The 57,671-nt window shown below is 56.7% G+C and carries 47 protein-coding genes and 1 tRNA gene (1 of these 48 only partly in view); 28 read left to right on the top strand and 20 right to left on the bottom strand.

Annotated elements, in window-relative coordinates; translation table 11 throughout:
• Positions 1–4: 4 nt before the first annotated feature.
• A complete protein-coding gene (locus ACM6G4_RS14590; protein WP_414913967.1) occupies positions 5–1,060 on the bottom strand; it encodes an AraC family transcriptional regulator in 1,056 nt (351 codons plus the stop codon).
• Between the two features lie 354 nt (positions 1,061–1,414).
• On the opposite strand from ACM6G4_RS14590, the gene ACM6G4_RS14585 reads away from it, so the two are divergent.
• The 8 genes from ACM6G4_RS14585 to ACM6G4_RS14550 all read left to right on the top strand — a co-directional run bounded on the left by ACM6G4_RS14585 (position 1,415) and on the right by ACM6G4_RS14550 (position 13,318).
• Positions 1,415–1,981: an RBBP9/YdeN family alpha/beta hydrolase gene (locus tag ACM6G4_RS14585; RefSeq protein WP_223542299.1), complete on the top strand. Its 567-nt coding sequence runs from the start codon at positions 1,415–1,417 to the stop codon at positions 1,979–1,981.
• 124 nt (positions 1,982–2,105) lie between these two features.
• Positions 2,106–4,109, top strand: coding sequence for a DUF1302 domain-containing protein (locus ACM6G4_RS14580; protein ID WP_056728559.1), 2,004 nt, complete (start codon positions 2,106–2,108; stop codon positions 4,107–4,109).
• Between the two features lie 41 nt (positions 4,110–4,150).
• Positions 4,151–5,509 (top strand): DUF1329 domain-containing protein, encoded by a 1,359-nt coding sequence (locus ACM6G4_RS14575; protein ID WP_414913966.1) that lies wholly within the window; start codon positions 4,151–4,153, stop codon positions 5,507–5,509.
• A 155-nt stretch (positions 5,510–5,664) separates the two neighbouring features.
• Positions 5,665–6,756, top strand: a complete 1,092-nt coding sequence (locus ACM6G4_RS14570) for a WD40/YVTN/BNR-like repeat-containing protein (protein WP_409078273.1) — start codon at positions 5,665–5,667, stop codon at positions 6,754–6,756.
• 16 nt (positions 6,757–6,772) lie between these two features.
• Positions 6,773–9,292 carry an efflux RND transporter permease subunit gene (locus tag ACM6G4_RS14565; protein ID WP_414913965.1) on the top strand — a complete coding sequence of 840 codons (2,520 nt, stop codon included), beginning with the start codon at positions 6,773–6,775 and terminating at the stop codon, positions 9,290–9,292.
• Between the two features lie 6 nt (positions 9,293–9,298).
• Entirely contained in the window at positions 9,299–11,077 is a 1,779-nt protein-coding gene (locus ACM6G4_RS14560) for an acyl-CoA dehydrogenase C-terminal domain-containing protein (RefSeq protein ID WP_414913964.1), read from the top strand.
• 24 nt (positions 11,078–11,101) lie between these two features.
• Positions 11,102–12,745, top strand: a complete 1,644-nt coding sequence (locus ACM6G4_RS14555) for a fatty acid--CoA ligase (protein ID WP_414913963.1) — start codon at positions 11,102–11,104, stop codon at positions 12,743–12,745.
• 225 nt (positions 12,746–12,970) lie between these two features.
• A complete protein-coding gene (locus tag ACM6G4_RS14550; protein ID WP_414913962.1) occupies positions 12,971–13,318 on the top strand; it encodes a potassium channel family protein in 348 nt (115 codons plus the stop codon).
• A gap of 46 nt (positions 13,319–13,364) precedes the next feature.
• Here ACM6G4_RS14550 and ACM6G4_RS14545 read toward each other — a convergent pair whose 3' ends face one another.
• From ACM6G4_RS14545 to ACM6G4_RS14520, 6 genes are all read right to left on the bottom strand, one after another.
• Positions 13,365–14,405, bottom strand: coding sequence for a DMT family transporter (locus tag ACM6G4_RS14545; RefSeq protein WP_056728573.1), 1,041 nt, complete (start codon positions 14,403–14,405; stop codon positions 13,365–13,367).
• Positions 14,406–14,644: 239 nt separating this feature from the next.
• Positions 14,645–14,866 (bottom strand): formate dehydrogenase subunit delta, encoded by a 222-nt coding sequence (locus tag ACM6G4_RS14540; protein WP_056728575.1) that lies wholly within the window; start codon positions 14,864–14,866, stop codon positions 14,645–14,647.
• Positions 14,863–17,745 carry a formate dehydrogenase subunit alpha gene (gene fdhF / locus ACM6G4_RS14535; protein ID WP_414913961.1) on the bottom strand — a complete coding sequence of 961 codons (2,883 nt, stop codon included), beginning with the start codon at positions 17,743–17,745 and terminating at the stop codon, positions 14,863–14,865. Before fdhF ends, ACM6G4_RS14540 begins: the two co-directional genes overlap by 4 nt.
• Positions 17,742–19,301: a formate dehydrogenase beta subunit gene (locus ACM6G4_RS14530; protein WP_414913960.1), complete on the bottom strand. Its 1,560-nt coding sequence runs from the start codon at positions 19,299–19,301 to the stop codon at positions 17,742–17,744. Before ACM6G4_RS14530 ends, fdhF begins: the two co-directional genes overlap by 4 nt.
• Positions 19,301–19,777: a formate dehydrogenase subunit gamma gene (locus tag ACM6G4_RS14525; protein WP_046040265.1), complete on the bottom strand. Its 477-nt coding sequence runs from the start codon at positions 19,775–19,777 to the stop codon at positions 19,301–19,303. The genes ACM6G4_RS14530 and ACM6G4_RS14525 overlap by 1 nt, the downstream gene beginning before the upstream one ends.
• Before the next feature lie 808 nt (positions 19,778–20,585).
• Complete coding sequence (locus tag ACM6G4_RS14520; protein WP_414913959.1) at positions 20,586–20,897, bottom strand: DUF3077 domain-containing protein; 312 nt, start codon at positions 20,895–20,897, stop codon at positions 20,586–20,588.
• Positions 20,898–21,466: 569 nt separating this feature from the next.
• Here ACM6G4_RS14520 and ACM6G4_RS14515 point away from each other — a divergent pair.
• From ACM6G4_RS14515 to ACM6G4_RS14500, 4 genes are all read left to right on the top strand, one after another.
• The gene (locus ACM6G4_RS14515; protein ID WP_414913958.1) at positions 21,467–22,486 is read left to right on the top strand and encodes a hypothetical protein; all 1,020 of its coding nucleotides are present in this window, start codon (positions 21,467–21,469) and stop codon (positions 22,484–22,486) included.
• Positions 22,483–22,965, top strand: a complete 483-nt coding sequence (locus ACM6G4_RS14510; protein WP_414913957.1) for a Panacea domain-containing protein — start codon at positions 22,483–22,485, stop codon at positions 22,963–22,965. The genes ACM6G4_RS14515 and ACM6G4_RS14510 overlap by 4 nt, the downstream gene beginning before the upstream one ends.
• Positions 22,966–23,083: 118 nt before the next feature.
• Positions 23,084–23,575 carry a hypothetical protein gene (locus tag ACM6G4_RS14505; protein WP_414913956.1) on the top strand — a complete coding sequence of 164 codons (492 nt, stop codon included), beginning with the start codon at positions 23,084–23,086 and terminating at the stop codon, positions 23,573–23,575.
• Between the two features lie 177 nt (positions 23,576–23,752).
• A complete protein-coding gene (locus tag ACM6G4_RS14500) occupies positions 23,753–24,271 on the top strand; it encodes a hypothetical protein (RefSeq protein ID WP_414913955.1) in 519 nt (172 codons plus the stop codon).
• A 1,001-nt stretch (positions 24,272–25,272) separates the two neighbouring features.
• On the opposite strand, the gene ACM6G4_RS14495 is transcribed toward ACM6G4_RS14500, so the two are convergent.
• The 3 genes from ACM6G4_RS14495 to ACM6G4_RS14485 all read right to left on the bottom strand — a co-directional run bounded on the left by ACM6G4_RS14495 (position 25,273) and on the right by ACM6G4_RS14485 (position 28,552).
• Positions 25,273–26,097, bottom strand: a complete 825-nt coding sequence (locus ACM6G4_RS14495) for an abortive infection family protein (RefSeq protein WP_414913954.1) — start codon at positions 26,095–26,097, stop codon at positions 25,273–25,275.
• A gap of 193 nt (positions 26,098–26,290) precedes the next feature.
• A complete protein-coding gene (locus ACM6G4_RS14490) occupies positions 26,291–26,620 on the bottom strand; it encodes a hypothetical protein (RefSeq protein ID WP_414913953.1) in 330 nt (109 codons plus the stop codon).
• Between the two features lie 297 nt (positions 26,621–26,917).
• Positions 26,918–28,552, bottom strand: a complete 1,635-nt coding sequence (locus tag ACM6G4_RS14485) for an AAA family ATPase (protein WP_414913952.1) — start codon at positions 28,550–28,552, stop codon at positions 26,918–26,920.
• Positions 28,553–29,818: 1,266 nt separating this feature from the next.
• On the opposite strand from ACM6G4_RS14485, the gene ACM6G4_RS14480 reads away from it, so the two are divergent.
• Together ACM6G4_RS14480 and ACM6G4_RS14475 are read left to right on the top strand one after the other, a co-directional pair.
• Positions 29,819–31,099, top strand: coding sequence for a reverse transcriptase domain-containing protein (locus ACM6G4_RS14480; RefSeq protein WP_414913951.1), 1,281 nt, complete (start codon positions 29,819–29,821; stop codon positions 31,097–31,099).
• Between the two features lie 40 nt (positions 31,100–31,139).
• Complete coding sequence (locus ACM6G4_RS14475; RefSeq protein ID WP_414913950.1) at positions 31,140–35,714, top strand: ATP-binding protein; 4,575 nt, start codon at positions 31,140–31,142, stop codon at positions 35,712–35,714.
• 241 nt (positions 35,715–35,955) lie between these two features.
• On the opposite strand, the gene ACM6G4_RS14470 is transcribed toward ACM6G4_RS14475, so the two are convergent.
• The 9 genes from ACM6G4_RS14470 to ACM6G4_RS14430 form a co-directional block, all read right to left on the bottom strand.
• Positions 35,956–36,798, bottom strand: coding sequence for a chromosome segregation protein SMC (locus tag ACM6G4_RS14470; RefSeq protein ID WP_414914035.1), 843 nt, complete (start codon positions 36,796–36,798; stop codon positions 35,956–35,958).
• A 233-nt stretch (positions 36,799–37,031) separates the two neighbouring features.
• Positions 37,032–39,938 carry a DUF927 domain-containing protein gene (locus tag ACM6G4_RS14465; RefSeq protein ID WP_414913949.1) on the bottom strand — a complete coding sequence of 969 codons (2,907 nt, stop codon included), beginning with the start codon at positions 39,936–39,938 and terminating at the stop codon, positions 37,032–37,034.
• Entirely contained in the window at positions 39,935–40,207 is a 273-nt protein-coding gene (locus ACM6G4_RS14460) for a DUF3077 domain-containing protein (RefSeq protein WP_414913948.1), read from the bottom strand. The genes ACM6G4_RS14465 and ACM6G4_RS14460 overlap by 4 nt, the downstream gene beginning before the upstream one ends.
• Positions 40,204–40,488, bottom strand: coding sequence for a hypothetical protein (locus tag ACM6G4_RS14455; RefSeq protein ID WP_414913947.1), 285 nt, complete (start codon positions 40,486–40,488; stop codon positions 40,204–40,206). The genes ACM6G4_RS14460 and ACM6G4_RS14455 overlap by 4 nt, the downstream gene beginning before the upstream one ends.
• Before the next feature lie 534 nt (positions 40,489–41,022).
• Complete coding sequence (locus ACM6G4_RS14450) at positions 41,023–41,328, bottom strand: hypothetical protein (protein ID WP_414913946.1); 306 nt, start codon at positions 41,326–41,328, stop codon at positions 41,023–41,025.
• The gene (locus ACM6G4_RS14445; protein WP_414913945.1) at positions 41,325–41,606 is read right to left on the bottom strand and encodes a helix-turn-helix transcriptional regulator; all 282 of its coding nucleotides are present in this window, start codon (positions 41,604–41,606) and stop codon (positions 41,325–41,327) included. Before ACM6G4_RS14445 ends, ACM6G4_RS14450 begins: the two co-directional genes overlap by 4 nt.
• Positions 41,607–41,704: 98 nt before the next feature.
• The gene (locus ACM6G4_RS14440) at positions 41,705–42,544 is read right to left on the bottom strand and encodes a hypothetical protein (RefSeq protein WP_414913944.1); all 840 of its coding nucleotides are present in this window, start codon (positions 42,542–42,544) and stop codon (positions 41,705–41,707) included.
• A gap of 279 nt (positions 42,545–42,823) precedes the next feature.
• Positions 42,824–44,065 carry a tyrosine-type recombinase/integrase gene (locus ACM6G4_RS14435; protein WP_414913943.1) on the bottom strand — a complete coding sequence of 414 codons (1,242 nt, stop codon included), beginning with the start codon at positions 44,063–44,065 and terminating at the stop codon, positions 42,824–42,826.
• A gap of 164 nt (positions 44,066–44,229) precedes the next feature.
• A tRNA-Leu gene (locus tag ACM6G4_RS14430) sits at positions 44,230–44,314 on the bottom strand.
• A 108-nt stretch (positions 44,315–44,422) separates the two neighbouring features.
• Between ACM6G4_RS14430 and queA the strand changes: the two genes are divergently transcribed.
• The 6 genes from queA to ACM6G4_RS14400 all read left to right on the top strand — a co-directional run bounded on the left by queA (position 44,423) and on the right by ACM6G4_RS14400 (position 50,529).
• Entirely contained in the window at positions 44,423–45,487 is a 1,065-nt protein-coding gene (queA, locus tag ACM6G4_RS14425) for a tRNA preQ1(34) S-adenosylmethionine ribosyltransferase-isomerase QueA (protein WP_414913942.1), read from the top strand.
• A gap of 14 nt (positions 45,488–45,501) precedes the next feature.
• A complete protein-coding gene (gene tgt, locus ACM6G4_RS14420) occupies positions 45,502–46,617 on the top strand; it encodes a tRNA guanosine(34) transglycosylase Tgt (RefSeq protein ID WP_162130301.1) in 1,116 nt (371 codons plus the stop codon).
• 43 nt (positions 46,618–46,660) lie between these two features.
• The gene (gene yajC, locus ACM6G4_RS14415) at positions 46,661–46,999 is read left to right on the top strand and encodes a preprotein translocase subunit YajC (protein ID WP_007916913.1); all 339 of its coding nucleotides are present in this window, start codon (positions 46,661–46,663) and stop codon (positions 46,997–46,999) included.
• 64 nt (positions 47,000–47,063) lie between these two features.
• Entirely contained in the window at positions 47,064–48,932 is a 1,869-nt protein-coding gene (gene secD / locus ACM6G4_RS14410) for a protein translocase subunit SecD (protein ID WP_056721279.1), read from the top strand.
• 9 nt (positions 48,933–48,941) lie between these two features.
• Positions 48,942–49,856, top strand: a complete 915-nt coding sequence (gene secF / locus ACM6G4_RS14405) for a protein translocase subunit SecF (protein WP_056721278.1) — start codon at positions 48,942–48,944, stop codon at positions 49,854–49,856.
• Between the two features lie 121 nt (positions 49,857–49,977).
• The gene (locus ACM6G4_RS14400; RefSeq protein WP_414913941.1) at positions 49,978–50,529 is read left to right on the top strand and encodes a glycine zipper 2TM domain-containing protein; all 552 of its coding nucleotides are present in this window, start codon (positions 49,978–49,980) and stop codon (positions 50,527–50,529) included.
• 223 nt (positions 50,530–50,752) lie between these two features.
• Here the strand turns inward: ACM6G4_RS14400 and suhB are convergent, their stop codons facing one another.
• On the bottom strand, positions 50,753–51,571 hold the full coding sequence (gene suhB, locus ACM6G4_RS14395) for an inositol-phosphate phosphatase (protein ID WP_008057724.1): 819 nt from the start codon (positions 51,569–51,571) through the stop codon (positions 50,753–50,755).
• Positions 51,572–51,717: 146 nt separating this feature from the next.
• On the opposite strand from suhB, the gene trmJ reads away from it, so the two are divergent.
• The 8 genes from trmJ to hscA form a co-directional block, all read left to right on the top strand.
• Positions 51,718–52,488 (top strand): tRNA (cytosine(32)/uridine(32)-2'-O)-methyltransferase TrmJ, encoded by a 771-nt coding sequence (gene trmJ / locus ACM6G4_RS14390; protein WP_414913940.1) that lies wholly within the window; start codon positions 51,718–51,720, stop codon positions 52,486–52,488.
• A gap of 2 nt (positions 52,489–52,490) precedes the next feature.
• A complete protein-coding gene (gene cysE, locus ACM6G4_RS14385) occupies positions 52,491–53,264 on the top strand; it encodes a serine O-acetyltransferase (protein ID WP_056721270.1) in 774 nt (257 codons plus the stop codon).
• A gap of 263 nt (positions 53,265–53,527) precedes the next feature.
• On the top strand, positions 53,528–54,019 hold the full coding sequence (gene iscR / locus ACM6G4_RS14380) for a Fe-S cluster assembly transcriptional regulator IscR (protein WP_003227911.1): 492 nt from the start codon (positions 53,528–53,530) through the stop codon (positions 54,017–54,019).
• A 50-nt stretch (positions 54,020–54,069) separates the two neighbouring features.
• Complete coding sequence (locus tag ACM6G4_RS14375; protein WP_414913939.1) at positions 54,070–55,284, top strand: IscS subfamily cysteine desulfurase; 1,215 nt, start codon at positions 54,070–54,072, stop codon at positions 55,282–55,284.
• Between the two features lie 82 nt (positions 55,285–55,366).
• Complete coding sequence (gene iscU / locus ACM6G4_RS14370) at positions 55,367–55,753, top strand: Fe-S cluster assembly scaffold IscU (RefSeq protein WP_056721266.1); 387 nt, start codon at positions 55,367–55,369, stop codon at positions 55,751–55,753.
• Positions 55,754–55,787: 34 nt separating this feature from the next.
• The gene (iscA, locus tag ACM6G4_RS14365) at positions 55,788–56,111 is read left to right on the top strand and encodes an iron-sulfur cluster assembly protein IscA (RefSeq protein WP_003227904.1); all 324 of its coding nucleotides are present in this window, start codon (positions 55,788–55,790) and stop codon (positions 56,109–56,111) included.
• A gap of 8 nt (positions 56,112–56,119) precedes the next feature.
• Positions 56,120–56,641, top strand: a complete 522-nt coding sequence (gene hscB / locus ACM6G4_RS14360) for a co-chaperone HscB (RefSeq protein WP_046040913.1) — start codon at positions 56,120–56,122, stop codon at positions 56,639–56,641.
• 51 nt (positions 56,642–56,692) lie between these two features.
• A protein-coding gene (gene hscA, locus ACM6G4_RS14355) for a Fe-S protein assembly chaperone HscA (RefSeq protein ID WP_414913938.1) crosses the window boundary here: on the top strand, positions 56,693–57,671 show its 5' portion. It continues 884 nt past the right edge of the window; only the first 979 of its 1,863 coding nucleotides appear in the window; it begins with the start codon at positions 56,693–56,695; its stop codon lies off the right edge, out of view.

Genomic DNA, 57,671 nt, shown 5'->3' with positions numbered 1-57,671 from the left:
CTTTTCAGGATTGTTCCTGATCAGACTGCCCCGCAGCATCTGCCTGAAGCTTTGCAGCGCCTGGTTTATGCGTGCTGCGCCACACCGCCGGCGGCATACCAAACTGACTGATAAACCACCGCGTAAACGAACTCGCCATCGAATAACCCAGCATGTCGGCAATACGACTGAGGGAGTAGTTCGGGTTGTCCAGGTAACGCAGCACCAGGTCGCGGCGCACATCGTTGATCACGTCGTTGAAGGCGCAGCCGTCGTCCTTGAGGCGGCGTTGCAGGGTGCGCACGTTCATGCCCTGGCTCTGGGCCACCTGCTCGATGGTGGCGCGCCCCATGGGCAGCAGCAGGTAGATGGCCTTGCGCACCTCGAACAGCATCGAGGCGCCTTCGTGGTTCTGCAGCGAGTCGAGGTAGCCCTGGGCATAGCGGGCCATGGCCGGGTCGGCGTTGGGGTTGGTCATGTCGAGGCTGATGTCTGGGCAGACGATGCCGTTGAACTCGCTGCCGAACTCCAGGTTGCAGCCGAACAGGCGGCGGTGCAGGTGCAGGTTGTCCGGTGGCTGGTGCATGAAGTTGACGCTGTAGGGATGCCAGTGTGTGCCCAGCAGGGCCGAGCACAGCCGGAACATCACGCCAATGGCCAGCTCCGTGGCCTGGCGGCTGGGCATCGGCGATTCGGTGACCACCTCTTCGCGAATGATCACCATCTTGCCGGCCTCCTCGATGAAGATGGCCAGCGAGTCATTCATCAGGTGCCGGTAATCCACCACCACCTGCAAGGCATCGCGCAGGGTGCGCTGGTGGCTGAGCAGCAGGCTGACCACGCCGAAGTCCGAGAGCTGTCGCGACTCGGCCATGCTCAGGCCGAAGGTCTGGCAGCCGCTGGCGGTGGCCGAGTCTTCCAGCAAGCGCACGGCGGCATCGATATGGATACGGTGTTCAGGGGCTTGCAGTTGGGCCCTGCTCAGGCCGACAGCGGCCAGCACGTCGCGCGGGTTGAAACCCAGGTACTGGGTGACCTCCAGGTAGTTGGTCAAGACGGCGGCGCGAACAAGCTTGGTCATGCAAAGTCTTCCCTGGGCCGATGGCGATTGGCGTGAGCGTGGCGACTATATCCAGCGTATCAACAGTTGAACAGTTGTCATGTCGTTGATGGAATTCATGCTGCCGGTCACCAGTCTTCTACGCTGCATGGAGCCACCGGCGCTCATCCGTTGATTACAGTGACCTTGCGCCGACCTGCGGGATTTTTCGACCGGTGGTCGCGCTGTCAAAGTGTCCGACAATTTGTCATCAAAAGAAAAGTGCATGACGTCCAATGTAAAGCGCTTCGGGTGGGCGCTCTTTAATGTCGACCCTACAAAAAGCCCCTGGCGAATACAGCCAGTCGAGTTATCGAGAAAGCGAAGGTGTTGACCGTGGACAAACTGCAAACTGCCGCCACCGTTCTGATCGTCCCAGGCCTGCGCGAGCATGTGGCCGAACATTGGCAAACACTGCTGGCCGCCAGGCTGAGCAACGTGCGCAGTGTGGCGCCGCTTACGACCGACAAGCTCGATTGCATGGCCCGTGTGCGGGCGATTCAACACGAACTCGAACAAATCGACGGCCCGGTGATTCTGGTGGCCCACAGCGCAGGTGTGCTGATGGTCGCGCACTGGGCTGCGCACTACAGCCGTCCGATCAAGGGCGCCTTGCTGGCCGCGCCACCGGACCTCGATGCGGTCTGGCCGTCAAACTATCCATCGTCCGAGACCCTGCGTAACCAGGGCTGGAATCCTCTGCCACAAGGTCCGCTGCCATTTCGCAGCATCGTGGCCGGCAGCACCAACGATCACCTGGCCAGTCTTGCCGCGGTCACCCGCATGGCAGAAGGCTGGGGCGCCGAATTGCTCAATCTGGGCGAAGTCGGTCATCTCAATCCGGCCGCAGGATTTGGCCACTGGCAGCAAGCTGAAGCACTCATCCTGGAGCTGGATCGCTAGTACAAGGAGCTGGACTGGCAGTACGCCAACCGGCATTTGCCCTCATTCCTTAAACGCAAGCCCGAAGAGGTTTGTGCGAGGGCGGCTGCGCTTAAAACAAAGACAAAAAGGCGGAGACAACGCAATGCACAACAATAAGAGTCACGGCTTCACCGCGCCACGCTACACCTTGCTGGCCTCGGCCATTTTCGCGGCAACCGTACCGATGGCCCATGGGGTCGAGATCGAGACGGGGAATCCGGACTGGAACGTACGCGTGGATAACACCATCAAGTACAACTACGGCGTACGCACCGAAAGCGCCGACAAGCGCATGCTGGCAACGCCGAACAACAACGACGGCGACTACAACTTCCGCAAGGCCGGTACCAACATCACCAACCGTGTCGACCTGTTGACCGAAATGGACGTGGTCTACAAGAACGCCATGGGCTTTCGCGTCAGCGCCGCCAGCTGGTACGACAAGGCCTATGACAACACCGGTTCCAACTCCAACCCGTTCGTCAACGGCAACGATGCGCGATCGGGCCTGATCGCCAACGACCCGCGCCTGGCCGGGGTCACCCATGACAACGTCGGCAACGGCAGCCCGCACCTGAGCAACTATGCCCAGCGCTACTACAGCGGTCCTTCGGGCGAAATCCTCGATGCCTTCGTGTTCTACAGCACCGAAGTGGGCGAGGAGTCGATGTTCAGCGCCAAGGCCGGTCAGCACAACGTGTTCTGGGGCGAGACCATTCTCAACCCGGTGCACTCGGTCAGCTACGGCCAGTCCGGCCTCGACCTGGCCAAGCTCGCCGCTTCGCCGGGTACCGAAGCCAAGGAACTGTTCGTTCCGCGTAACCAGCTGTCGATGTCGTTCACCATCAATCCCGAGCTGACCGTGGGTGCCCAGTATTTCCTCAATTGGGATGCCGCGCGTCTGCCGGAAGCGGGCACCTACTACGGTGGTTCCGACCTGGTCGGCTTCGGCGCGCAATCGTTCCTGTTGGGCAACACCAACGGCGTGGTACCGGGCAGCCCGCTCGGTTGTGGCCTGGCGCCGTGCAACGCCTTGACCAATGTGCGTCGCGGCAAGGACCTGACCCCGCATGACAGCGGCGACTGGGGCGTCATGGCCAAATGGTCGCCGGCCTGGCTGGATGGCACCCTCGGCGTTTACTACCGCGAAACCTCGGAAATCCTGCCGCAAGCCTGGCTGGACGCCCGGGGCATTACCTCGGCCAACCCGAACGGCACCCGTCCGGCAGGGCAAGTGCCTGCGGTGATCAACACCCTCAACTCGCTGGACACCGCCACCTATCAACTGGCCTATGCCGACAACATCAAGATCCTTGGCCTGAGTCTGTCCAAGGACGTGGGTGGAATCAGCGTGGGTTCGGACCTGAACGTTCGTCACAACATGCCGCTGGCCAGTATCCCGGCGATCGTCAGTACCCGCAGCCCGCTGGGCCTGGGTCAAGGGCTTGGGCTGCTGCCTGCGCGTTCGGACGCCACCGGTGTGGTCTATGACACCCCGAGCCGTGGCGACAGCATGGCCGCCACCGGTGACACCCTGCACTGGACGCTCAACGGTCTGATGACCCTGCCGAAAACACCTGTGTTCGACCAGGCAACCGTGCTGGCCGAGCTGTACTACAGCAACCTGCTCAAGCTCGATAGCGAAAACGAGGCGCTCTACAAAGGCAAGAGCAGCTATCGCGGCATCGACGCGCCGACCCGTGACAACTGGGGTCTGGCCGTCAACTTCACACCGACCTGGTACCAGGTATTCCCGGGTGTCGATCTCAACGCGCCGATGTCGGTCAACGTCGGTCTCGATGGTGTGTCGCCGGTCTCCGGTGGCGGTGCCAAGGACACCGGCAACTATGCCGTGGGCGTGGGCGCCATTGTGTACAACAAATACTTTGTCGACCTGAAGTACGTGGACTCCTTTGGCGAAACCGACAAGTGCAACAAGAGCGGTGTAAGCACCGGCCCAACCGGTGGTGACGGCTCTACCCCGAACGCCTTTAGCGGCAACGAAAACTACGCCTGCTACGCCGGTGGCTACTCGTCCTTCTCCGGAGGTGGTGCCACGACTGAGGACCGTGGCGCCGTGTACCTGACGATGAAAACTACATTCTGATTCACCACTGATTTGCTTAACGCAAGCAGGAGAATAACAAGATGAAATTTGTAAAAACCGTGTTGGCCGCTTCGCTGGCCATGGTCTTCGCCGCTCAGGCACAGGCTGCTGTTTCACCTCAGGAAGCTGCCAGGCTTGGCACCAGCCTGACCCAGGTAGGGGCTGAAAAAGCCGGGAACGCTGATGGTTCCATTCCTGCCTACAACGGTGGCTTGACCACGCCGCCGGCCAGCTTCAAGGCCGGCGACAGCATGCGCCCGGATCCGTTTGCCAGTGAAAAGCCGGTACTGGTGATCGACGGCAAGAACGTCGATCAGTACAAGGGCCTGCTCACCGCGACCACGGTAGAACTGACCAAGCGTTTCCCGACGTTCCGTGTCGACGTGTTCCCGACGCACCGCACCGTTTCGCTGCCCCAGGCGATTCTGGACAACGGCGTGAAGAACGCCAGCGGCGCCAAGTCCCTGGAAGGTGGCCTGGCCATCGACAACGTCCTGCCTGGCATTCCATTCCCGATTCCGCAGTCGGGCAACGAAGCGATGTGGAACTTCCTGTTGCGCTACCAAGGCGTCAGCATCAGCTCCAAGTACGACTCCTGGAACGTTGACTCCGCGGGCGTTCCCAGCCTGGCGACCACCGGGCAAGCGAACATCTCCTACCCGATCTACGAAAACCTCTCGCAGCCGATCAGCAGTGCCGACGTGTACTACCAGATGAAGCTGGCGTACACCGGCCCTGCGCGCCGGGCCGGCGAGGCGATCATGCTCAAGGATGCCGCCAACCCGTTGCAGCAACCGCGTCGCGCCTGGCAGTACTTGCCGGGGCAGCGTCGAGTGAAACTGGCGCCGAGCCTGGCTTACGACACGCCAAACCCGGGGACCGCCGGTGCGGGCACCTACGATGACGTGTTCGTGTTCAACGGTGCGCTGGATCGCTACGACTGGAAACTGGTCGGCAAGCAGGAAATGATCGTGCCGTACAACACCTACAAACTGACCTACGTGCAGGATCCGAAGTCGCTGACCACCGCCAATCACCTGTCACCTGACTTCGTACGCTGGGAAAAACACCGCGTCTGGGTCGTTGAAGGCAACCTCAAGGCCGGTGCCCGTCACATCTACGCCAAGCGCCGCTTCTACCTCGACGAAGACAGCTGGACCGCTTTGGCCTCGGATCAGTATGACGCCCGTGGTCAGCTCTATCGCGGTTCCTTCGCCTTCCTGAGCCAGAGCTACGACAAGCAGGTGCCGGATTCGACGCCGTTCATGATCTACGACCTGGTCGGCGGTTCCTACAACATCAACGGTGTAGTCGGCCCTTACGGCGGCATCAAGTACATCGAGCCGCTCTCCAAGGCCCAGTGGTCTTCGGAATCCCTGGCCGGCGCCGGTATTCGCTAAGCCAACCGCAAAAAAGCGCAAGTTCGGTCCACTGCCCACAAGACAGTGAGACCGTGCGGCGGTCGGTGCGTGCCGATCGTCACGAACGCAAGGTTTGAACGTCAGGCACACCGATGATGTGTGCCCCGACGCGGTTTTCCGAAGAGGGACGCAGTATGTGTTCGTATAAAAATAATATGTTGCAGCTAGCGTTTGGCGTTGTGCTCGGCCTGTCGCAGGGCATCGCCCAGGCGGCCGATTACGTCGATGTGCTGGACCTGCCCGCCAGGGTCAGTGCCTTGGCCATCAACAGCCCGTTGTCCGGTATGACTCGCGCCGGCGAGCGCGTGATTACCGTCGGCCAGCGTGGCCATATTCTGTTTTCCGATGATTCGGGAAACCACTGGCAACAGGCCGCCGTACCGGCCAGTGCCGACCTCACTGCGGTGAATTTTCCGACCGCCACCCAAGGCTGGGCGGTGGGCAATGACGGCGTGGTGCTGCACAGCAGCGACGCCGGCGCGACCTGGCAAAAGCAACTCGACGGGCGTCAGATCGGCGCCTTGCTGGTCAAGCATTACACGGCGCTGGCCAGCGCCGAACCGGGCAATGAGCAATGGCCGCTGCTGGTCGCCGAGGGCCAGAGGCTGGCCGATCAGGGCGCGGACAAACCGCTGCTCGGCGTCTGGTTCGCCAACGACAAGACCGGCTACGTGGTCGGCGTGTTCAACCTGATCCTGCGCACCGACGACGGTGGCCTGACCTGGACCCCGTTCCAGGACCGCACCGACAACCCCCAGGGTTTCCACCTCAACGCCATCGCCTCCACCGGCGACAGCCTGTACATCGCTGGCGAGCAGGGCCTGTTGCTCAAGTGGGACGACAGCGCCCAACGCTTCAATGCCGTGCCGACGCCTTATCAAGGCAGCTTCTTCGGTGTGCTCGGCAAGCCCGGCGAAGTGCTGATCTACGGCCTGCGCGGCAACGTGTTGCGCAGCACCGATGGCGGCCAGAGCTGGACCGCACTGGACACAGGCCTGCACGTCAGCATCACCGCGGGCCTGATCGATGCCCGTGGCAATTATCGCTTGTTCACCCAGGGCGGGCAGATGCTGGTCAGCCAAGGGACGGGCGCGCAGTTGCGTCTGAAGCAGCAACCGGCACCGACCCCGGTCGCCGGCGCCACCCAGTCCGCCGCCGGCGCCTTGGTGCTGGCCGGCAGCCGTGGTGCCCGGACGCTGTCCGCCGATCCAGCCCTCGAACCCTAAGAGCGAGAACCCAGACATGGGCAATATCAAACAAGACGCCATGCCGGTGATTCGCGATCTGCGTGATTTCGACCACCGCTCCGGCAACCTCCTCGAGCGGTTGGTGTTTAACTACCGCCCGCTGTTCATGCTGCTGATGGCGCTCGCCACCGTGGTGCTGGGCTTCATGGCCGTGACTCGCCTGGAGTTGCGCCCAAGCTTCGAAAAAATGATTCCCCAGAGCCAGCCCTACATCCAGAACTTCCTGGAAAACCGCGCTTCGCTGCGCGGCCTGGGCAACTCGGTGCGGGTGGTGGTCGAGAACACCCAGGGCGATATTTTCGACCCCGAATACCTCGACGTGCTCAAGCAGGTCAACGACCAGTTGTTCCTCACCGAAGGCGTCGACCGTGCGTGGATGAAGTCGCTGTGGAGCCCGGCGGTGCGCTGGACCGAAGTCACCGAGGACGGTTTCCAGGGTGGCCCGGTGATGCCCGACACCTATTCCGGGCAGCCTGAGCAGATCGAACAGTTGCGCCAGAACATCTCCCGCGCCGGTGTGGTGGGCAGCCTGGTGGCCAGCGACTTCAAGTCGACCATGCTGATCGTGCCGCTGATGGACAAAGCTGCCGCTGGTGGTCAACGCATCAACTACCACGCGTTCTCGCAGATGCTCGAAGAGCAGTTGCGCGACAAGATCGAATACGCCGGCGACAGCGCTGCGCGTCAATCCGGCGTCGAAGGCACCGGCCATTACAAGGTGCGGGTGATCGGCTTCGCCAAACTGATGGGCGACCTGATCGACGGCCTGATCCAGGTGATGATGTTCTTCGGCCTGGCCGTGGTCACGTCGCTGATCATCATCTACGGCTACACCCGTTGCGTGCGCAGCACCCTGCTGGTGGTCGGCTGTTCGCTGATCGCGGTGGTCTGGCAACTGGGCATCGTCGCCTGGCTCGGCTACGCCATCGATCCGTACTCGGTGTTGGTGCCGTTTTTGATCTTCGCCATCGGCGTGTCCCATGCCGCGCAGAAGATGAACGGCATCATGCAGGACATCGCCCGTGGCACCCATAAACTGATCGCTGCGCGCTACACCTTCCGCCGTCTGTTCATCGCCGGTGTCACCGCGTTGCTGGCCGATGCCGTGGGCTTTGCCGTGTTGATGCTGATCGACATTCCAGTGATCCAGGATCTGGCGATCACTGCCAGCATCGGCGTCGCGGTGCTGATCTTCACCTCGCTGTTGCTGATGCCGGTGGCACTGTCCTACGTTGGTGTTGGCGCGAAAGCCGCCGAGCGCGCGTTGAAGATCGACAACCGCGCAGAGAAGCACAAAGGCTTCGGCAGACTGTGGGACGCGCTCGATCGCTTCACCACGGCCAAGTGGGCCACGGGTGCCGTGCTGGTCGCGGTGTTGATGGGCATTGGCGGTTTCGTGGTCAGCCTGGACCTGAAGATCGGCGACCTGGAAAGCGGGGCACCGGAGTTGCGCGCCGACTCGCGCTACAACCGCGACAACGCCTACATCACCCAGCATTACGCGCTGTCCAGCGACCTGTTCGCGGTGATGATCAAGACGGCGCCGGAAGGCTGCCTGAACTACAAGACTTTGGTCCTGGCCGACCGCCTGGCCTGGGAGCTGCAACAGTATCCGGGCGTGCAGGCGACGTCTTCGCTGGTCAACGCGGTGCGCCAGATCACCGCCGGCACCTACGAAGGCAACCCCAAGCTCAACAGCATCCAGCGCAACCAGGACGTGCTCAACTACGCCGCCCAGCAAGCCTCGGTCAACTCCCCGGAGCTGTTTAACACCGACTGCTCGCTGATGCCGGTGATCACCTTCCTCAAGGATCACAAGGCCGAAACCCTGGATGCCGTGGTGGCGATTGCCGACAAGTTCGCCAAGGAAAACAGCACCGAAGATCGCCAGTTCCTGCTCGCCGCCGGGACTGCCGGTATTGAAGCCGCGACCAACATCGTGGTGCGTGAAGCCAACCGCACCATGCTGCTGTACGTGTATGCGGCGGTGACGCTGTTCTGCCTGATCACCTTCCGCAGCTGGCGCGCCACGCTGGTGGCGTTGTTGCCGCTGGTGCTGACCTCGATCCTCTGCGAAGCCTTGATGGTGGCCATGGGTATCGGCGTGAAAGTCGCGACCTTGCCGGTGATCGCCCTCGGCGTGGGCATCGGCGTCGACTACGCCTTGTACTTGCTCAGCGTGCAACTGCACTTCCAGCGCCAGGGCCTGCCGCTGTCCGAGGCCTACCGCAACGCCGTGTCCTTCACCGGCCGGGTGGTCGGGCTGGTGGGCATCACCCTCGCCGCGGGCGTGGTGTGCTGGGTCTGGTCGCCGATCAAGTTCCAGGCCGACATGGGCATCCTGCTGACCTTCATGTTCCTGTGGAACATGCTCGGCGCGCTGATCCTCATTCCTGCGCTTTCGTACTTCCTGCTGCGCGAACGGGCCCCTCAGCCCGGTTCTGTCGCGGCAACCGAAACCACTGAATCCACTGAACGTCCCGGCATGCCGCATGCCGTGACCACTTCCGAGTAAGCCAAGATGTCTGATTACAAAGCTCCCCTGCGCGACATGCGCTTCGTACTCAACGAGGTTTTCCAGGTGTCCCGGCTGTGGGCACAATTGCCCGGCCTGGCCGACGTGATCGATGAAGAGACCGCCGCCGCCATCCTCGAAGAGGCCGGCAAGATCAGCGGCGAAGTGATCGCGCCACTGAACCGCGCCAGCGACGAACAGGGCTGCACCTGGAACGACGGCGCGGTCACCGCCCCGGACGGTTTTGCCCAGGCCTATCAAGCCTTCGCCGAAGGCGGATGGGTGGGTGTCGGCGGTGATCCGCAGTACGGCGGCATGGGCATGCCCAAGGCGATTTCGGCGCAGGTCGAAGAGATGGTCAACTCGGCCAGCCTATCGTTCGGCCTGTACCCGATGCTGACCGCCGGCGCCTGCCTGTCGATCAAGGCCCACGCCAGTGAAGAACTGAAAGCGGCTTACTTGCCGAACATGTACGCCGGCACCTGGACTGGTTCGATGTGCCTGACCGAAGCCCATTCCGGTACCGACCTGGGCCTGATCCGCACCAAGGCCGAACCCCAGGCCGACGGCAGCTACAAGGTCAGCGGCAGCAAGATTTTCATCACCGGCGGCGAGCACGACCTGACCGAGAACATTATCCATCTGGTGCTGGCGCGTCTGCCCGATGCACCGGCCGGGCCCAAAGGCATCTCGCTGTTCCTGGTGCCGAAAGTGCTGGTCAACGCCGACGGCTCGCTGGGTGAAAACAACGCGCTGTCCTGCGGCTCCATCGAACACAAGATGGGCATCAAGGCCTCCGCCACCTGCGTGATGAACTTCGACGGCGCCACCGGCTGGATCGTCGACGCACCGAACAAAGGCCTGGCGGCCATGTTCACCATGATGAACTACGAGCGCCTGGGCGTGGGCATCCAGGGCCTGGCGCAGGGTGAGCGTTCTTACCAGAACGCCGTCGCCTACGCCCGTGACCGCCTGCAAAGCCGCGCACCGACCGGCGCGCAGCACAAGGACAAAGCGGCCGACCCGATTATCGTGCACCCGGACGTGCGCCGCATGCTGCTGACCATGAAAGCCTTGAACGAAGGCGGTCGTGCGTTCTCCAGCTACGTGGCCCTGCAACTGGATATCGCCAAATACAGCGAAGACGCCCCGACACGCCAGCGCGCACAGGATCTGGTGTCGCTGCTGACCCCGGTGGCCAAGGCTTTCCTCACCGACATGGGCCTGGAAACCACCCTCCATGGCCAACAGGTCTTCGGCGGCCACGGCTACATCCGTGAATGGGGTCAGGAGCAACTGGTGCGCGATGTGCGCATCACCCAGATCTACGAAGGCACCAACGGCATCCAGTCGCTGGACCTGGCCGGACGCAAGATCGTCGGCAGCGGCGGGGCGCTGTACCGCTTGTTCGCTTCGGAAATCCGCAACTTCACCGCCAGCGCTGGCGCTAATCTCGGCGAGTTCACCCAGCCGCTGAACGCTGCCGTCGACACCCTCGACGACCTGACCGCGTGGCTGCTGGACCGGGCACAAAACAACCCGAACGAAATCGGCGCAGCCTCGGTCGAGTACCTGCACGTGTTTGGCTACACCGCGTACGCCTACATGTGGGCGCGCATGGCCAAGGCCGTCATGAGCGGCGATGCCGAGGACGATTTCTACACCAGCAAACTGGCCACCGCGCGTTTCTACTTCGCCCGGTTGCTGCCGCGTATCCATTCGTTGAGCGCATCGGCCAAGGCCGGCAGCGACTGCCTCTACGAGCTGCAAGCCGATCAGTTCTGATCGAAAGGACAAGGAACCTTAAACATGATGGCGACAAAAATAATCCCGCCCGCCGACGGCGCCTATGCCTATCCCTTGCTGATCAAGCAATTGCTGCTGTCCGGCGTGCGCTACCAGCCGGGCCGGGAAATCGTCTACGCCGACAAGCTGCGCTACAGCTACGAGACCCTCAACAAGCGTATCCGCCGACTGGCCAATGCGCTGACGGCGGCCGGGGTCAAGGCCGGTGACACCGTGGCCCTGCTCGACTGGGACAGCCACCGCTACCTGGAATGCTTCTTCGCCGTGCCGATGATCGGCGCGGTGCTGCACACCGTGAATATTCGCCTGTCGCCGGAGCAGGTGCTGTTCACCATGAACCACGCCGAGGATGACCTGGTGCTGGTGCATGATGATTTCCTGCCTCTGGTCGAGCAGATCCACGGTCGGCTGGAAACCGTAAAAGGTTACCTGCAGCTCACCGATGACGAGGCGACCACCACCTCGCTGCCGGTGCTGGGCGAGTACGAGCACCTGTTGTCCCTGGCCCCGGAGCAGTACGACTTCCCCGATTTCGACGAGAACTCGGTCGCCACGCTGTTCTACACCACCGGCACCACCGGCGACCCGAAGGGCGTGTACTTCACGCATCGCCAACTGGTGCTGCACACCCTGAATGCCGTCGGTACCCTGGGCGCCTATCAGGGCCAGCCGCTGTTGCGCTCCGACGACGTGTACATGCCGATCACACCGATGTTCCACGTGCATGCGTGGGGCGTGCCGTATGTCGCGACCCTGATGGGCATCAAGCAGGTCTACCCCGGCCGCTACGAACCCAACAGCCTGGTCAAGTTGTACCGCGAAGAGAAGGTGACCTTCTCCCACTGCGTGCCGACCATTTTGCAGATGATCCTCAACTGTGAAGAGGGCAAGGCGACCCGTTTCGACGGCTGGAAAATGCTCCTGGGCGGCAGCGCGCTGACCCTGGGCGTGGCCAGCGAAGCCCATGCCAAAGGCATGGTGGTGCACGCCGGCTACGGCATGTCCGAGACCTGCCCGTTGCTGTGCCTGACCTACCTGCGCGATGAAGACCTGCAGCTGTGCGCCGAAGCGCAACTGCCGATCCGCATCAAGACCGGCACCCCGGTGCCGATGGTCGACCTGAAGATCATCGACGCCGACGGCAACGATGTGGCCCATGACGGCGAGTCGCTGGGCGAGATCGTGGTGCGCGCACCGTGGCTGACCCAGGGTTATCTGAAAGCCCCGGACCAAGGCGCGCAGCTGTGGCACAACGGCTGGCTGCACACCGGCGACATGGCCTCGATCGACAAGCTGGGCGGCGTGGAAATCAAGGATCGCATCAAGGACGTGATCAAGACCGGCGGCGAGTGGATCAGCTCACTGGAACTGGAGAGCCTGATCAGCGAACACCCGGCGGTCATGTCGGTCGCGGTGGTGGGTATCGTCGATGAGCAGTGGGGCGAACGCCCGATGGCCATGGTCGTTTGCGAACCGGGGCAATACCTCGACCGCAAGATTCTGGAGGTGCATTTGCAAGCCTTCGTCGACGGCGGGCGCATCAACAAATGGGCGATCCCCAAGCAGTTCAAGTTTGTGACCGAAATCCCCAAGACCAGCGTCGGCAAGATCAACAAGAAGCTGATTCGGGAAACTGAAGCGAACTGAGGGATACGCCTGCCACTGTTGCTGATGTAGGAACAGGCTCGCTCCTACAACGAATACAACAGTGCGCTGTTTCTGGATAGTTCGCGGGGCGTCATCTTTGTCATAGTCCTGGCCAAAGATAACGCCCCGTCGGTCGCAGTTTTCAGAGCTTGTGCCAAGCTGAACGGGGTATTGAACCGCCGCGTATTCAATTGCCGGTCAGTCAAATCCCAGGAAGCCCACGACATGAACTTCACCCTTGCATCAAACGTCCGCCACGAGTTCTACAAAGCCGTCTGGTTCTACTTCAAAGTGGTCTGGCCGATCTTCTCGATACTGCTTTTAGTGATCATCGCCTTCGGCCTTATCATCGCTCAACTGGAAGGCTGGAGCCCTTTTGACGGCATCTACTTCGCCTTCGTGACGGGCCTGACCATCGGCTATGGAGAGCTGGTGCCCAAGCTGGGTGTGTCGCGAGTGCTGGCGATCCTGCTGGGTTTCAACGGCGTGCTGATGACCGCGACATTCGCGGCGATCAGTGTCCGGGCGATTGAAGTGACGGTGACGGCGTCGCGGCAGAAGGACGTCGAATAGGGCGGTGATGGCTACGGCCGGTTTAAATGGCCGCAGCCTCCGGGGCTCAGTGCGAGTGCCGGTGGTGGATGTCGGGAAAGTGCGGGTGACTGTGGACGATCGGTGAGTGTTGGTGCACATGGCTATGGGGTTGCACACCATCCCACTCAAAGGCATGTTCATGCTGATGATGCTCATCGTGGACATGCTTGTGGTCGTGGATTTGCGGTTCGTGCTGATGCTCGTGTGAGTGACTCTCGGTCAGATGAATCCAGACCCCAAGCCCCATCAGGCCGGCAGCGATCCAAAACACCCACGTCACGCCTTCACCGAAAAACAGGATCGCTATCGCGGCTCCCAGGAACGGCGCCGTGGAAAAGTACGCCCCGGTCCGCGCCGTACCAAGCCCCCGCAACGCCAGGACGAACAGCACCAGACTGACGCCATACCCCAAAAAGCCCACCAGCAGGGTTGGCCCAAGAAGCGACCACTCTGGCAAGTGCATACCCAGCGCGATCCCCAGCGCGCAATTGACGGCCCCTGCCACCAGCCCTTTGGTGCCAGCAATAAACAACGCATCCGACGCAGACACCTTACGTGTGAGGTTGTTATCAATGGCCCAACAAAAACAGGCCACCGCCACCGCGACAGGCCCCAACCAGCCATGAACCTCTGCCGAAGTGCGAGGCCACGCCAACAACACGCCCCCGGCAACAATGGCCACCATCCCCGCAACAATGCGCCGGTCAGCGTTCTCCCTGAAGACCACCCACGCCATCAGTGCGGTCAACACGGCTTCCAGGTTCAGCAACAGTGATGCGGTGGTGCCGGAGGTGAGGGTGAGTCCAAACATCAATGAAACCGGGCCCAGTACGCCACCGAACACAATGGCCCCGATGAACCACGGCCATTCAGGGGCTGTCAGGCCTGTCGGCTGCCAGCCACGATCACGGATCAGGCGGGTTAGCGTCAGCCCGACGCCGCTGCCCAGGTAGAGCAGGCCGGCGAGGAGGATGGGGGATACGTTCAAGCCTAGCCACTTGGCCAAGGGCGTGCTGGCGCCGAACAAGGCAGCAGCGCCCAAGGCGTAGAGAATGCTTTTGGTCATTGTGGTTCCGGGGCTCAGGGGAGGCAATCTTGAACAGGATACGCCGCGAATGAGCGCCTGTGGCCTGTCCACACAACACAACCCCCTGTGGGAGCCTAATGCTGTTCACTTAAGGACGAACACTGTATCTGTGGCGAGGGAACTTGCTCCCGCTGGGGCGCGAAGCGGCCCTAAAATGGGACTGCTGCGCAGTCCAGCGGGAGCAAGCTCCCTCGCCACAGTTTTTTGTAGTCAGCAGGCTAAGCCTCCCAACCCGCCCCAGTCACCGCCGCCTGCACCAGCGGGTGCAAGTCCGCCCCCTGGTGATCCGTCTGCCAGGCCAGCAACTCCTTGCGCATGCTCGGCGCCCAGTACATCTGCATATGATTGCGCACGCTGAGCACCGCCTGTTGCTGGTCCGGCTGGCTGGCGAAGTACTCGGCGATCTGATTGGCCATCTTGATCAGGTTGTCCGTGCTCATCGGCGTACCTCCGCTTTCGCGCCACGGGCCTGACGACGTTCATCGAGCAAACGTTGCTGTTCCTCGCTGAATTCCTGGAAGCGCTTTTGCCACTCAGAAGGATGATAAACCCGGCTGACTTCCACGGCGGTGACCTTGTACTCCGGACAGTTGGTAGCCCAGTCCGAGTTGTCGGTGGTGATCACGTTGGCCCCCGATTCCGGGAAGTGGAAGGTGGTGTACACCACGCCCGGCGCGACCCGTTCGGTGATCCGCGCCCGCAGCACGGTCTGCCCGGCGCGGCTGCCGATGCCGACCCAGTCACCTTCGCTGATGCCACGGCTCTCGGCGTCGGTTGGGTGGATTTCCAGGCGATCTTCGTCATGCCAGGCGACGTTTTCGGTGCGCCGGGTCTGGGCGCCGACGTTGTACTGGCTGAGGATACGCCCGGTGGTCAGCAGCAGCGGATAACGACTGTTGACCTTTTCTTCGGTCGGCACGTAGCCGGTGAGCATGAAGCGTCCCTTGCCGCGCACAAACTCTTCGATGTGCATGGTCGGCGTGCCGTCCGGTGCCTCGGCGTTGCACGGCCATTGCAGGCTGCCGTGGCGCTCAAGTTCGGCGTAGCTGACGTTGGTGAAGGTCGGCGTCAGGCTGGCGATTTCATCCATGATTTGCGATGGATGCTGGTAATTCATCGGGTAGCCCAAGGCATTGGCCAGGGCCACCGTGCCTTCCCAGTCGGCCTTGCCGCCCAGCGGGTCCATGACCTTGCGCACCCGGGAGATGCGTCGCTCGGCGTTGGTGAAGGTGCCGTCTTTTTCCAGGAACGAGCAGCCCGGCAAGAACACATGGGCGAACTTGGCGGTTTCGTTGAGGAAAATGTCCTGCACCACTATGCATTCCATGGCCGACAGAGCCGCGGTGACGTGCTGGGTATTGGGGTCGCTCTGGGCGATGTCTTCGCCCTGGCAATACAGGCCTTTGAAGCTGCCGCCCAAGGCTGCCTCGAACATGTTGGGGATGCGCAGGCCCGGGTCGGGTTGCAGGGTGACGTTCCAGGCCTGTTCGAACTGCGCCCGCACCACCTCATTGGAGATGTGCCGGTAACCGGGCAACTCATGGGGGAAAGAGCCCATGTCACAGGAGCCCTGAACGTTGTTCTGCCCGCGCAGCGGGTTCACGCCCACGCCTTCGCGACCGATGTTGCCGGTGGCCATGGCGAGGTTGGCGATGCCCATCACCGAAGTACTGCCCTGACTGTGTTCGGTGACGCCCAGGCCGTAGTAAATCGCCGCGTTGCCGCCGGTGGCATACAGACGCGCAGCGGCACGGATATCGGCAGCGGCAACACCGCAGACCGGGCCAAGGGCTTCCGGCGAGTTTTCCGCACGGCTGACGAACTCACTCCAGATCGCGAAATCGCTGCCCTCGCAACGGGCGTCGATAAAGGCCTGGTTGAGCAGTCCTTCAGTGACAATCACATGAGCCAAGGCGTTGAGCATGGCGACGTTGGTACCGGGGCGCAGGGCCAGGTGATACTCGGCGCGGGCATGCACCGTATCCACCAGATCAATGCGTCGTGGGTCGATGACGATCAGCCGCGCCCCTTCACGCAGGCGGCGTTTGAGTTGGGAAGCGAACACCGGGTGGGCATCGCTGGGGTTGGCGCCCATCACCAGGATCACGTCGGCCTGCATCACCGAGTCGAAACTCTGGGTGCCGGCGGACTCGCCCAACGTTTGCTTCAAGCCATAGCCGGTGGGCGAGTGGCAGACCCGCGCACAGGTGTCGACGTTGTTGTTGCCGAAGGCGGCGCGCACCAGTTTTTGCACCAGGTAGGTTTCTTCGTTGGTGCAACGGCTGGAGGTGATGCCACCGATGGAGTCGCGGCCATATTTTTGCTGCAACCGACGGAACTCGCTGGCGGCGTAAGTCACCGCTTCATCCCAGCTGACTTCCTGCCACGGATCGTTGATGTGCTTGCGGATCATCGGCTTGGTGATGCGATCCGGGTGGGTCGCATAGCCCCAGGCAAAGCGCCCTTTGACGCAGGAGTGGCCGTGGTTGGCCTGGCCGTTCTTGTCCGGAACCATGCGCACCAGTTGGTCGCCTTTCATCTCGGCGCGGAACGAGCAGCCCACGCCGCAATAGGCACAAGTGGTGATCACGCTGCGTTCCGGTTGACCCAATTCCACCACGCTTTTTTCCATCAGCGTCGCGGTAGGGCAGGCCTGCACACAGGCACCGCAGGACACGCATTCCGAGTCGAGGAAGTTATCCCCACCGGCAGCGGCCACCCGGGATTCAAAACCGCGCCCGGTAATGGTCAGGGCGAAAGTACCCTGTGTTTCTTCACAGGCACGCACGCAGCGGTTGCAGACGATGCACTTGCTCGGGTCGTAGTCGAAATAGGGGTTGGAGGTGTCTTTCACGTCCTCCAGATGGTTCTCGCCCTCATAGCCATAACGCACTTCCCGCAGGCCAACCTGGCCGGCCACGGTTTGCAGCTCGCAGTTGCCGTTGGCCGAGCAGGTCAGGCAGTCCAGCGGGTGATCGGAAATGTACAACTCCATGACGTTGCGCCGCAGGGTCGCAAGCTTTGGCGTCTGGGTGTGCACGCTCATGCCTTCGCTGACCGGCGTGGTGCAGGACGCCGGATAACCGCGCATGCCGTCGATCTCCACCAGACACATGCGGCAGGAGCCGAAGGCTTCCAGGCTGTCGGTGGCACAGAGTTTGGGAATGGTGGTGCCCAGCAGCGCGGCGGCGCGCATCACCGAGGTGCCTTCGGGCACGCTGATGCTGCGGCCATCGATGTTCAGGGTGACTTGCACCTGGCTGTCGCGGGCCGGTGTACCCAGGTCGATATCGGTTTTCGGATCGAAGAGAGTGATCATTGTTCGGCCTCCGAGGCTTGCAGACCGAAGTCGGCGGGGAAGTGCTTGAGGGCGCTGGCCACGGGATAAGACGTCATGCCGCCCAACGCGCACAGCGAACCGTATTGCAGGGTGTCGCACAGATCCTTGAGGATGATCACCTGCTCATCGCGACTGCTCTGGTCAGGCGCGGCCAACAGACGGTCGATCACTTCCACGCCCCGGGTCGAGCCGATACGGCAAGGCGTGCATTTGCCACAGGATTCCTCGGCGCAGAACTGCATGGCGAAACGCGCCATGCGGGCCATGTCCAGGGTGTCGTCAGCCACCACCACACCACCGTGACCGAGCATCGCGCCGATGGCCATAAAGGCTTCGTAATCCAGCGGCGTGTCGAATTGCGAAGGCGGCACCCAGGCGCCAAGCGGGCCACCCACCTGTGCGGCTTTCAGCGGCCGACCACTGGCGGTACCGCCGCCGTAGTCTTCCACCAGCTCCCGCAAGGTCAGGCCAAAAGCCCGTTCCACCAGCCCGCCGTGACGAATATTGCCCGCCAGTTGAAACGGCATAGTGCCCAGGGAGCGGCCCATGCCGTAGTCGCGATAGAACTGCGCACCCTTGGCCAGAATCAGCGGCACCGAGGCCAGGGTCAGCACGTTGTGCACCAGCGTCGGCAGGCCGAACAAGCCCTGCAACGCAGGAATCGGCGGCTTGGCGCGGACGATCCCGCGCTTGCCTTCGAGGGAGTCCAGCAGCGCGGTTTCTTCACCGCAGATATAAGCACCGGCCCCGACCCGCACTTCCATATCGAAAGCCAGGCCACTGCCGCCAACATCGGCGCCCAGGTAACCGGCATCTCGGGCGATGTTCAACGCTGCACGCAGCGTGGCCACGGCATCCGGGTATTCCGAGCGCACATAGATGTAGCCGTAAGTGGCGCCGACGGTAATGCCGGCAATGGCCATGCCTTCGATCAGCAAGAAGGGGTCGCCTTCCATCAACATGCGGTCGGCAAAGGTGCCGGAGTCGCCTTCGTCGGCGTTGCATACGATGTACTTCTGCGCAGCCTGAGTGCCGCGCACCGTGCGCCATTTGATCCCGGCCGGGAACGCCGCACCGCCACGGCCACGCAGGCCCGAATCGAACACCGCCGTCGCGGTCTGCTCGCCGCCAATGGCGATGGCCTGGGTCAAACCCTCGAAACCGCCGTGAGCCTGGTAATCCTCCAGCGACAGCGGCCGGGTAATGCCGGCGCGGGCGAACAGCAGGCGTTGTTGAGACTTGAGATAAGGCAACTCCTCCACCAGCCCCAAGGCCAACGGATGAGCGGACGGCTCGCCTTGCAGTGCATCAAGCACCGACGGCACATCGGCCACCGTCAACGGCCCAAAGCCGATCCGACCTTGCGGACTGTCTACTTCCAGCAGCGGTTCCAACCAGTACAGGCCGCGCGAACTGGTGCGCTGCAATTCCAGCGGCAAATTACGTTCCCGGGCCTGAGTGATCAGAGCCACCGAAACCTCATCGGCACCCACGGCACGGGCAAGGGAATCACAAGGCAGATAAAGAGTCCGCATCACGCGTCCTCCCGGCAAGCATCGAGCAGGGCATCCAGACGCTCGGCACTGAGCCGCGCATGCACCCGGCCATCCAGCTCCAGCGCCGGCGAACAGGCACAGGCGCCGAGGCAATACACCGGCCGCAAACTGATGCTGCCATCGGCGCTACTACCGTGATCGTCCAGTTGCAGACGCTCGCGCAACTGCGCGGCAAGCTGCTCGGCGCCACGGCTCTGGCACGACTCGGCCCGGCACAGACGCAAGATATGCCGCGCGGGCGGCGCGGTACGGAAGTCATGGTAAAAACTGATCACCCCACGAACCTCGGCCTGGCTCAGGTTGAGGGCATGGGCAATCTCGGGGACGGCGACATCGGGGATGTAACCGATACGCTCCTGAATATCATGAAGAATGGGCAACAGCGCACCCGGAGTACCCTTGTGGCGCTCCAGCAGACTGTTGACCACAGGCAGGTGCAACATCTCATCAGGCATTCAGCAATCCTCACGGTCACGGACAAACCAGGTGGTTGTCGGTTGTCCGAAAGTGTCGGCTGCGGCATTCACACCACGTCACGGTATCGTGGCATCTACAGACCGTCGGCCAGGGCACCCTGAGCGGGCATCTTGTTGCGCCCGGCACGGTCTTCGCCGCACCTCTAAAGGGGCATAAAAGCCAGATTGCCACGCGGCCCTTGATTCGGCCGCACCAGAGCGACGTGTTTGGTTCTGTCTACGACCTTGTATTGAGTCTAGAAGAATGAGGGGTGAGGCGCCGTGCCAGAGGGGAGGTTGCTGGAGTTATGCACAGCGGATTGCCTGTGGAGAAGGCGACGATCAAGCCCACCGGCAGGACTCGAAGGCCGGAGAAATAAAAACCGATTCCCCAGCATCTACTTCGAATCGAACAATCAAAAACCCCCGAAACCCCCGGAGCTAATCCCAAATCTCGCTAAACACACAAAGCCCCCTGTGGGAGCGAGCTTGCTCGCGATAGCGCCAGCCCAACCAGCATCAATACTGAAGGTGTACCGAAATCACAAACCACTCACCCACTCAGGTCAAATAATGCCTGCCAGCTCACCGCAATCCCTGTAGGAGCGAGCCTGCTCGCGATAGCGCCAGCTCAGCCAAGATGCACCGCAATCACAACCCAGTCACCCAGTCGGGCCAAATAATGCCAGTCAGCTCACCGCAATCCCTGTGGGAGCGAGCTTGCTCGCGATAGCGCCAGCCCAGCCAACATAAATGCTGAATCAGCTACCACCCTCGCAAGCCACCCACACCCCACAGGCCTCAACCACTAACCTTCAGCCTTCGCCCCCGCCCGCTTGGCTACCGGCGCACAAGTCCGATCCCGAGTCAGCACCTTCACCGCATCATCCACCAACGCCTTACTCATCGAAGTCAGATAATGCGCAGCCCAAGCATGCCGGTCAGTATCTCTGGCATAAGCGGCATCTTCAGTGAGTGTTTTGGCCAGGAACAGAAAATCGGAGGCCATGGCTAACGCATCGCCGAGAGGAACCCCGCGAGTGACATGAAACAGCGCTTGATCCGCGCAGTAGATGGCCGGAGTCAGACCGATGGTTTTAAGTTCAGGCTGTTCAGTCATTGGCCACCTCCGAGGATGGAGAGGCAATGGGGGAGGGGGTTACGCGATTGGGAGTTGCGTAGAGGGAAAAGCCAAATTTCAAACGGATTGATACTGCGCATTATCCAACTCCTTGATATGAGGAGCTGCCACGTTCGTTACCACACGAATGGGTGACAGCTGTGCGCAGGGTGGTAAACCGGGTATCAAGGAAACCGGCACGCCCGAGGGCGTCCCACGCACAGCCGCCATAACTCACGCCGCAGGCATAAAAAAAGCGCCTGATGACGTGATTGGGGCGCTGTTGCGCCTTGAATAACTCGGGTTACCACACCCGGTCGCTGAATTGGCAGCGACGGGTGGGGAGGTTATCGTGAAGACTCGTCACCTGCAACCTTCGAAAGTTTCGACCTTCTACTCATCCACGATGAGAAAAGTGCCCTAGCACCTGTTACGAAGCTTCAGTTTTCAATCGCATGATGTTATTTTGGAATCATGGTCGGAGTAGTGTTAATTGGCCAAGAAAAACGCCGAATAATTATCGTTTTTATTCATTTTATTGAAAGTATTTTAGATGGTAAGTGAGTTAAATGGATCTTCCGTTGGTGTCAACAAATTTGCTTGCGGTGTTTTTCTCTATTTTTCTTGGTGTCAGTGCAATATGGTTTTTGATTAGGAGGTTCTGGGGAACACTCAGCAGTTTTTTGGGTTCGGTAAAGAATGTCATTGTGAGCTTATATGTAAGAAAAAAAGATTTTTTGCTTAGTACCTTATTGATGATTTCTGTGGCCTTCAGTGTTATCGCTTCGGGTGGAAGTAAACTACTTGATTTAGATGCTACGAAAGCGGCAGGTCTTATTTCGAGTATGCCTACCGATTTTTTACGCGCAAGAATGCGCGAATTTTTGTCTGAAAGTAATTTTAATTCATCATTTTGGATTGTTAGTTTGCTTCCTGGATTGGCGGGGGTTCTCAACTATATGGCATTTTCCTACTATCGAAGGAAGGTGTCCGGTTTAAGTGGTGCGCTAAAGCGTAAGTCGGCGGAAGTTGATGCAGTCCCTAGAGTTGATGTTGATTATCTTTTTGAAATAGAGTTGAAGCAATGGTTTTTAGCGTTGGGTTTGGATGGGGTCGTTAGGGCTACTGTTTTCAGAGATGAAGGTGTGAAAGGAAAGTTCAGTTGTTTCGCCCGGTATTGTGAAGATGATGATTATAAAGAAAAGCGGGACTATTTGTACGACAAAGTAGGGCTTATTGCAATTGCTTGTAAGCCGAGAGTAAATGCAACTCATCTTAAGTTGCCTGATCCGAAAGAGTCAAATGATGCATACTGTAAGTATCATACCCAATATATGGGGATATCATTGGAGAAGGCTCGCGGGCTTCGTATGAGGTCGCGTTGTTATATAGCGATGCCAATAAAAGATACAAGAAAAACTAAAAATATTGGTGTTTTGGTGTTGGAGGCTCTTGGCGAAGAAGGTCTTAGCGCCGCGATATGTACCAAGCTGGAAAAATATGGTTATTTGACGAAGCTTTCATTTCTTATGGAGTTTGCGGAGGGGTTAAGGCCGAAAATTTCCATGCTAAAGGGACATGAAATATGAAATCGAAAAGCGCACTAAAAGAATTGATGCTTTGCATACTGGCTAAGTATCCTCACCCGAATGATATGTCTAATTCGAGGTTGACGAAGACCGTTTTCTTATGCGATTGGAAGTCTTGCCTAGAGAGTGGTGCTGGAATATCAGGTGTTGAATGGTATATTGATCATTATGGGCCGTACGTTGATGATGTTATTGATTTGGCGAAGAGTGATGCAGATTTTTATGTTGTCAATGTCCAAAGTGAAAATGGGAAAAGCAAGAGTTTGGTAGGGCTTAGTGGAGATGCGCGGTGCTATTACGACTTGAGTGTGTTGGATGAGACCTGCGTCGATTTTGTAATAGGGCTTACTGAAGATAAAGGGTATGATGAATTCATTAATTTAATTTATTCTTTGTACCCTGTAATTACAAGTTCTAAGTTTGGTCGTATAGACTTGGTTAAAAAAGCGCGGGATTATAATGCGCTATTTTTAGATTGATAACATGGAGTTGGTTGCAAAAAAAAGCATGGTTAATTCGCTTTGACTCTTTAGGTCGCTAACCTTTCGCTTTTGGTAACTTGGTGACTAATAATTAAGTTCATGTCGGAGATAAGTCGTGCCAGCTGGCGATAATGAGAAAAAGCTACGCCGCCTCGTATTAGAGAGGTTCGGTGAAAAAGCTTTAAGTGGAAAGCGTTCTTATGCATCATTTATTGATGGGCATGATGACAAAGTTTATATCTCGGTGGATGATACAATATTTCTACCAGATGGCAGTGCGATTCTGATTGAGGTGGACTCTGGGAATTACGCCAAGCTGATAGCTGGGCAATATGCGTTAGTCAATGGTTTATTTGATGGTGTGAGGGAAAAGACGCTATTTCTCGTTGTTCACTTCTATAAATCATCTAAAGATAAAAAAGAATATACATCCGGAAGGACCATAAAAAATCTAAATGCTATTCAAAAATTCAATCCCGAGGCAGTGTGGTTGCCTTATGCGGTGCTAACTTTCAGCGAGTTTTCAGAAATTGTTTCTATCTCGAACTCAATTGAAGAGCTATGCACTGCTCTGTGGGCAATAAGTAGTGCTGTAATATCAGTCTGAAAGTAGTCCGAATGAATTAATTCTATATTCGTGACGTGACGCCCTGCTCAGTGGCTCAATCCACTGTCACGGTATTCAATTCAGGCAATAAGGGGCTATGAAGAGTATCTGTGAAACCTGTTAAAGCATTGTTGCGCTAGTCAGTGTCTGTTTATTTTGAACAAGAAAGGATATATCATGACAACCACCCTTGAAATAATCGATACCGCGGTAAAGGTAGGCTTGGGAGCAATAATAAGCGGAATCACAGTTTATTATTCAGCATCAAAAACAAATGAGCATGAAAGAAAAAGTGAGTTAATAGTATTTAAGCGAAATAAGCTGGTTGAAATTTCCGATAAGATTCAATTGTCAGCCGAGTTGGCAAACAAGCTAATTCTCCAGATTAGTCTAGAGCGTGAAGATCAAGACGCAATAGTTAGTCAGGGGCTGCCCTATACGCTAGAAACTACAATGGAAATGTGCAATCTTGCAAGTTCTGCCTTGCAAATTTCTTCTTTGATAAATGATCGCAATCTTGTCAGTTTGCTAAAAAGCTATTGGGAGAATCGCAGAGATCTCCACAAGCTATTGCTTAAGAATATTCGGAATTCTGACTCTGCAGAAAAGTATGATGGCTTAAAAATACAAGCGGACGAAATTCGTTTAAAAATGTATGATTATTATAGTGTGGCAGTAGACAAAGTCCATGCCTGATAATGCATCCTATATAGGTGAGTTTTTTAAAGCTCTTATATAGGTTTCGCGCTGACTCGCCATTAGTTATCTGCACAAGGTCTGCGCACAGCGACAGTCAACGTTGCTGATGGAATTATCCTTGGCCTGAAAGACTCCTAGACAGGCAACATTTGATCATTTGCTTTTTCGCGAAAGGCAGTAATCGGCCAGATGTGGGCATCTGATTAGGGGCTCCCGCCGAAAGCGGACTATCGAAGATAACCGAAAAACTAGAGGTGATACAGTCACTGAGCTTGAGGGGGGAATCCAGAGATGTGTAAACTACCGTTGAAAAAAGTGAACATTTTGAATGTTAGGCTTCCTTTTGACGCACCTCGCGTACAGACCTGTGGCCTGGTTTTTATAGGCCGTTGGTCTTTCCGTCGAGCGAAGCGCAACGAACCGCATATCGCTTCATCCGCTTCTTCACCTGCTTCCTGTGTGTTTCCGGCAGTTCCTCCTCGTGAAATGCGGTAAGCGACAACGCCGGTATCCCTCCGTTTGATTTTAACCGGAAACAACTTCGTCTCATTGTAAAGAATAAAACTAAAAACGCGTGAGAAACGATCCTGTTCCGCTGCCATAGAAGGGGGCGTTTATTTTAGTGGGGGAAATCATAGTTAATCTAGGATTAATGGGGGTCATCAGTTTACGATAAATCGACGGACACATGATCAAACAAAAGTCGCCGACGAGGTGATGATGCAGATCGCTTAGATTCAACATCCAATTAATGTTGCGCAGAAGATGATTTCTGGGGTGTGGTCTGTTGCGTTGAGCGAGTAACACAGTTGGTCCTATCCGCCGAAACTGTTCAAGCGTGCTGCGTAATCTCCCGCTGGCCGGCAGAGTTATTTCGCTGCTGGCCAGATAGGCAAACTACTGTTTTCATCAAGACCGACTTAAAGCGGAGACTTACTTTTGGTGTGTCTTGCCACTTTGGAATGCAGGAAAAAAGCTGGTTAGAATGGCCGGCGTTATTATCGTACAATCAACTTATCCAGCATGTATCCAGAGATTACGCCGGCCAGTTCTACGGCCGCTTCTGCCTCCGCTTTTGTAATACCTGTGGACCAAGGCCGACCGTGACCAGTACCTTCTTTATTCCGAAGGCGATTTACGCCAACAGCAACTTGATACATGCCACGCTCCATCATGCGGCACGGGGCCTCCGTAGATAATGGTGGGTCCTCGGGTGTTGCCAAGCCGAGAGCAACGAAGGCTTGACCTAGCAAAGCAGGAAAATTGGCTTGCTGCGGGTATGCGCCGAACTTTACAGTTATTACGTGGGCTGCAGTAGCTTCTAGTAAATCTTTGCTCGTGCCGGAGAGCAGCGCTGCGTCCTCCGCACCTTTCTTTGCACGTCTGGCATACGCGCTCAGTGCCTCTGTGAGGCTCCGGCCGCTCAATGATTCCAAGTTCGTAGATCGTAGGTCTCCATCCATTGCGAGTACGTAGCCCTCTGAATTGAAGGCGTCTACAGCCCGCAAAATGACTTCCTTTCCAATGTAGTTATCGGACGTTTCCCTGAAACCTCCGGACGCTCTAATCTTGGAAATCAAACCCTCTACCAGCTTACTGCCGGCAGCTTGGTCATTATCGAGTGCCCAGGAAAGAACGGCGCGCAAGCGCTTTGCTTTCCCAACAGATTGACCTTGCACTTTCGGATCAACGTTCGAAAGTCCTGCGCGCCCAATGTAGAAATCCAAATCAGAATGACTTGGCTCCCTGTATGTGCCCGATTGTGAGTCATCGACCATTTTACTCACTGCGGCCACGATCAAGTCTGTAATCGGCAATGTCATTTCGTTCGCTGCTCTCTCTTAGGTTGTCGCCAACGTTTGAGCTAACTGGCAGATGGAGGCCATAGACCGGAAACCACTTGGTTAGGCGAGGCTTAGACCCTTGTGGCGTTAGGATAATAAGCCGACCATTAATACAGCTGACAGATCGGGTGTCCAGCGTCGATCCTGCTCACGGGGGGCCGCCCACCTTCATTCATTGAATGTCTTTAAGATAGTCCTTGAGCGCAACGAGCGGCGCATCAAGCTGCTCCATCACCTGAATCCCGGCAAATTCCCCCGCCAACCTCCGCAACTCCCGCCCCAATGGCTTATCCCCACCCCCAATGGCTTCCAGCGCCAACCCCACGCACTCATCCACCTTCAACTGAATCGCCTCAACATCCCCCCGCCGCACCAGCAACTCAAACACATCCCGTTGGTAGTCACCCATGACCAGGTCGTCACGTAAAATCGGGCTTGAATCTTCCGATTCATAAGCCAGCTTGAGGGAGAAGAGGGCGACGGTTTCCAGGTGCAATTCCATGGGGGGGAGTCCTTGTGAAATGTTCTTCCGGCGAGAAGGGCAGAAGAGAAGCAAGATCAAAAGATCGCAGCCTTCGGCAGCTCCTACAGGTCAGCGCGTTGTCAGGGCGTTGTCGGTGGGGTGTCAGGTACTTTTCTATAGGCGAAAAAAAAGGCCTTGCAAAGCAAGACCTTTCTTAATTTTGGTGCCCGAGGGAGACCCTCGGGTTCCATATAAAACATGGCCTGCAGCGTAATTGTACGTCTAGGGATACAAGCTGGGATACATGATATCGCTCGCTGGATCCGCGGTTACAGATTAAACGAGCATGTCGGACAATTTCCCCAGCTTGATCCTGAGCGACCGCTGAAGCTCATCATTGATCCCAATAAGGATCAGCGCTGCCCTCTCGTAATCAGTTCGACCGTTGAAATGTAGCGCCTTCGCAATACCGTTGAGCATCCCAGATTCTCTTACAGGGTATCGACATACGATTGCGTCGATGTCCTGAGCGTTGATCATCTGTTCGATACGCTCTAGCTCACTAGGATATGGAGATTCAAGCTTGAACTCGATATCGTTTTTCGCTCCTTCCATCATCATTTTTCTATCTGGCAAAGCAAGCAGGAGCTTATCTCGAATATGCCGCTCAGCTATGCGGCTAGCCAGATGCTCCGGTATTCCTTTGGCGGTTACTGCTTGTAAGGCTGCCACTTGCGCTTCATGACGTAGCTGTTCAGGTGTTAGACCAAAGGTTTTGGCTTGCTGAGCTGCCAATGCTGCTGATACCTCGGCGGAATAGTAGAGGCTTTCAACTGCGAAAATCGGGAGTGGGTAGATGCCATGGGACTCGAAATCGAGAACCTGTTTTTCGTCCATCCCATCATGATCAATAAGACCGAAGGCTTGCGCCCTATGCAGTTCTTCCACAGCTCGTAAACCTTCTACCGCTCTCATAACCTCTCGGCAGCTTTCACGCGATCTCACAGAGACGGTAGGAAATAGTAATGAATACAGAGGGTGGTCTAGGCTGTTGGTTGTTCCTTCTATAAACAATATCTTCCGGCGCGAACCGATCAGATCAACATATAACCATTCTGGTATTTTTTCAGGGGCATCCAAGACGTCCACTTGCCACGACTCGACTGCTGTACCACGCCATTTACAACCTCGAACGAGGATGATTTTCGACGCAAAAGAACTGCCTGGTAGATCTAGCTCGTGCGTGCAGATTACAAAACCGCATGTGGGGCGTTCAGCAATGAGCGCTTTTAAGAGCGGAACCACGATAGACGGGTGGAGGTGAAGTTCCGGCTCATCAATCAGGAAAATGGCTCCATCAGGAGCTGCTACGACTTCAGCTGCAAAAATAAGTGCGGCCCGTTCTCCGTCAGACATTCGGGCAAAACTGTAAACGGCATCGCCTTGCTGGGCTTTTAGTTCACCCTCAGAAATTAGAATTCGAACCGGTAGGTTTGCTTGGGCTAGCAAGGCATTGATGCGATCTAAGGGGGCGTCATTTGACTGGAGTCGAGCGATAGCACTCGACTGAGAACCTTCAGCTTTGATTTCGTTTGCGGCATCGACCTTGTACTGTAATTCAGCATTTTGCAGGTCATGAATAGCTTTTTCATTTCTTGCTGTTCCTGCCGTGCTTCTCCACCTTGTGTCTGGATCGGCGTTCCAATGGGGCAAGTTGATTGCTAGATCTTTTCTGGAAGCAGCTGTCAAATTGAGGCTTTCACGATCAAAGGAAGCAGGTCGGGAACCTGGCATAAACACTAAATTTTTACCGAGCTTAGTGGAGAGCATTCCTACTAACGCCGATTTTCCGGTTCCGTTTCGACCAAGAATAAAAATTGGGCATCCGGGCTCAACCTCAATTTTTTTAGTGCCCTCTTCCGTGTTGATCTCAATCGTACTAAGGGTGCCTTGTGGTTCACGCTGTTCCATACGTTATCCTAAGTCGTTGATTTATCTATAGGTTCTATGTGGCAGAGAATCGTTCCTGCCAGAGTACGGCAAAAAAGTGCGGGGGCCCCTAGGACATTCCCTCGGGTACGGGGTCGGAAACCCGCCAGATCTTGGTAGCGGCAGTCGTCCCAGCTTACTGAAATTTCAACCTTGAAATTGAAAGGCCCTTGAACAGATAGGAGATCTCTACCGCATTTGTAACAGGGGCTGGATGTCATCCATCTAATAGGGCATATGCATAGGTAAGCTGTATTTCACTGTGGGAGATCTTCCCGCTAACAAGGCCCCGTGATAAATGAGTCTTGCAGGGGCTATAGCACACCTGAAATGGCACGGTTCACCGCAATATTTTTTCGCTGGTGGCATCACAGTTTGAGGGGCTTGGGGTAGATATTTATTCGGGTTACAAACGTTACACATGTTACATCGGCCCTATCTCGCTGATTTTATTGATTTTTTTTTGTTACACGCAAATTAAGAAATTATGGTGAAGCAGGTTACAGTTCGGCTTGGTGTTACATTGGCGCACCTATATTTTACCAAGTTCAGTTCTATAACCCCTTGTTGCGGTTGCTGGCTTTTTTTCTCTACAGAAAGAGTGCTAGCATCAGGCCACTTGGCTGGCGTGCTGATCGAACTGCGTAGCGGTGTCGAACCCAGTGTGCCCAGCGGCAGCGTCGTCTCATCTGATGGCACTGTCCGGGTCGCGTCCGAGATTGCAGTGAATGCATCCAGGTCTCCCGAAGGTAGAGACGCTTGCCCGACTGCTATGTTGTATGCCGGAACTCCCATTGCTTTATCGGTGGCTCATCGGACGGTAGATAGCTTTATTTTCAGGGTGGAGCTCGATGTGGGGTCGTGTGACGCGAAGTTGATGGCCGCCTTCACCGTGAAGTCGAAGGCTACCGTCATGGCGAAATTGACGGCAATCTTCAAAAAGGTAGCATTACCAATCTGGAGGGGAGTCGCATGAAACCAGCGTCATGCAAAAACGTGCCAATTCGGCACTCAGAGCGTTCAGCCTCGTGTTGTGCGCATTCAGCTTGGCTGGCGTGCTGATCGAACTGCGTAGCGGTGTCGAACCCAGTGTGCCCAGCGGCAGCGTCGTCTCATCTGATGGCACTGTCCGGGTCGCGTCCGAGATTGCAGTGAATGCATCCAGGTCTCCCGAAGGTAGTTAGTCCGTCTAGCAGTTGGGGCAGGTTCGCCGATGAGCCCCGACCAACAGGGCTTGAGGTGACACGGATGGTTGACCTATATCTAAACGTCCGAAAAACCAGGACTCTTGAAAACGCTTGGCGGGTGGTAAAAGCTAGCGCTCAGATGTCTTCCTCTGAAGAAATTCGTAATAGCGCCAATGAGTTTGAGTCCGACTATGTTGCGAATTTGCGCACTCTGCAGAGCCAATTGCGTGAAATAAAATTCAAATTCAAACCCCAGAAGGGCGTTGCGAAAAAGCGTCTAGGAAAAGATCCGAGACCTTTAATTATATCACCAATTGAAAATCGTATTGTTCAGAGGGCAATACTGGATGTTTTGCAGGATAATGTGCCGTATGTTAAAGATGTATTAGATGTTCCAACTAGCTTCGGTGGGATAAAGGGAAAAAGAGTTGAGTTGGCAATTGTAAAATTGAAAGAGAGTTTTGATGGGGGTGCAAAATACTATATTAGGTCTGATATACCAAGTTTTTTTACAAGGCTTAAGAAAGAAACCGTTCTCGAATGCATGCGGCTGCATGTCGTTGATGATAGTTTTTATAATCTCTTTGCTAGTGCGATTGAAACCACTTTGGCTAATCTTTCTGAACTGGGTCGGAAGAATTTATTAGAGTATTTCCCAATTGGTCTTGATGGTGTTGCTCAGGGCTCTCCGCTATCGCCGCTTATCGCGAACCTGTATTTGGCGGAGTTTGATAGGGAAATGAATTTTGGTGGAATTACATGTATTCGTTATATCGACGACTTTGTGATACTGGGGAAAACCGAAAGAGAAGTCTTCGCAGCATTTCGGCGCGCTGAGGCAATATTGAAACGTTTGGGCTTAACCGCCTATTCGCCTTATTCGGCGAGCGATAAAGCGGATTACGGACAAGTTGGTAACGGTTTTGAGTTTTTAGGCTGTCACGTTAGCCCAGGTCTCGTGCAACCGTCAAAAAAAGCGAGACGAAGCTTGCTCGATAAAGTTGATGAGGAGATCGTGCGCGCTAACTATGCGGCACAACATATACTGGATGGTGGAGAGTTGTTTGCTGGTGGATGCTATGGGCAGGCGCTCTCAAAAATTAACAGAGTGGTTTGGGGGTGGGGGAAAGCTTTTTCTTTTTGTAATGGGCTTCAGGTAGCTAAGAGCTTGGATGTGGAGATATCAAATAAATTGGCTACCTTGGACCGGAGCATGAGAAAATTTATGTCAGGCGCGGATTATCGGGCTAGACAAAAAATTGCTGGAATTAATCTCTTGGAGGAGATTTTTTCACCGTCAGAGAAACAGACTGATAGTTCTACGAGTAGTAATGCTTCATAGGTAGAAGCTATACAAATTCACCAGCCAGAGGGGTATAGAATTGAGTAAAGCAGGCATTCAGTCAAATCGAGGGGATGGTTTTCAATCTCTGGTGGCCTTTGGCTGGGCATTGTCTGTACTCGAAGATCCAGATTATCACTGGCTGGAGGTCGACTCGGTTACTTGGTCTGTTGATGATGTTGTCATTGGGAGAAAAGATGGCGGAGTAATTTGCTGTCAGTGTAAAAAAAATCAGACGCAGTTTAAGTCTTGGTCTATAGCGGATCTTTATGATGAGCTGATTAAGGCAAATGAAGTGTTATCCAGTGTTCCGAAAAGCGTCGTTTGTTTTTACTCGCGCACGCCGTTTGGCGAAATGGCAGCTTTAAGAGAGTATAGTACTAACTATAGTGATGTAGAGTCTTTTAATGCCAACTTAGGCAAGGCGCACGCCGCGTCAAATTCTAGTTTGAAGAAGTTGCTTGAGAGTTGTGCGTCGAGTATTTCTGTTTTTGATTTTTTGAGTCGAATAAAATTTGAAACCACTCCAGACCTGGAACGGATGCAAGAGTTGCTGTTTGAACGTCTGCGTCGTTTGGCGAGTAATTCGTCTGCTGCGTATAATGCGTTGTGGGTCAGGATCTGCCAGTTAGGTATGAGATTTGAGGAGGGAGATAATAAGCTTTCTGCTGATTTTAGCCGTCTGACTAAGTCTGATGTAAATGAGTTGATTGTTCGTGCAGGTGCGATGCTTATTCCAGCAATGGATGTCGTGGAGGTAAAAAAAACGTTCGAGAGCACTTCCTCAATTGGCCGTTCTTGGCGGAGGGATATTGGTCACGAACGCCTTAAAAACCCTATTCTTATCGAAGTCATTAAAGCCGTTGAGGAGAAATGTGGTTCCATATTGATTACTGGCGCTCCTGGGTCTGGTAAAACATGCATAATGCTTGATTTGCAGGAGGAGTTAGAAAAACTTGCTGATTCTCGCTCTGATCTTGTACCACTTTTTATTCAGTCGCGCGAATTCGCTGATTTGTATTCGGTACAAGATCGTCACGCTCTAGGCTTAGCTGAACAATGGGTGGGAAAAGTTGCTCGCTTAGCTGACGATGTACATGTTGTCGTGGTAATTGACTCTCTCGATGTCCTCTCTATAGCTCGTGAGCACAGTGTCTTACAGTATTTTTTAGCCCAGATCGACCGCTTGTTGCTAATACCGAATGTTACTGTTGTCACTGCATGTCGTGACTTTGACAGAAACTATGACCGATCGATTGCGCAAAGGAAATGGGTCAAAGAGTTCCATTGCAAACCGCTGGATTGGGATGCCGATGTAGAACCGTTGCTCTCTAAAATGAGAATTGATCTATCAAGCATGGACTCTGCCACTCGTAAGCTGATCTGTAATCCCCGCGAGCTTGCCCTGTTTGTTGATCTTGCCCGTACAGATGGTAGTTTTAACGTCGTCACTAGTCAGGGACTAGCACAACGCTACCTCCGAATGACTATTCAATCTGATAAAAATTTAGGTGACTCAGCAATCCAGGCACTTGAAGACGTTGCAATGGAGATGTTGAGGCTAAGGAGCCTAGCGGTTCCTCGACAATTCTTCCCGGCAGCCGAGAGGGTGCTCAGAGCCTTGCTCAGCCACGACGTGTTACACGAAGCTCAAGAGGGAAAGTTAACGTTTGGGCATCAGACGTTGTTGGATGTACTTGTTATCAGTGGGGCCGTAAGGCGAGGAATGACGCTGCATGAGTTTATTGAGGGTTTGCCCCCTGTTCCTTTCGTGCGACCAACTATACGGAGTTTTGTTGCTCAGCTTGCCGCTGGTGGCCGGCGAGAGTTTAGGAAGCAACTAAGGACTGTTCTCACTGGTAATCACGCTTTCCATATTAGACGCCTAGTAGCAGAAAGTTTTGCAGAGCAACTTCCATGTGATGCAGATTGGCCGCTCATTCGTGAATTGCGAAACTCGAAAAAAGAAATTTTTCAAGTAATTTATGGAAAGGCAGTACAGGTTGAATGGTATGGCTTTTGGCTAAAGCATCTCGTTCCGTTGCTGAGAGAAGAGTCCGATGCGGATGGTCTAATCAGACACGCACACCGTGTGAGTCTGTGGCTTGTTGAATGCCCAGTTGGAGTGCTCGAATTTTGGCAGGAAATATTGCATGCGGATAATTTGGATAAAACATCACTTATCAATCAAATGGCAATCTCCTGCAAAAATGTAAAATCCCAAGACGCACCACTTTTAGCGCCATTGCTTGTTGAGCTGTTGAAACTTCCGAATTCGAAGAGCAGCTTTTTGGGGCAGGCACTCGCCAATTGCGTGTCAGCTGGCGGTTTGGATGATGTTGTTCTGTGGGATTTTATAGCAGGGGATGTATGTGAGGCGGATGTGCTCGGATACCGCCTTGGTAAAAATCTACAATGTCAGTCGCATCAGTTTGGTGATAGAGGTGATCAGTTTCTCCTTAGGCGGATGCAAAGCTCCACTCAGTTGCTCGATCTGGTTGTAAAATCTATCGAGATGTGGAGTAGTATTAAATACCAAAGTCGCGATATTAGAAGTTCAGGATATAGGACCGGTTTTTTAAGTGATACCTCCTATAATGATGATCAGTGCTCGTCAGAATATCATCACGATAATGAGCGGGTTCTATTTGATCTTCTCGAGAAAGCCGTTGTCAGTCATGCGGAAACTGACTCGTTATGGTGGAAGGGCAGTCGTGAGCGTTTATGTTTTAACGTAGAAGGCGCATTGCGTTATTTTGCCTTGCGAGGGTGTATAGCTGCTCCGCGTAGTAATTTGGATTTAATCGAAAAAATAATATGTGATAAAGGTTTTTTAAACTCAGGGCTAAAATATCAGGTTGGGGTTCTTATTAAATGTGCCTTTTTACAGCTTGATTACAATGTGCAAGACGCAGCAATGGATGCCATACTCGATCTTCATCAAGGCTACGCTGATGACGTGAATGGTCGAGAATACATGGTTAAAGAGCAATCTCAACTCCTTGCTTGTATCCCGCGTCACCTGCGATCTGAGGCTGCAAGCTCTATAGTGCTGGAGTATGAGCAAATTGCTTGGCCCGTTGAATGGCTGCCTGCACCAGGAGTCAAAGTAAGGACAGTTCTTTCGCCATTTTCTTATGAGGTTTTTCTGGCTCTAAGCGATTTAGCTGTCCTGAAAATTTTGGAACACTATGATGGTTATGTTCGAGATTCTTTTGATGAATTTATGACCGGAGGAGAACGTGAAGTTGGCTGGGAGTTGCGTGAGGCTGCATCCCGCAGTTCTATGCGTTTTTTGCGGTTATTAAAAGAAAATTGGGACCAGATCACTGAACGGTTTCGAGATTGCATCATGGACGGTGTTGCTGTTTATTTAAGCTGCCGTTTTGGGAATAGAAAGTCTGATTCTAACTGGCAACCTACAGAAGAGCCCGATGCTTTAAAGTTGATGCGGGATATTTTTGAGGAGTTGGAGGGGCACTCTCAATATTGGCAGCACAATCGTGTGGCTGCAAGCGCCCTGCAAGCCTCTGCTCACATAGTAACAAGTTTTGAAGATTCTTTTAAGTTAACTGTCTTTGCTTCAATGTTTTTAACATTGGATGAGGAGAGTTCTGTTTCAGGAGACAATGTCGATTTAATAACTCACGGCATCAACATGGCACGTGGTGACGCTGTTGAGGCTCTGATGATCATGGCGAGTCGTCTGAAAGAAGACGGGTGTGAGTGGCCTGTTTTGCTTGCTGAAACTTTGTACTCATTTGCATCAGATAAGCATCCAGCAATAAGAGCATTGATACTGAGACGGCTGCCTTACCTGATGCAACTTGATAAAAATATTGGGTGGAAGATTTTTGATATGACGATGCAAGAGCCAGCAGCTGGTTTGTGGGCAATTGCTGAATCGTGCCTTTATTATACGTATCACAGACAGTTCGAGATCGTTGGCCCTTGGTTGTTAAGGTTGTATGTTGAGGGGGAAGGAAAAGACTTTAAGACCTGGGCGAGAATTTCAGCTTTGGCGGCATTGTCTAAAAATATTGATCAGCAGGATCTTATATCAAAGTTGAGAGCGCTCGAAAATGAAGACGCTTGGAAGGGGGCTATAAGTATATGGACGAATGAAAGCAACCTTCGGCAGTGTCGCGAGTTTTGCTTAGATGGGTTGAATAATATTCTGCAATCTAATAGCGCATCCTGTAAAAATGTCGCTCACAAATTCACCGATATTTTTCGACAGGTATCTCCGCCCGTACTTGTTCCGCTAGAGTTTATCGAGAACTACTTTGCTGCGTTAGGCTCAGATTCTGATCGTTCGCATCGAAATATATATGGGTTTGATGGGTGGTTGAACGCCGTTTCAGGTAGAGACCCAATGTTTTCGCTTAAGGTGACTCAGGTGTATCTAGCCTTCGCGCAACATGCAGGCGCTAGTATTTATGATCTTGATCACAATTTCACGCAATTATTAACTCGTCTTTTTTCGGAAGCAGAGGAACGGGAGGAGTCAGACAAGGGGGAGATGCTTGGCATGGTAGTGGCCATTCAAGACGCTATGCTTGCGTTAGGGGTTAATGGGGTTAGTGAGTGGCTCGAGGCTGCGGAAAGATCGTAAATTCCAGCTATTTAGGAAGGGTGCTGGTTCTACAATCATCAATCAAAAGTTGGGGGTTGCGTAATTTGAGATCCTTTGGATTTAGTGCTCATTACTTTAGGAGGTGTACCAAAGGAGCCTTTATATGTTTTTGTCTGTAGAAATAATATTAAGTGTTTATGAGTTTGGCTATGGTCGACTTTTATTCTTGCAGGAATCTAAACAGCCCACTTGCGCAGGCTGTTTTGGGCGAAACTACTCGTTACATGGCCAACACGTCTTGCACCGAGTGTTTGCAGGAGCGATCTACTAGGTCATCGCTATTCCAGCTTCTGACGTTTTCACCCAGTTCCGGGAGGGTCAATTTCATCAGCCCGATCTGATCGCGATTGATAAGGTGATAAGCAGCCCAAAGCTTGCCTCCAGCATCTAGCAACGCCTCAGCCGCTTGATTCCACTTTTCCTCCAGAACGGTATGCGCCAGGTGAAGGGCTTTTCTTTCGATGGCTTTGTGTTCTTTTTGGGCTTCGGCGATGTATCGATCAATTGTTGCCAACTCCTGCTCCAGAGCAGTGATGATCAGCTGTTGTCGCCGATTGTGCTCAGTGGCAGTCGAAAGATTTTTGGCGGCCTTCATTGCCTCGGTGTTGGCGTTCTTTTCGCCCTCTGTGTCGCCCCAGGCTACCGCTTGCGCGTAGGCCGTCGCAGCATCGGTTTCGGCTTGTCGGGCTTTAGCCATATCCTCGATAGCTCGCTGGCGGACCTGTTCCAGACGGGTGCTGAGACTTTGGCGCTTTTCGTTAAGCTCCTGCTCATCGGCTGTCCAATTAGTCATTGCCTCAACATAGGCCGCCATGAGGGAATCGCAATTCACGAGGTTTTCGCGTCGATTGATCTTCTGATCCAAAAGGCTGGCATTGTACTGGCATGAATCGAAATTCCTTTTCAGGTCGTTGTACTTGTCGCGTATTTCTCGTTTTTGATCGGGTTCGATGGGCTCCTCGCTTTCCAGCGCTACTTCATAGGGAAGCATTTCGGCATGTAGGCGTTCCGCTTCGCTGAGTAACTGGTCGCGTTGGACCTTCAATACATGGATCTCGATTATCCGTGCTTGCTCTGTGCAATTCGCGTGGTCGTTCATTTCGGGACTGTCTAGCGCTGCCTCAGGAAGCAGTGCGCTCTGAAAGCTTTCCACCTCGTTGGTCAGCGGATCGCAATGCTCTGTCGGCTCTTGAAATTCGTTCATCTGTACTTTTCCTGTGCAATTTGATGTTGGGTTGGTTGAGCGGCTGGCGAGACCGGGAATGAGTCGGCGCTACCTCGATCAGGAGGGATGCCTCAGGCAGCCCGAGCCTCGCGCTCATCCGTTCCCGGTATCGTCTTAACGATGTAGCAGCGTTGCGGGCCGAGGCCGGGCAACCGGACCAGACTCGACGCCTTGCCGTCGCTCCCTGGCTCCAGCACACCGAGTTGCAGCAGTTCCCTGTTCACAGCGCTGATGTTCATGCCCCGGAAGATCTCGGAGCGCCACATCTCAGGTAGCACGTAGTAAGTGTTGGTGGTGTGCATGGTGTCGCCCATCCCGTGCTCCAGCGCCTTGCGAAAGCCAAGCCGGTCGATGGTGCGCGGACCGTGTTCGTCGATTTTTGCTGCCGCTGATTCCCAGCGGGTAAAGCGGCTTTCGCCGAAGCGCTCGATGATCTGGCGCAGCCGCGTCAAGATCGCGTCGCCCTCGAAATTCCTGGCACCTCCACGTTCGTTTAGCCAGGCGTTGAGGCACACGCGCGCGGCGGTGGTGGCGGTTCCGTCCGGCCAGCCGGTGATGCCCATCGCGGTGGCCAGCTCGCCCGCTGCTGCCGCAAGGCCGAAGCGCGCAGCTGCACGGTGCGCCTGTCCACTGGCTGATGCCGGGAGCGATTTGGCGATAAAGCCTTCCAGCGTGCGGCGCAGGATGGCCGACCAGCCGTGACGCTTGCCGGGTTCGCACAGCGCCGTCAGGAAGGCAGTGAGCGGTGTGCCGTAGTAATTCGCTACGCGTGCCTTAAGCGCATCAGACAACGCCGCCGCATCCTCGAAACCGTTGAGCGCGTCGAACATGCCGAGGCCTTTGCTGGCATCGGCCGGGACGGCGAGCATGCGCACTTCCATACCCGCTTTCAGCTCCTTGTTAGCTTCGGCCATGTGCTGCGCCAACGTCTTCTCGCCGGTGGAGAGAAACAGCAAGCGCCACTCCTGAACCTGTCGGCCTGCTTGGCCTCGGTCATTTGCGCGAGCCTTGCCGGTGCCGTTGCCGAGCATGTACACCGTCTCGCCGATGATGCGCGGATCGCACATGCCAATTTCGTCCAGTACCAGGAGGCCGTCGGAATGAGCGGCGGCGATGGATTCCAGCGCGTTGTCGGTGGAACGCCATGAACGCACCAAGCGTGGGCCGCCGTAGATCGAAGCGGCAACCTGCAGGTGAGTGGTCTTGCCGCCTGAGCTGTCGCCGTACAGGTGGAAGCCGCCCGACTCATGGCCAAGCATGTGCAGCAGCGGACCCGCGAACGCCACGCCGACGACAAACGCCAAGCGATGGTTGCCGATGCACAACGCGCCGATCTGCTGTTGCCACTGCTCGAGGGTGCCCGCTTCGCTGATGGGTGGAAGCTGCGCACCGGCCTCATAGAAGTGCAGGTGTTCGACGTGCGCACCGACCTGCTGCTTGGGCAGCAGAAAGGCGCTGTCGTGCCACCCCAAGCGGGTGACCAGTCGTGCCCGTTGCGCACTGTCGAAGCCGCCAAGGTAACTCTGCAGGTCGTTGCGTGCGTTGCGCCCCGAACGGCTTCCGGCTAGGCGCAGGCCCATGTCCACCAATGGGCCGAGAACGTCCTTGCCGAAGTCGCCGGTCATGGTGCGCGCCGGGATGTTCCAGCGCTTCTTGGTGCCGTCTGGATCGTCGAACTCGACCAACAAGCCCCAGTTGTGACCCTTCTCGTCACGGGTACGAGCAAGGATCGCTAGAGGCGAGCACACCGGGCGTGCCTCGCCGTCGTCGCCAGCATAGAACACGCCCTCGGGCGTCAGGCGAAAGCCACCGGGCATCAGGTCATTTTTCGATTTTAAGGGTCGCTTGGCCGCCGGTTTCGTCTTCGATTCTGGCTTGGTTTCAGCCTGCTCCGTTGTCGGCTTTTCCACAGCTAAACCAAACAGTTCACCGCTGTTTTCCAGTTCGGCGAAATGGGCCGCTGTCCAGCCTTTGGCGAGTGCGTCGGCCGCGTCGTCGCCATCGTCCCATTGACCACCTTTGGTGAAGGCGGCGCGTTCGTTCTCCAGCGTGGGTTTGCGTTTGAACACGTCCAGCGCGATGACCCGGACCGAGGCAGCGCCGATTTCGCGCAGCTTGTCGGCGACCGCCTCCATGCAAGCTTTGCCGCTGACGTCGTTGTCTGGCCACAGCAGTACGTCGCGACCTTTGAGCGCTGTCAGATCGGCTTTGTGCCATGAGTTGGAACCGTTCGGCCAGCAGGTGGCTACGTACTCGGGCAGTAGTTCGGCGGTGGCATCTGCAGCTTTCTCGCCTTCGCACAAGGCAACCGGTGCGGCAGTGTGCTGGGTCAGTTCATCAAGGCGCAGCAATGGGCGCGGATCCGGCAGACCTTGCCAGCGCCATTGTGTAGTTTGGCCGTCGGCGCGCTGACACCACGTCAATGGAGCAAAGACTTTCTTTGGTTTGCCATCTTCATCGGGGCCGAGGTCGAAACGATAGAGCGTCATGAGTGGCTGGCCCTGCGCATCACGATAGATCCACACCTTGGACGGCGCGCCGTGTTGCCGGTGTTTGGTCGGGCACTTGTTCATGGCTTCGGCCGGGATCGGCTGAATGGCTATCCACTCGGGTGCTTTCGCTTTGCTAGGGGCTGGCTTCGACTGGGCAGAGCCCGCCGAGACGTTCAGCAGGCTCGCCAGCTTGTTGCAAGCCTCGATGTCGGTGCCGCCGTCCAGATAGCGCACCAGATCGATCAGGTCGCCGCCCTTATCACCAGTGGCGAAGTCGGCCCAGGTGCCCTTGCTCAAATTGACCTTAAGCGAGCCTGCGTGCTTATCGCTGCGGGTAGGATTCGGGGCTGTGTATTCCTTGCCACCGTCCACGCGCTTGCCGTTGGGCAGCCAATGCGACAGGGCGCGATCAATGTCTTTCAGTGAGGCGGCCTTTACGTCGGCAAAGCTCGGACGTTTTACGTCGCTATTTGGGCGTTGGCTCATGTATCAGCCCTCTGCAGAAACAGCGCGTCGTTGATGTCATCGATCAGTGCTTTGGCCATCTCGCCCAGGTACAGAGCAGGCCAGCTGAAACGGTCACCCTGATCGCTCATGGCGGCGTCGAAAGTGAGCTGGTTGGCGTGATGCTGCAGCAGCGACACCATCTCCAGCGCATCCTCGACGGGGATACCGGCATTGACCCGAAACAGCTTCAGATCGGTAGCGTTGACGCGGGAAAAGGTGGCATGGCCAAGGGTGGTGGACATGGTCATAGCGCACCGCCTTTCTGCACCGCAGGAGTCGAGGTGGTGTCGCCGTGCAAGGCGAGCGTCTTGATCAGACCGAGAGTGCCGCGTACGTCCCAAAGGACGGCGGCAATGACGTGGTTAGCGAGGCGCGAGGATTCGCTTTCGAAGTGATCCTCAAGCAGCGTCAGCACCGAGTCGGCGCGTTCAATGGCGCAAGTGATGGCGTCGATGGGCACACCGGCTTCGGCGGTTTTGCTGACGCACAGCAGGTCTTCGGGCAGGGCACAACTCAGGGGGCTGTTCATCGGGCACCGCCTGCGGTTTCGAGTGCGCGGGCTTTGGCCATGTGAGCGTTGTAGCGGGTGAGGCGTGTAGCGAGGCTGGAGTTTGCGTGTAAAGCGGCGAGAGCCATTGCACGGTGTGCAGCGGCGCGAATTTTGGACGGATTGAGGGCGTGTTGCATTTGTGAAGGCTCCTTGTACTGAGGAACCGCCACCGTCTGCCGCCAAGCAGATTAGGGTGACGGATTGCGCAGGATTGGCGGACCGGCGTACAAGGAGACCGGCGCACCCGAGGGTGCTCCTACGCAACCCGCCATAACACGGGAATGCGGGCACAAAAAAAGCGCCTGCAATCGTAATGGGGGCGCTGTTGCGCCTTGTACTGTTTGGGCCGCCAAGCCCAATCGCTGAATTTGCAGCGACGGTCAGAGAGTAACGTCCGTTTTTCGAAAGTGCAACTGCGCTGATGGCTTGCGAATTTTTCAGGTGCGGCATAGATTGTTCGTGCATGTAGATTTACCTCAACGCCTCCGGATCGCCCCCGGAGGCGTTTTCGTTTCAGGCATGGGCTTCCCAGCGCAGGGAGAGCAGGGGTAGAAAACCGCCGTTGAGCATGGAGCGGGCGTCTTCGTAGGCGTGCATTTGCTGGCCTTCGTCGACAATCACGACTCCCGTCTTTTCGCAGTGGAGGGAGAGAGCGCACCAGGTACCGTCGACCCAACTCAGTACGCTGACCAAGCGGCCCTGTTTGTCCTGCTGGCAACGGTAGTGCTCAAGGCGTTGCATGAGGCGGGGCGAAAAGCCGATCCGTCGTAGTACAGAGAAGGGATGCATCAGCGCTTTATTGGCGCTCTTGCAGTTCATGCGGCCACCTGATCACGCGCCTCAATGCGGCTGCGTGCCCATGCCTGCACTTCAGACAAAACCCAAGCGACAGGGGCACCGCGAGCGTTGCTGTTGCTCAATTTGACGGGCTGGGGAAAATCGCAGTCGGTGCGCTGCATCAGCTTGTAGATGGTTGAGCGCTTCATGCCCACGATACCCTCAACTTCGGGCATGCGGATCAACGTCGAAGATGCATCGAAGATTGGGCTTGGTGTAGCGGCGTTAAGGCGGGGAAGTTCGGTGATATAGGCTTTCATAGGTCTTGCTCTCGACAGGTTAGGACTGAGAGCAATGATCTAGAGGTAGGTCGGCGGTGAGCAGTTCACTTCCAATTGAAATCCAATTGAAATTTCGGTTACAGCACGAAGTTGCGTTTGAGAATGGCCTCCACACTTTTGCGAGTCAGCGCCTTTTCGGTTTCAAGGGTGATCCACTCGGGACGTTCTTTGGGTGGCTTAGCGACCTCCCGTTTTAGCCAGGCATGCACCGCCGTTGCGACGTTCCTCTCAGGCATTCTGTTCGCCAAATAGTGGCGCCCCTGATGAACGATTGCAGTGTCGCGGCCACTGATGTCCTTGTTGCGCTCCATGCCGCTGATGATGCCCCCCTTGCTTCGGATGGCGTTCTTGATCGCCCTGTCAGCGATAGGCCTCAACTCGTCAATGATCAAGCAGGGCAGTGAAGTGATGGGTTCCAGATACAGGACATACAGATCGAGTGCCTGGATGCGTTCGTTGGGATCGACCTGCATTTCTACAAACTGACAATAGAGACCCCACGGCCAGTCGGTCGGAGGTTCAGAAGTATGGGACCAAGCCTTTTGATCGGTTTCCCGTATCCAGTCGTATAAAGCCCCTAGCGCTTTTACAGCACAGGCCATGATGTAAGCCGCATGTGCCTCGCGCTCCGAAGCTGAGTAACAGTTGCTGTACTGGCGAACCCAGTGTGCGAGACGCGCTTTTGTATCTGTGGAGGCGTACTGAAAAATGGTCTCTTCATGCATCGCCGTCTTGATGCACATACTGCTCAGATGGCTATCGAGGTCGCCGGTCTGGATGCGCAGACAACACTGGTCAATCAAGAAGCACGCGTCAGCGAGCTGTTCACGACAGAGCTCGTATAGCGGTTGTGCCGAGAGATGCTTGATCAGGCCAACGGTTAGTGCTGAATGCAAGATGGGTTGGTGATCAGTCATCGCCAATGGCGCTCAACGTGTAACGCTCGATCCCACGCCCTGAGTTTTGCAAGCGAAACCAGCGAGATTTGCGCAGTAGCACGGGGCGTCGAATGCCGGCCCGCAGCAGCCAAGGGCTGAGTCTGGCGTTACACGTTTGGGCGGCGTTACATGGCGTGTACAGAAAGTCCCGCAAGCGTGTAACAGCTACGACAGCCAATAAACTCGGGTATTTGGCGAAGGTCGTTACACGAGTAACACGCGTAACATGGATTTTTGAGGGGGGCTGGATGGGCTCACTCATACCGCTTTTCCAAACTGTCCCTTGATAACCTTTCCGCTTGCAATCGCATCGAGGTGATCCGCGTACCACTGCATCATCTTCACTCGGTGCTCAAGATATTGGGCCTTGTTGTAAACCCCAGATATTCCCTCTTCTTTATGAGCAAGTTGCGCTTCGACATGCTCTTTCGGCCAACCATGTTCTCTGAGAAGGGTGCTAGCGGTATGGCGGGTGCCATGGCCGACCAAGCGCCCCTTGTAACCAACCGTCGCAAAGACTTTGTTGATGGTGTTTTCACTAATAGTCGGGTTCTTGGCACCGACTCCTGGGAACAGCCATCGACTGCGCCCGGTGAGGCAGTGGAGTTCTTGGAGCGCGGATATCGCCTGCTTAGGAAGGGGGCACACGAAATCCCTGCGCATCTTCATCTTCGCGGCAGGTGTCGTCCAGGTCGCTTTATCAAGGTCGAACTCTTTCCATTCAGCTAAGCGAACCATGCCCGGTCTCGATGCCGTCCATATGCAGAGCCATGCTGCAGTTCGGGCGGTCAGTCGGCTGGGGGTGTTTTTCAGCGCGGTCAGAAAGTCGCCAAGCTCCGGTTCCAACAAATGAGGATGCTGTTGAGTTTTTGGTGCTTGGGCGGCGATATCGCGAAGACGGCTTCCCGGGTCGTTTTCGGTCAAACCTAATCCAATGGCTCGACCGAAGATCTGATTGATCCAGGTGCGACACTTTTCCGCTACGTTGTGAGCGTCTCTCGCTTCTATGGAGGCTTGGAGGTCTGCGCAATCTGTGCGGGTAATTTCGTCGAGAGGTTTGTCCCCCAGCGCTGGGAGGATGTCCTTGTCGAGGTACGTCCGGATCTTACTGAGGGTAGAAGGGGCAAGACCCTTTTCTTCTTTCGCCTTTAACCAAGCGTCGGCAGCGGCTCGGAATGTTCGAGTTTTAGCCGCATCGATTGCAGCTTTCGCGGATCGCTTTTGCTCGAGAGGGTCGGCACCACTACTGACCACTTTGCGCAGTTCGATAGCTTTGTCTCGTGCCAACGCACCACTAACTTCCGGGTAACCCCCGAGCCCCATCCAAGCCCAATTACCCGCGGGACGTTTGTAGCGGAGCTGCCAGGATTTACCACCATCAGGTTTGACCCTGAAGTAGAGGCCGTTTCCGTCCAGCTCCCGGTATTCCTTTGCTTCCGGCTCCAATCCCGCAAGTGTCGTGTCAGCGAGAGGGCGGCGCTTGATGTCTGCGCGCTTCATCCTTGTATCCCAAAGTTCGGTATTTTTCTCAGGATACAAGCAGGGATACAGGGATACAACGGATAAGGGGAGACAGGGGTAGATAGATAGGCACAAAAAAACCGGCCAAGTGGCCGGTTTCTTTGGGTCTGAGAGGCTGGTAGAGACTCTCAGATACTGCTATGTGGTGCCCCGAGGGAGACTCGAACTCCCACTCCTTTCGAAAACGGATTTTGAATCCGCCGCGTCTACCAATTCCGCCATCAGGGCTCAATGGCGGCGAAGTATAGAGATGAGATAACCGCTGGTCAATCAGGTACATGGAGAATTTTTGATATTTCCGCTAGACTTCCCGGCCCTGCTAGACGACACCCCATCATGCGCGTTGCTGACTTTACTTTCGAGCTCCCTGATTCGCTGATCGCCCGCCATCCGCTGGCCGAGCGGCGCAATAGTCGCCTGTTGACCCTGGATGGGGTCAGCGGCGCCCTGGCACACCGTCAATTCACTGATTTGCTGGAGCATTTGCGCCCCGGCGACTTGATGGTGTTCAACAATACCCGGGTGATTCCGGCGCGGCTGTTTGGCCAGAAGGCTTCCGGCGGCAAGCTGGAAATCCTGGTGGAGCGGGTGCTCGACAGTCATCGTGTGCTGGCCCATGTGCGTTCCAGCAAGTCGCCCAAGCCGGGGTCGAAGATCCTGATCGACGGCGGTGGCGAGGCCGAGATGCTGGCGCGGCACGATGCGTTGTTCGAGCTGGGGTTTGCTGAAGAAGTGTTGCCGCTGCTCGACCGTGTCGGTCACATGCCGCTGCCTCCTTATATAGACCGCCCGGATGAAGGCGCCGACCGCGAGCGTTACCAGACTGTCTACGCCGAGCGTTTGGGGGCGGTGGCGGCGCCGACGGCGGGGCTGCATTTCGATCAGGTGCTGATGGAGGCGATTGCCGCCAAGGGCGTCGAGACGGCGTTCGTGACCCTGCACGTTGGTGCTGGTACGTTCCAGCCGGTGCGCGTGGAGAAGCTCGAGGACCACCACATGCACAGCGAATGGCTGGAAGTCGGCCAGGACGTGGTCGATGCCGTTGCCGCCTGCCGCGCTCGCGGTGGTCGTGTGGTGGCGGTGGGGACCACCAGTGTGCGTTCCCTGGAGAGCGCCGCCCGCGATGGCGTGCTCAAGTCGTTCAGCGGCGATACAGACATTTTCATTTACCCTGGCCGGCCGTTTCATGTGGTCGATGCCCTGGTCACCAATTTCCATTTGCCCGAATCCACGTTGTTGATGCTGGTTTCGGCGTTCGCCGGTTATCCCGAAACCATGGCCGCCTACAAGGCCGCCGTGGACAACGGTTACCGCTTTTTCAGCTACGGTGATGCGATGTTCATCACGCGTAATCCTGCGCCGACTGCCCCTAAAGAATCGGGCCCAGAGGAAACAGTATGAGTCGCACCTGTCGTATGTCTTTCGAGCTGCTGGCCACTGATGGCAAGGCTCGTCGCGGTCGTTTGACCTTCCCGCGCGGTACCGTCGAGACCCCGGCCTTCATGCCGGTGGGCACCTACGGCACGGTCAAGGGCATGCTGCCACGGGATATCGAGGCGACTGGCGCTGAAATCATTCTGGGCAACACCTTCCACCTGTGGCTGCGCCCGGGCACGGAAGTGATCAAGAAGCACGGCGACCTGCACGATTTCATGCAGTGGAAAGGCCCGATCCTGACTGACTCCGGCGGTTTCCAGGTGTTCAGCCTGGGCGCCATGCGCAAGATCAAGGAAGAGGGCGTGACCTTCGCTTCCCCGGTCGACGGCGCCAAGGTGTTCATGGGCCCGGAAGAGTCGATGCAGGTCCAGCGTGACCTGGGCTCGGACATCGTGATGATTTTCGACGAGTGCACGCCGTACCCGGCTGATGAAGACGTCGCCCGTATCTCCATGGAATTGTCCCTGCGTTGGGCCAAGCGTTCCAAAGAAGCCCATGGCGACAACACGGCGGCGCTGTTCGGTATCGTGCAGGGTGGTATGCACCAGGACTTGCGCATGCGCTCCCTGGAGGGTCTCGACAAGATCGGCTTTGACGGCCTGGCCATCGGCGGCCTGTCGGTGGGCGAGCCCAAGCACGAGATGATCAAGGTGCTGGATTACCTGCCGGGCATGATGCCGGCTGACAAACCTCGTTACCTTATGGGCGTTGGCAAACCGGAAGACTTGGTTGAGGGTGTGCGCCGCGGTGTGGACATGTTCGATTGCGTGATGCCAACCCGTAATGCCCGCAATGGGCATCTGTTCATTGATACCGGTGTGCTGAAGATCCGTAACGCGTTCCATCGCCATGATGATTCGCCGCTCGATCCGACCTGCGATTGCTATACCTGCCAGAACTTCTCCCGCGCTTATCTGCATCACCTGGACAAGTGCGGCGAAATGCTGGGAAGCATGCTCAATACCATCCATAACTTGCGTCATTATCAAGTGCTTATGGCTGGTTTGCGCGAGGCTATTCAACAGGGTACATTGGCCGCCTTTGTCGATGCCTTCTACGCCAAACGCGGGTTACCTGTTCCGCCTTTGGACTGAGTTTTCTGACCCCAAGATTCAACATTTGCAACTGGAGTGCTAAATGAGCTTTTTTATCTCTAATGCCATGGCTGACGCCGCTGCACCTGCTGCTGCCGGCCCAATGGGCGGCGGTTTCGAGTGGATTTTCCTGGTCGGTTTCCTGGTCATCTTCTACCTGATGATCTGGCGTCCACAGGCCAAGCGCGCCAAAGAGCAGAAGAATCTGCTGAGCAGCCTGCAGAAAGGCGACGAAGTTGTGACCACCGGCGGCATCGCCGGCAAGATCACTAAAGTTGCAGACGATTTCGTTGTTCTGGAAGTTTCCGACACCGTCGAAATGAAATTCCAGAAAGGCGCCATCGCTGCCACGCTGCCAAAAGGCACGCTCAAAGCGATCTAAGTTTCAACTTCATATTCAATCGACGGGGCGCGCAAGGCGCCCCGCGTCATAAACGGGCGGCGTGATGCTGAACAAATATCCTCTGTGGAAATACATTCTGATCCTGGCGGTGCTGGCGGTCGGTCTGATTTATTCCGCTCCCAATCTTTATCCTGATGACCCGGCCATTCAGGTCAGCGGTGCAAGCACTGCACTGCAAGTCAATCAGGCTGATCTGGATCGTGTGAGCGCTGCGCTCAAGGAATCCGGGATCAACGTCAAGGCTGCCACCCTGGCTGCCAACGGCAAGGGCGGCCTGATTCGCCTGACCAAGGCTGAAGACCAACTGCCGGCCAAGGACGTTGTCCGCAAGGCGTTGGGTGATGACTACGTCGTTGCATTGAACCTGGCACAAACCACACCGCAATGGCTGCGCAGCCTCGCCGCGCACCCGATGAAGCTGGGTCTGGACTTGTCCGGTGGTGTGCACTTCCTGCTGGAAGTGGACATGGACAAAGCCCTCGACGCACGCCTGAAAGTCTACGAAGGCGACGTCAAGAGCCTGCTGCGCAAAGAAAAACTGCGTTATCGCAGCCTGCCGCAACTCGATGGTGCCATTCAGCTGGGCTTCTCTGATGAAGCGACCCGCGAACAGGCCCGTTCGATCATTCGCAAGAACTTCAACGATTTCGACATTGTTCCGGCCGACCTCAATGGCCAACCGGTGCTGCGTCTGGCGATGACCCCGGCCAAGCTGGCGGAAATCCGCGAATACTCCATCAAGCAGAACTTGACCACGGTACGTAACCGCGTCAACGAGCTGGGTGTTGCCGAGCCGATCGTCCAGCGTCAGGGCGCCAACCGCATCGTGGTTGAGCTGCCAGGCGTGCAGGACACCGCCGAAGCCAAGCGTATCCTCGGCAAGACGGCCAACCTCGAGTTCCGCCTGGCCGCTGAGCCTGGCGCTTCGAAAGCCACTTCCGAATCCTTCGAGTTCCGCGAGGGCAACCGTCCTCCTGCGCTGATCGAGCGTGGCCTGATCATCACCGGTGACCAGGTCACCGACGCCAAGGCTGGCTTCGGCGAGCACGGCACCCCGGAAGTGAACATTCGTCTGGACGGTCACGGCGGCGAGCTGATGAGCCGTGCGACCCGTTCGAACGTCGGTCGCAGCATGGCGGTGATCTTCATCGAGCAGCGTCCGGTTACCACCTACACCAAGCAGATGGTCAACGGCGTCGAGAAAGACGTGGCGGTCCAGAGCTTCAAGGAAGAGAAGAAGATCATCAGCCTGGCGACCATCCAGTCGCCGCTGGGTGCTCAGTTCCGCATCACTGGCCTGAACGGCCAGGGCGAGTCGTCCGAACTGGCGCTGCTGCTGCGTGCCGGTGGTCTGGCCGCACCGATGTACTTCGCTGAAGAACGCACCATCGGCCCGAGCCTGGGTGCCGACAACATCACCAAGGGTATCGATGCATCGCTGTGGGGCATGCTGTTCGTCTCGCTGTTCATCATGGCCATCTACCGCTTCTTCGGCCTCATCGCCACCGTCGCACTGGCGGTGAACATGGTGATGCTGCTGGCCCTGATGTCGCTGCTGGGTGCAACGCTGACCCTGCCGGGTATCGCCGGTATCGTGTTGACCATGGGTATGGCGGTCGACGCCAACGTGCTGATCTTCTCGCGGATCCGTGAAGAGATCGCCGCCGGCATGACCGTGCAGCGCGCAATCAACGAAGGCTTCGGCCGGGCATTCACCGCGATTCTCGACGCCAACCTGACAACACTGTTGGTCGGCGGCATCCTCTTTGCCATGGGCACAGGTCCCGTCAAGGGCTTCGCAGTGACCATGTCCCTCGGGATCTTTACCTCGATGTTCACGGCCATCATGGTGACCCGCGCGATGGTCAACCTGATCTTCGGCGGTCGTGACTTCAAGAAGTTGTGGATTTAAGGGGCTGCCATGTTACGTACAATCAACTTCATGGGCGTTCGCAACTTTGCGTTCGGCGTCACATTGTTCCTTACCGCACTGGCGTTGTTCAGTGTTGCCACCAAGGGCATGAACTGGGGCCTGGACTTCACCGGCGGTACGCTCATCGAGCTGACCTACGAGCGTCCGGCTGACGTCACCCAGGTGCGTGAGCAGCTGGTGAAATCGGGTTATCACGAAGCCATCGTGCAGAACTTCGGTGCAACCACCGACCTGCTGGTGCGCATGCCTGGCGAAGACCCGCAACTGGGTCACCAGGTAGCCGAGGCCTTGCAGAAGGTCGGTGGCGAGAACCCGGCGACGGTCAAGCGCGTCGAGTTCGTCGGCCCGCAGGTGGGTGAAGAGCTGCGCGACCAGGGCGGCCTCGGCATGCTGATGGCGCTGGGCGGCATCCTGATCTACCTGGCTTTCCGCTTTCAGTGGAAGTTTGCGGTCGGTGCGATCGTTTCCCTGATCCACGACGTGATCGTGACCATCGGTATCCTGTCGTTCTTCCAGATCACCTTCGACCTGACGGTGCTGGCGGCGGTACTGGCGATCATCGGTTACTCGCTCAACGACACCATCGTGGTATTCGACCGGGTTCGCGAGAACTTCCGTGTACTGCGCAAGGCCAGCCTGATCGAGAACATCAACATCTCGACCACGCAAACCCTGCTGCGGACCATGGCGACTTCGATCTCCACCCTGCTGGCGATCGCGGCCCTGCTGTTCTTTGGTGGCGACAACCTGTTCGGCTTCTCCATCGCCCTGTTCATCGGTGTTCTGGCGGGTACTTACTCGTCGATCTACATCGCCAACGTGGTGCTGATCTGGCTGAACCTGAGCACGGAAGACCTGATTCCTCCGGCCAATACCGAGAAGGAAGTCGACGACCGTCCTTGAAGGCAAAGTCTTCAAGCGATGTAGTCCAAAAAAGGCGCGAGTTGAACTCGCGCCTTTTTTTGTGCTCCAAGGCTGGGAGAAGCGCGGACACGTTCCGCATGTGATGGTCCAGGAGGTTCATGTGAACAAGTCGATGCTGGTTGGTGCTGTACTGGGTGCTGTCGGTGTAACTGCCGGGGGTGCTGTGGCCACCTACAGCCTGGTTAAACAAAGCGGTCCTGAGTTTGCTCAGGTTCTAGCCGTTGAACCGGTCAAGACACAAATCAAGACTCCACGTGAAGTGTGCAAGGATGTAGCGGTCACCCGGCAGGCGCCGGTGAAAGATCAACACCAGATCGCCGGTACGGTGGTCGGTGCATTGGCAGGTGGTTTGCTGGGTAACCAGATCGGTGGCGGCAGCGGTAAGAAGATCGCCACGGTCGCGGGTGCTGTCGGTGGTGGTTACGCCGGCAACAAGGTGCAGGAAGGCATGCAAGAGCGTGACACCTACACCACGACCCAGACCCGTTGTAATACGGTGAATGACATCAGCGACAAGGTCGTGGGTTACGACGTGCGCTATTCGCTGGACGGCAAGGAAGGCAAGGTGCGCATGGATCGTGATCCAGGCAACCAGATTCCGGTGGATAAGGAAGGCAAGTTGATCCTGTCTCAGAACGAGCCGGCTCAATAAGTAGCTCAGCGTAAAAAGAAGCACCCTGCGGGGTGCTTTTTTGTGCCCGCAACTTTATCAGCGATGACTGATTTCCCCGTAGGAGCTGCCGAAGGCTGCGATCTTTTGATCTTGATCTTTTTGAAAACAAAATCAAAAGATCGCAGCCTTCGGCAGCTCCTACAGGGGGGATTTCGGGTATAAAAAAAGCACCCCGCAGGGTGCTTTTTCTGTCGCCGGAAGCTTAGCGCTTCAGCGAGGCCGGCAGGTGCGGCTGGATCGCCGTCAGCACTGCCTTGAAGCACTTGGTGTTACCGGCAACGACGTGGCCTTTCTCAAGGAAGTCGTGACCGCCGGTGAAGTCGCTCACCAAACCGCCGGCTTCCTGGATCAGCAGGGCGCCTGCAGCCATGTCCCATTCGGACAGGCCCGATTCCCAGAAGGCGTCGAAACGGCCGGCAGCCACGTAGGCCAGGTCCAGGCTCGCGGAACCGGCGCGGCGGATGCCGGCGGTCTGGCCAACCAGGGCGCGGAACATGCCCAGGTAGTTGTCGAGGTTGTCCATCTGGTCGTCACGGAACGGGAAGCCGGTACCCAGCAAGGCGCCGTCCAGGCTGGTGCGACCGCTGACGCGCAGGCGACGACCGTTCAGTTGGGCGCCGCGACCACGGCTGGCGGTGAATTCTTCCTGGCGAACCGGGTCCAGGACAACAGCGTGTTCCAGGCGACCGCGGTATTTGCAGGCGATGCTGACAGCGAAGTGAGGGATGCCGCGCAGGAAGTTGGTGGTGCCGTCCAGTGGATCGATGATCCACAGGTACTCTTCGCCTTCGATGCCGGAGCCGGCGTGCATGCCGGTCTCTTCACCCAGGATCGAGTGATTCGGGTAGGCCTTGCGCAGGGCGTCGATGATTTTCTGTTCGGCGGCGCGATCCACCTCGGATACGTAATCCTTGGCGTCTTTTTCGTCGACCTTGATGGTATCCAGGCGCTCGATGGAGCGGAAGATCAATTCACTGGCGCTGCGGGCGGCGCGCAGCGCGATATTCAGCATGGGCTGCATGGATGTGTCACCTAAGGTTGTTAAAGAAAGCCGGGCATTCTATCAGAAAGTTTCTACAGGAGAAGGACGACGTTCGCTTTCATGGCTTAACGGTAGCTAGCGCTGTAAGATTCGGCTCCCGATTATTGTGTTCGAGAGCGCCTCCCTTGCTGCAAAACATTCGTGTCGTCCTGGTCAATACCAGCCATCCGGGCAATATCGGCGGGGCTGCGCGTGCCATGAAGAACATGGGGCTGTCGCGGCTGGTGCTGGTCGAGCCTCGTCAGTTCCCGCATCACGAGGCCGATGCCCGTGCCTCCGGTGCCGGGGACATCCTTGAAAACGCGCAAGTCGTCGCCACCTTGGAAGATGCCTTGGTCGGCTGCAACCTGGTGCTCGGCACCAGCGCCCGCGACCGGCGTATTCCCTGGCCGTTGCTCGATCCCCGCGAATGCGGCACGAAAGTGGTCGAGGAGGCCGGGCAGGGCGCCCAAATCGCCCTGGTGTTCGGTCGTGAAGATTCCGGCCTGACCAACGAAGAGCTGCAGCGATGTCATTATCACGTGCACATTCCATCAGACCCTGAGTTCAGTTCGCTGAACCTTGGGGCGGCGGTGCAGGTGTTGGGTTATGAAGTGCGAATGTCCTGGCTGGCGGCCCAGGGTCAGCCGAGCAAGGTCGAGAAGGAAGAAGTGGCTTCGGTCAAAAGCGCGGAGCTGGCGACCATGGACGAACTGGAACGATTCTATGAGCATCTGGAGCAGACCCTGGTGGCCATCGAATTCCTCGATCCGGAAAAGCCACGGCACTTGATGGCGCGCCTGCGCCGGTTGTACGGACGCAGCTCGGTCAGCCGGGCGGAAATGAATATTTTGCGTGGCATCCTCACGGAAACCCAGAAAGCGGCCCGTGGTGAGCTCCTTAAGCGGAAGGATTAATGATGTTCGAGCGTTTGCGTGAAGATATCCAGAGCGTATTCCACCGAGACCCGGCGGCGCGTAACGCTTTTGAAGTCCTGACTTGCTACCCCGGCATGCATGCCATCTGGATTCACCGTTTGTCGGCGATGCTGTGGCGCGCTGACCTGAAATGGCTGGCGCGGCTGGTGTCGAACTTCGGCCGCTGGTTGACCGGGATCGAGATCCATCCGGGTGCCAAGGTCGGTCGTCGCTTCTTCATTGACCATGGGATGGGCATCGTCATCGGTGAAACCGCCGAGATCGGCGATGACGTGACTATTTACCAGGGCGTGACCCTGGGCGGCACCAGCTGGAACAAGGGCAAGCGTCACCCGACCCTGGGTGATGGCGTCGTGGTCGGGGCGGGCGCGAAGGTGCTCGGTCCGTTCACTGTCGGTGCCGGGGCCAAGGTCGGTTCCAATGCGGTCGTGACCAAGGAAGTACCGCCGGGTGCCACTGTAGTGGGGATTCCGGGGCGGATCATCGTCAAGCCCGACGAAGAGCAGGACGCCAAGCGCAAGGCCATGGCCGAGAAAATCGGCTTCGATGCCTACGGCGTGACTGAAGACATGCCCGACCCGGTGGCTCGCGCCATCAACCAGTTGCTCGATCACTTGCAGGCGGTCGATGGGCGTCTGGAGGGGATGTGCGGGGCGTTGAAGGATCTGGGCAGCAATTACTGTGCGAAAGATCTGCCTGAACTGCGCGAAGAAGACTTTGCCTGTGTGAAGGACAAGGGTCAGCAGACTGGCTGATGTCTTTGTGTAGGAGCTGCCGAAGGCTGCGATCTTTTGATCTTAGAGGGCAAGATCAAAAGATCGCAGCCTTCGGCAGCTCCTACGCAGGTCGCATTTAGACAATGGCAGAGCGCCGACCGGTGTGCCATTACGCCACAGACCCTGCTATGATGCGCCCGCTCTTTTGCGGGTAATCCCGACTAAAGTACTAGGTCTAATAGTTGACTTAAATACTCGGGAATTGCATACTCGCCTCATTCCGAACTCCGTGGTAATTGTCCATGCGACTGACTACAAAAGGCCGATACGCCGTGACCGCCATGCTTGACCTGGCGTTACACGCGCAGCACGGGCCCGTGTCCCTGGCCGATATCTCCGAGCGCCAAGGCATCTCCCTGTCCTACCTCGAACAGCTTTTCGCCAAGCTGCGCCGCAGCAACCTGGTGTCCAGCGTTCGCGGTCCGGGCGGTGGCTACCAATTGTCCCGCGACATGCAGGGCATCCAGGTCGCCCAGGTGATCGATGCGGTGAACGAATCGGTCGATGCAACCAAATGCCAGGGCCAGGGTGATTGCCACTCCGGTGACACTTGCCTGACTCACCACTTGTGGTGTGACCTGAGCCTGCAGATCCACGAATTTCTGAGCGGTATCAGCTTGGCTGACCTTGTGACTCGCCGTGAGGTGCAAGAAGTAGCCCAGCGCCAGGACCAACGCCGTTGCAACAGCAAGGCGCCACGCCTGGACAAGATTGAAGCGTCCGCCGTCGAATGACTGCCAGAGAGCTAGCGGCACGCCAGCCAGCCTGATTTAGGAGATAGTCCATGAAATTGCCGATTTACCTTGATTACTCTGCGACTACCCCGGTTGATCCGCGTGTCGCGCAAAAGATGAGTGAATGCCTGCTGGTCGACGGAAACTTCGGTAACCCGGCGTCCCGTTCCCATGTGTTCGGCTGGAAAGCCGAAGAGTCCGTCGAAAACGCCCGTCGTCAGGTGGCCGATCTGGTCAACGCCGACCCGCGTGAAATCGTCTGGACCTCCGGTGCTACCGAGTCCGACAACCTGGCAATCAAGGGTGCGGCACATTTCTATGCCACCAAAGGCAAGCACCTGATCACCACCAAGATTGAGCACAAGGCTGTCCTGGACACCATGCGCCAACTGGAGCGTGAAGGTTTTGAAGTGACCTACATCGAGCCTCGTACCGACGGCTTGGTAACTCCTGAGATGATCGAAGCCGAACTGCGCGACGACACCATCCTGGTTTCGGTCATGCACGTGAACAACGAAATCGGCACCATCAACGACATCGCAGCGATCGGCGAACTGCTCCGTGCCAAGGGCATCCTGTTCCACGTCGACGCCGCCCAGTCCACCGGCAAGGTCGAGATCGACCTTTCGAAGCTGAAAGTCGACATGATGTCGTTCTCCGCCCACAAGACCTACGGTCCTAAAGGCATCGGCGCCCTGTACGTAAGCCGCAAGCCGCGCGTACGTATTGAAGCGACCATGCACGGTGGCGGCCACGAGCGCGGCATGCGTTCCGGCACCCTGGCGACCCACCAGATCGTCGGCATGGGTGAAGCTTTCCGCGTAGCCAAGGAAGACATGGCTGCCGAGAACGCACGCATCAAGGCGTTGAGCGACCGCTTCTACAAGCAGGTCGAGCACCTGGAAGAGCTGTACGTCAACGGCAGCCTGACCGCCCGCGTTCCGCACAACCTGAACCTGAGCTTCAACTACGTTGAAGGCGAGTCGCTGATCATGGCGCTCAAGGATCTGGCGGTTTCGTCCGGTTCGGCCTGCACCTCGGCGTCCCTGGAGCCTTCGTACGTACTGCGCGCCCTGGGCCGCAACGACGAACTGGCACACAGCTCGATCCGCTTCACCTTCGGCCGTTTCACCACCGAAGAAGAAATCGACTACGCCGCGCAGAAAGTCTGCGAGGCCGTTACCAAGCTGCGCGCTCTGTCGCCGCTGTGGGACATGTACAAAGACGGTGTCGACATTTCGAAAATCGAGTGGGCGGCACACTGATTTCAAGTCGCCGCAATCAGCCCTGTAAACTCAGGTTTCAGGGCTTCAAGAGCGACTCTCTGATGAGTGAGGATTAAGAATCATGGCTTACAGCGAAAAGGTCATCGACCACTACGAAAACCCGCGCAACGTCGGCAAGATGGATGCGCAAGATCCTGATGTCGGCACCGGCATGGTCGGCGCTCCGGCGTGCGGCGACGTGATGCGCCTGCAGATCAAGGTCAACGACGCCGGTATCATCGAAGATGCCAAGTTCAAGACCTACGGCTGCGGTTCGGCTATCGCTTCCAGCTCCCTCGCCACCGAGTGGATGAAGGGCAAGACCCTGGACGAAGCGGAAACCATCAAGAACACCCAGCTGGCTGAAGAACTGGCCCTGCCGCCAGTGAAAATCCACTGCTCGGTACTCGCTGAAGACGCCATCAAGGCGGCCGTTCGCGATTACAAGCAGAAGAAAGGCTTGATCTGATTTTCGAGTTTTGGCGACGAGTAAGGAGTCACCGATGGCTATCAGCATGACAGAAGCGGCTGCTCGACACGTGCGGCGCTCCCTCGACGGGCGCGGCAAAGGTGAAGGGATTCGTCTGGGTGTTCGCACCACGGGCTGTTCCGGCCTTGCCTACGTGCTGGAGTTTGTCGACGAGGTGGTTGCAGAGGACCAGGTGTTCGAAAGTCACGGCGAAAAAGTGATCATCGACCCGAAAAGCCTCGCTTACCTGGACGGCACCGAGCTCGATTTCGTCAAGGAAGGGTTGAACGAAGGCTTCAAGTTCAACAACCCCAACGTACGCGGTGAATGTGGCTGCGGCGAAAGCTTCAACATCTGAGGCTTGTCGTGGGTACTCCTTGTCATTTCGCTTTATTTGAGCTGCAACCGAGTTTCGATCTGGACCTCGATCAGCTGGCTACGCGCTACCGTGAGTTGGCGCGCAGTGTTCATCCGGACCGCTTTGCCGACGCTTCCGAGCGTGAGCAGCGGTTGGCGCTGGAGCAATCCGCGAGCCTCAACGAGGCCTACCAGACGCTCAAGAGTCCACCCAAGCGCGCGCGTTACCTGCTCGCCTTGAATGGTGGCGAGCTGCCGCTGGAGGTCACGGTGCATGATCCGGAGTTCCTTCTGCAGCAGATGGAGCTGCGTGAAGAGCTCGAAGACCTGCAGGACAGCGCCGACCTCAATGGCGTTGCCGTCTTCAAGCGTCGCCTGAAGGCTGCCCAGGATGAACTGAACCAAAGCTTCGCAGCTTGCTGGAACGATGCCGCGCACCGTGAACAGGCCGAACGCCTGATGCGGCGCATGCAGTTCCTCGACAAGCTCACCTACGAAGTGCGCCAGCTGGAAGAGCGCCTCGACGATTAACCCAGTGCCGCTCCGGTCGCACGCCTGATATACAGATAAGTCCTGATAACGATGGCCCTACTGCAGATCGCCGAACCCGGCCAAAGTCCTCAACCGCACCAGCGTCGTCTGGCTGTGGGGATCGACTTGGGCACTACCAATTCGCTGGTCGCTGCATTGCGCAGTGGTCTTTCCGAGCCGCTTGCCGACGCAGAAGGGCAGGTCATCCTGCCGTCTGCCGTGCGCTACCACGCCGATCGCGTCGAGGTGGGCGAATCCGCCAAGCTGGCTGCCGCTACCGATCCCTTGAACACTGTGCTGTCGGTCAAGCGCTTGATGGGTCGTGGTCTGTCCGACGTCAAGCAGCTTGGTGATCAGTTGCCGTACCGCTTTGTCGGTGGCGAGTCGCACATGCCGTTCATCGACACGATCCAGGGCCCGAAAAGCCCGGTGGAAGTCTCCGCCGACATCCTCAAGGTGCTGCGCCAACGCGCTGAAGCGACCCTGGGTGGTGAGCTGGTGGGCGCGGTGATCACCGTTCCGGCCTATTTCGACGACGCCCAGCGTCAAGCCACCAAGGACGCGGCCAAGCTGGCCGGTCTGAACGTGCTGCGTTTGCTCAATGAGCCGACCGCTGCCGCCGTGGCTTATGGTCTGGACCAGCACGCTGAAGGCCTGGTCGCGATCTACGACCTGGGTGGCGGCACCTTCGATATTTCGATTCTGCGCCTGACCGGCGGTGTCTTCGAAGTTTTGGCCACCGGTGGCGACAGCGCCCTGGGTGGCGATGACTTCGACCACGCGATCGCTGGCTGGATCATCGAGAGCGCCGGTCTGTCCGCCGACCTCGATCCGGGTGCGCAACGCAATTTGCTGCAAACCGCCTGTGCGGCCAAGGAAGCCCTGACCAATGCTGCGGCCGTTGAGGTTGCCCATGGCGACTGGAAAGCCGAGCTGACCCGCGAAGCCTTCAATGCGCTGATCGAGCCAATGGTCGCTCGCAGCCTGAAAGCCTGCCGCCGCGCTGTTCGTGATTCCGGTATCGAACTGG

Source organism: Pseudomonas sp. IT-P258, from assembly GCF_949767825.1.
In the GTDB taxonomy this organism is placed as follows: domain Bacteria; phylum Pseudomonadota; class Gammaproteobacteria; order Pseudomonadales; family Pseudomonadaceae; genus Aquipseudomonas; species Aquipseudomonas monachiensis.
This window is presented reverse-complemented; position numbering and strand designations above follow the sequence as displayed.

Excerpts from the sequence above, each read along its gene's own strand:
- ACM6G4_RS14590 (WP_414913967.1), bottom strand. The coding sequence starts at position 1,060 with ATGACCAAGCTTGTTCGCGCCGCCGTCTTGACCAACTACCTGGAGGTC.
- ACM6G4_RS14580 (WP_056728559.1), top strand. The coding sequence starts at position 2,106 with ATGCACAACAATAAGAGTCACGGCTTCACCGCGCCACGCTACACCTTG.
- ACM6G4_RS14575 (WP_414913966.1), top strand. The coding sequence starts at position 4,151 with ATGAAATTTGTAAAAACCGTGTTGGCCGCTTCGCTGGCCATGGTCTTC.
- ACM6G4_RS14570 (WP_409078273.1), top strand. The coding sequence starts at position 5,665 with ATGTGTTCGTATAAAAATAATATGTTGCAGCTAGCGTTTGGCGTTGTG.
- ACM6G4_RS14565 (WP_414913965.1), top strand. The coding sequence starts at position 6,773 with ATGGGCAATATCAAACAAGACGCCATGCCGGTGATTCGCGATCTGCGT.
- ACM6G4_RS14560 (WP_414913964.1), top strand. The coding sequence starts at position 9,299 with ATGTCTGATTACAAAGCTCCCCTGCGCGACATGCGCTTCGTACTCAAC.
- ACM6G4_RS14555 (WP_414913963.1), top strand. The coding sequence starts at position 11,102 with ATGATGGCGACAAAAATAATCCCGCCCGCCGACGGCGCCTATGCCTAT.
- ACM6G4_RS14550 (WP_414913962.1), top strand. The coding sequence starts at position 12,971 with ATGAACTTCACCCTTGCATCAAACGTCCGCCACGAGTTCTACAAAGCC.
- ACM6G4_RS14545 (WP_056728573.1), bottom strand. The coding sequence starts at position 14,405 with ATGACCAAAAGCATTCTCTACGCCTTGGGCGCTGCTGCCTTGTTCGGC.
- ACM6G4_RS14540 (WP_056728575.1), bottom strand. The coding sequence starts at position 14,866 with ATGAGCACGGACAACCTGATCAAGATGGCCAATCAGATCGCCGAGTAC.
- fdhF (WP_414913961.1), bottom strand. The coding sequence starts at position 17,745 with ATGATCACTCTCTTCGATCCGAAAACCGATATCGACCTGGGTACACCG.
- ACM6G4_RS14530 (WP_414913960.1), bottom strand. The coding sequence starts at position 19,301 with ATGCGGACTCTTTATCTGCCTTGTGATTCCCTTGCCCGTGCCGTGGGT.
- ACM6G4_RS14525 (WP_046040265.1), bottom strand. The coding sequence starts at position 19,777 with ATGCCTGATGAGATGTTGCACCTGCCTGTGGTCAACAGTCTGCTGGAG.
- ACM6G4_RS14520 (WP_414913959.1), bottom strand. The coding sequence starts at position 20,897 with ATGACTGAACAGCCTGAACTTAAAACCATCGGTCTGACTCCGGCCATC.
- ACM6G4_RS14515 (WP_414913958.1), top strand. The coding sequence starts at position 21,467 with ATGGATCTTCCGTTGGTGTCAACAAATTTGCTTGCGGTGTTTTTCTCT.
- ACM6G4_RS14510 (WP_414913957.1), top strand. The coding sequence starts at position 22,483 with ATGAAATCGAAAAGCGCACTAAAAGAATTGATGCTTTGCATACTGGCT.
- ACM6G4_RS14500 (WP_414913955.1), top strand. The coding sequence starts at position 23,753 with ATGACAACCACCCTTGAAATAATCGATACCGCGGTAAAGGTAGGCTTG.
- ACM6G4_RS14495 (WP_414913954.1), bottom strand. The coding sequence starts at position 26,097 with ATGACATTGCCGATTACAGACTTGATCGTGGCCGCAGTGAGTAAAATG.
- ACM6G4_RS14490 (WP_414913953.1), bottom strand. The coding sequence starts at position 26,620 with ATGGAATTGCACCTGGAAACCGTCGCCCTCTTCTCCCTCAAGCTGGCT.
- ACM6G4_RS14485 (WP_414913952.1), bottom strand. The coding sequence starts at position 28,552 with ATGGAACAGCGTGAACCACAAGGCACCCTTAGTACGATTGAGATCAAC.
- ACM6G4_RS14480 (WP_414913951.1), top strand. The coding sequence starts at position 29,819 with ATGGTTGACCTATATCTAAACGTCCGAAAAACCAGGACTCTTGAAAAC.
- ACM6G4_RS14465 (WP_414913949.1), bottom strand. The coding sequence starts at position 39,938 with ATGAGCCAACGCCCAAATAGCGACGTAAAACGTCCGAGCTTTGCCGAC.
- ACM6G4_RS14460 (WP_414913948.1), bottom strand. The coding sequence starts at position 40,207 with ATGACCATGTCCACCACCCTTGGCCATGCCACCTTTTCCCGCGTCAAC.
- ACM6G4_RS14455 (WP_414913947.1), bottom strand. The coding sequence starts at position 40,488 with ATGAACAGCCCCCTGAGTTGTGCCCTGCCCGAAGACCTGCTGTGCGTC.
- ACM6G4_RS14450 (WP_414913946.1), bottom strand. The coding sequence starts at position 41,328 with ATGAACTGCAAGAGCGCCAATAAAGCGCTGATGCATCCCTTCTCTGTA.
- ACM6G4_RS14445 (WP_414913945.1), bottom strand. The coding sequence starts at position 41,606 with ATGAAAGCCTATATCACCGAACTTCCCCGCCTTAACGCCGCTACACCA.
- ACM6G4_RS14440 (WP_414913944.1), bottom strand. The coding sequence starts at position 42,544 with ATGACTGATCACCAACCCATCTTGCATTCAGCACTAACCGTTGGCCTG.
- ACM6G4_RS14435 (WP_414913943.1), bottom strand. The coding sequence starts at position 44,065 with ATGAAGCGCGCAGACATCAAGCGCCGCCCTCTCGCTGACACGACACTT.
- queA (WP_414913942.1), top strand. The coding sequence starts at position 44,423 with ATGCGCGTTGCTGACTTTACTTTCGAGCTCCCTGATTCGCTGATCGCC.
- tgt (WP_162130301.1), top strand. The coding sequence starts at position 45,502 with ATGTCTTTCGAGCTGCTGGCCACTGATGGCAAGGCTCGTCGCGGTCGT.
- yajC (WP_007916913.1), top strand. The coding sequence starts at position 46,661 with ATGAGCTTTTTTATCTCTAATGCCATGGCTGACGCCGCTGCACCTGCT.
- secD (WP_056721279.1), top strand. The coding sequence starts at position 47,064 with ATGCTGAACAAATATCCTCTGTGGAAATACATTCTGATCCTGGCGGTG.
- secF (WP_056721278.1), top strand. The coding sequence starts at position 48,942 with ATGTTACGTACAATCAACTTCATGGGCGTTCGCAACTTTGCGTTCGGC.
- suhB (WP_008057724.1), bottom strand. The coding sequence starts at position 51,571 with ATGCAGCCCATGCTGAATATCGCGCTGCGCGCCGCCCGCAGCGCCAGT.
- cysE (WP_056721270.1), top strand. The coding sequence starts at position 52,491 with ATGTTCGAGCGTTTGCGTGAAGATATCCAGAGCGTATTCCACCGAGAC.
- iscR (WP_003227911.1), top strand. The coding sequence starts at position 53,528 with ATGCGACTGACTACAAAAGGCCGATACGCCGTGACCGCCATGCTTGAC.
- ACM6G4_RS14375 (WP_414913939.1), top strand. The coding sequence starts at position 54,070 with ATGAAATTGCCGATTTACCTTGATTACTCTGCGACTACCCCGGTTGAT.
- iscU (WP_056721266.1), top strand. The coding sequence starts at position 55,367 with ATGGCTTACAGCGAAAAGGTCATCGACCACTACGAAAACCCGCGCAAC.
- iscA (WP_003227904.1), top strand. The coding sequence starts at position 55,788 with ATGGCTATCAGCATGACAGAAGCGGCTGCTCGACACGTGCGGCGCTCC.